Here is a 57,215-nt window from a genome sequence, read left to right as displayed (position 1 = left end):
GAGGGCTACCCGGAGTCGCCGCGCACCGGTCGCGTCATCGAGGGGGTCGAGGAGGCGGAGGCCGTCCCGGGCGTGAGCATCGCCCACGCGGCCACCGCCGAGTCGGAGGCCGGGCTGGTCGCCACCGGCGGGCGCGTGCTCAGCGTCGTGGCGACGGGGCCGTCGTTCGCGGAGGCGCGGTCGCGCGTCTACGAGGCCGTCGGGCGGTTGTCGCTCGACGGGTCGCAGCACCGCACCGACATCGCCGCGCAGGTGATCCGATGAGCGCCGGGACGCCCGCGGGCCACGCGGCGGACTGGGACCTGCCCGGCTGGGAGCACGCGTACTCGGGCAAGGTCCGCGAGCTGTTCAGCCCCGCCGTCGACGACACGGACGACCGCGCGCTCGAGGGCGAGCCGCACGTGCTGGTCGTCGCGACCGACCGCGTGAGCGCCTACGACTTCGCGCTCGAGCCGGGGATCCCCGGCAAGGGCGAGCTCCTCACCCGGCTCAGCCTCTGGTGGTTCGACCGGCTCGACGTGCCGAACCACCTCGTCGACGGCGACACCCTCGACCGCATCGGCATCCCCGCGCAGGTGCAGGGCCGCGCCATGCTCTGCCGCGTGCTCGAGATGCTGCCCATCGAGTGCGTCGTGCGCGGCTACCTCGCGGGATCCGGCTGGGAGGAGTACCGGCAGCACGGGACGGTGTGCGGCATCCCGCTGCCGGCCGGCCTCGCGCAGGGCGACCGCCTCCCCGAGCCGATCTACACGCCGGCCTGGAAGGCGCCGCAGGGCGAGCACGACGAGAACATCACCTTCGCGCGCACCGAGGAGCTCGTGGGGCACGAGGAGGCGGCGCGCCTCCGCGACCTGTCCCTCGACGTGTACCGCCGCGCGTCGGCCATCGCCGAGGAGCGCGGCGTGATCCTCGCGGACACCAAATTCGAGTTCGGCATCGACCCGCGCACGGGCATCACGACGCTGGCAGACGAGGTGCTCACGAGCGACTCGTCGAGGTACTGGGACGCCGAGGCGTACGCGACGGGCAACCGCACGGACAGCTTCGACAAGCAGATCGTGCGGGACTGGCTGGCGGCGAACTGGGATCGCACCGGGACCCCGCCCGTGCTGCCGCAGGAGATCGTGGAGCGGACGGCGGAGCGGTACCGGGAGCTCATCACGCGGCTCACCGGGCGCTAGGCAGGCGGGCGCTCGACGCCCGCCGCCCGGGCTAGAGGTGGTCGTAGCCGCGGACGACGCGGTCGATGGCGACCTCCGCCACCTCGCGGGCGTCCGCGTCGGGGAGCTCGTCGAGGGCGCCCTCGATGTCCTGGCCGCCCATGCGCAGGACGGCGAGGCGCTCGAACTCCTCGACCGCCTCGGGCGTGGGCTCCTCGGCGGGGCCCTCGGTCGCGGGCTCGTGGGCGTGCGGGTCGGCGTGCTGGTCCATGGTGGTCCCCTCTGTCGTGCGTGGGCGGAGCGGATCACGCCCCAGCCCTGACGTCAGGGTCCCACACCCGCGTGGCCGGGGGATCCGAGGCGGCCAGCCTGCCACATCCGCGCGGTGCCCCGCCGACCCCGACAGCCGGCCGCGGACGCTTGTAGGTTCGAAGGACGACCGGGCCCCGCCCGGACGACACCTCGACGATTTGGCGCCCCACCCCGTGACATCCGGTCCCCTGCCCGCATCCGCCCCCGACGCGCACGTGCCGCCGCGCGTCCGCCTCGCCTCCGGCGCGGTGCCGCCCGGCCAGGATCCCGACGGGACCGCCGTCGCCCTCGTGCGCCAGGCGCTCGCGGCCACGCCCCCGGGATCGGGGTGGACGACGGAGCGGGCGCTGGAGCTCGCCGTCGCGCTCGGGGAGAGCGGCGCCCGGCCGGGCGCGGGCGGGACGGCGGACCTCTGGGAGGCGCTCGCCACGCTCGCCGCGGCCGACCTGGGCATCGCCCGGACGGTCGAGCCGCACCTCGACGCGCTCGCGATCCTCGACCAGGAGCGCGACGCCGCGGGGGCCGGCTCCGACGGCGACGTCGCGCGGGCGGACGGCTCCTCGGAGCGCGCGGAGCCGAGGACCTGGGGCGTGTTCGCGGCCGAGGGCGGCGGGGATCCGCTGACGGCCGCGACGGACGCCGGCGGATCCGACGCCGTGCTGCTGTCCGGCACGAAGCCGTGGTGCTCGCTGGCCGGGTCGCTGACGCACGCGCTCATCACCGCCGCCGTCGACGACGGCTCGCGCGGACTGTTCGCGGTGGACCTCCGCCACCCCGGCGTCGAGGTCGTGCCCGGCGCCTGGGTCGCCCGCGGGCTCGTGGAGGTCCCGAGCGGGCCGCTGCGCCTGCGGGACGTGCCGGCCCGACGCGTGGGCGCGCCCGGCTGGTACCTCGCGCGGCCCGGGTTCCACTGGGGCGGGATCCAGGTCGCGGCCTGCTGGTACGGCGGCGCGGTCGGGCTGGCGCGCACGCTGCTCCGGGCGGCGTCCCGCGAGGGCGCCGACCGCCTCCTGCTCACGCACCTGGGCGCGGTCGACGCGGCGCTCGACGGGGCGCGCGCGTCCCTCGCCGAGGCGGCCCTGCTGGTCGACCGGGGGCGAGCCTCGGGCGAGGAGGGGCGGCTGCTCGCGAAGCGGGTGCGCGCCGTCGTCGCCCGGGCGGTGGACGACACGCTGACGCACGTCGCGCACGCGCTCGGGCCGGCCCCGCTCGCGCAGGACGCGGATCACGCGAAGCGCGTGGCCGACCTCGGACTGTACGTGCGGCAGCACCACGCCGAGCGCGACGACGCCTCGCTCGGCGGGGCGCTGGCGGAGGCGGCCACGCGTCGGGCGGCGGCCACGGCGCCGACCGCCGCGACGGCCGCTGCCGAAGCCGCGACCGAACCCGCCACGACCGCCGCGACGGGCGTCGCCTTCGACGCCCGCGAGCCCGGCACCGACGCGGACGCATGGGAGGCGGATCCGCGATGGGCCGCGCTCCCCGCGCCCGACCTCGCGGGGATGGCCGCGCTCCTCGTCGTCTCCGCGCACGCCGACGACGAGTCGATCGGCGCCGCGGGGCTCCTGGCCACGGCCGCGGACCGCGGCGTGCCGGTGACCCTCGTGATCGTGACGGACGGCGCCGCATCGCACCCCGGATCCCCGACGCGCACGCCGGACGAGCTCGTCGCCCTCCGCCGCGACGAGGCCCGCGCGGCCCTCGACGCGGTCGCCCCCGCTGCCCGGCTCGTGCTCCTCGGCCACCCCGACGGCGGGATCCGCGAGCGCCGCGACGCCGTGCGCGACGACCTCGCCGCGCTCGTCGCCGACGCCGCGCCGGGCACGTGGGTCGCCGCTCCCTGGCGCGGCGACGGGCACCGCGACCACCGGATCACGGGCGAGGTCGTCGCCGAGCTGGTGGGCGCGCTTCCGGCCGAGCGCGGGATCCGGCTCGTCGAGTACCCGGTCTGGATGTGGCACTGGGCGACGCCGGACGATGCGCGCGTGCCGTGGGCCGCGATGCGCGCCCTGCCGCTCGACGCGCGCGTGCGGGAGGCCAAGCGCGCCGCGATCCGGGCGCACGCCAGCCAGGTGGATCCGCTCTCCGACGCCCCCGAGGACGCTGCCGTGCTGCAGCCCGGCTTCCTCCGGCACGCCGAACGCGACCGGGAGGTGCTGATCGCGGGCGACGACGCCCCCGCGACGCCCACCGCCGCCGAGCGCTTCGACGCCGCGTACGCGCGGGCCGAGGATCCGTGGAGCGTCCAGACCCGGTGGTACGAGCGCCGCAAGCGCCTCGCCACCCTCGCGGCCCTGCCCGACGAGCGCTACGGCCGGGCGCTCGAGATCGGCTGCTCCATCGGCGTGACGACGGCGGGCCTCGCCGAGCGGGTCGACGGGATGCTGGCCGTGGACGTCGCGCCGACCGCGGTCGAGCGGGCCCGCGCGCGCCTCGCCGACGCTCCGCACGTGCGCCTCGAGGTGCGCGACGTGGGCGCCGACTGGCCGGCCGGCGCCTTCGACCTCGTGGTGATGAGCGAGGTCGGCTACTACCTCGACGAGGCCGCGTTCGACCGTGTGCTGGCCGCCCTGCCCGACGCCCTCGGCCCCACGGGGACGCTGGTCGCCTGCCACTGGCGGCACCCGGAGGGCGACTTCCAGCGCACGGGCGACGAGGTGCACGCGCGGCTCGCCGCCGTCCCCGGGCTGCACGTGCTGATGCGGCACGAGGAGGACGACTTCCTGCTCGAGGTGCTGTCGGCGGATCCGCGCTCGGTCGCGACCCGGACGGGTCTGCGGTGACGGGCGGGTCGGCCGCGGCGGTCGAGGGCGAGCCGGCACCGCGGATCCGCGCGGTCACGGTCGTCATCCCCGCGCGCGACGAGGAGGAGCTGGTCGGCCGCTGCCTCGCGTCCGTGGAGGCCGCCGCGACCCGGGCGCGCGCGGTCGGGGTGCGCGTGCGCGTGATCCTCGTGGCCGACGACTGCCGGGACCGCACCGCCGAGGTGGCGCGCGCCGCGGGCGTCGAGGTCATCGAGAGCGCGGCCGGGCGCGTGGGCGCCGCGCGCGCCCGGGGGGTCGACGCGGCCCGCGCCGGCTGGGACGGCGACGACGCCGAGCACTGGATCGCGTGCACCGACGCCGACTCCGCGGTGCCGCCCGCGTGGATCACGAGCCAGCTCGAGCTCGCGGACGCGGGGGCCGACGTGGTCGTCGGCACCGTCCGTCCGGAGTTCGACGCCCTGAGCCCCGCGCAGGTCGCGGCCTGGCGCGCGACCCGCGTGCCCGGCCACGCCAACGGGCACGTGCACGGCGCGAACCTGGGCGTGCGCGCCGACGCCTACGTCGCGGCCGGCGGCTTCCCGGCCTTCGCGGAGCACGAGGACGTCGACCTGGTGGGCAGGCTCCGGGCGCTCGACGCGCGGATCACGGCGTCGGCGGCCGGAGAGGTGCTCACGTCGAGCCGTCGCGAGGGGCGCACGCCCGGCGGGTACGCGGGGTACCTGCACGTGTCGCTGCTGGAGCGGGCGCGCGAACGGGAGCGTGCCGCGGGCTGCGACAGCCCCTGCGTCCCGGCGGGCTGACCCGGCGCTGCACCGCTCAGGTCGACGCGCCGCCGTCGCCCGCCATCCCGCGGGTGCCCGCCGCGGTCCCCTCCGCGACCGCCTGCACGACGGCGGCCGCCGTGCGGAGCTCCGCGGCGGTGAACCCGTCGAGCGCCCGGTCGACCTCGGCCTGCGCGCCCCGCAGCATGGTCGTCACGCGCGCGCGGGACGCGGCGGTCGCCCGCAGCGTGACCACCCGCCGGTCGGCGCTCTCCCGGCTCCGCTCGAGGTGGCCGCCGCCCTCGAGCCGGTTGATGAGCGCGGTCGTCGCCCCCGAGGTCAGGTGGAGCTTCTCCGACAGGCGGGCCGGGGACAGCGCGCGACCGGCGGTGTCCGCCCAGATCACCTCGGCGAGCGCCGTCGTGTCCGTCGTCGGCAGCCCGACCGCCGCGGCCAGCTGCCGCACCGACTCGTCGAACGCGGTCGTGTAGTCCCGGAGCCGCTCGAGCACGTCGGAGCGGTCCCCCGGGACCGCGATGGTGTGGGACATGTCGTGATCCTCCGAGTCGGCCGGAATGCTTCACCGTGAAGCATCTACGCCATAGAGTCTACTCGGGCCCGGGATCCCGGGCCCGCTCGATGACACGAGGAGATCACCGCATGTCCGACACCACCCATCACCGCCCGAGGGTCCTCGTGACGGGAGCCAGCATCGCCGGCCCGGCGCTCGCCTGGGGCCTGCACCGCGAGGGCTTCGACGTGACCCTGCTCGAGCGCTCGGCCGAGCAGCGCCAGGCCGGGCAGAACATCGACGTGCGGGGCCTCGGCCGCGACGTCCTCCGCCGCATGGGGATCGAGGACGCCGTCATGGCGAACCTCACCGGCGAGGACGGGACGCGCTTCGTGGACGAGGACGGCCGCGTCGTCGCGACCTTCCCGCGCGGCACCGGGACGGACGGGCCGACGGCGGAGGTGGAGATCCTGCGCGGCCGGTTCGCGGGGATCCTCGTCGACCTCGTGCGGGACGACGTCGAGCTCCGATACGGCGACTTCGTGACGGGCGTGCAGCAGGACGCGACGGGCGTCGACGTCGAGCTCGCGAGCGGATCCCACGAGCGCTACGACCTCCTGCTCGTCGCCGAGGGCCGCAGCTCCCGGACGCGTCGGCTGGCGTTCGCCGAGGAGACCACCCTCCGCGACCACGGCGTGAGCATCGCCTACGGGACGATCGACCGCATCGCGGGCGACACGGACTACTGGGACTTCCTCACGGGGCGCGGTGCGCGGAACGCCACCATCCGCCCCGACGACGAGGGCACGATCCGCGCGAGCCTGTCGTTCGAGTCGGAGCCGTCCGGCTTCGAGCAGCTGCCGTTCGACGCGCAGATGACGGTGCTCCGCGCGCGCTTCCGCGGCACGGGCTGGCAGGTCGAGCGGATCCTCGACGGCTTCCAGGCGCGCCCGGACGAGTTCTACACGCAGCGCATGGAGCAGGTGATCGTCTCGACGTGGTCGAAGGGGCGCATCGCGCTCCTCGGCGACGCGGCCTGGGGATCCGGCCCCACGGGCATGGGCACGACCCTCTCCCTCGTCGCCGCCCACGTGCTCGCGGGCGAGCTGGGACGCGCGCTCGCCGATCCCGCCGACACCTTCGCGGCCGCGTTCGCGCGCTACGAGGGACAGCTCCGCCGCTACGCGGACAGCGCCCAGGGGCTGCCGCCTGGCGGTGCGCGGCTCACGCACCCCTCCTCGGCGGTCGGGCAGAGGGTGCTGCGCGGCGCCATGCGGGTAGCCGCGTCCCGGCCCGTCCGCGGGGTGGCCGACCGGTTCCTCCTCACCAGCGCGCGGCACGTGCCGACGCTCGCCGCCTACCCGCGGCTGCGCGGCTGACGGGCGGGGCCGGGGGCCGCTCCCGGCCGGCGAGCGCCTACGCTCGCGGGATGGACGCGCCCGATCCCGCCGCGCCGGCCCTCAGCCGGCCCGTCACCCGGGCCGCCGGACGCTCGGCGAGCCCGAGCCGCTCCCGCGCACCGACCTGCTCGTGGTCGACCTGATCGGCCTCATCCACCCCGTCACCCGGCCCGCGCTCGACCTCGCGGTCTGGTGCGACGTCGACCTGCCGACGGCCTCGGTGCGCGGGCGGGCGCGGGACGCGCGCCTCGGTCGCGACCACGTCGCCCTGTGGCGCGAGGTCTGGATCCCGAACGAGCGCGACTTCGACGCCCGCTTCGCGCCCCGCGCATCCGCCGACGTGCGCGTCGCGCCCACCGGCTGAGCGCGGGTCCGCGCGTCCTCCTCGCGAGGAGGGACGAGGATCCCCCCCCTGGCCCCGGTCCCCGCGGTCCCGCAGCATGCACCGCGTAGGCTCGACGGCGATGGAGCGCGGCACCGAGGTGATGGGCACGCGCGGCGTGCGCGTCGCGCGGGGCGTCGTCACGTCCGGCGTCGCGATCCTGGTCGCCGCGGTCTCGCACATGGCCGGTGGCGGCGAGGCTCCCGGCCTCGTCGGCGTCGTCGTCGCCGCGGCCTTCGCCCTCCCGGTCAGCACGTTCCTCGCCGGACGCACCATCTCCGTCCTGCGGCTCGCGATCGCCGTCGCGTTCAGCCAGGGGGCGTTCCACCTCCTCTTCTCCGTCGGCGCCGCGACGACCGCGAGCACCCGGATGGTCGGCGGGCACCACGGCATGGGCGGCCACGTCCTCACGACGGTCGCGGGAGGCGGCACCGAGGCCGCCGCGATGGCCGGGATGCACCACGGCCCCGGCATGTGGGCGGCCCACGTCCTCGCCGCCGCCGTCACCTGCGTCGCCCTGCGCTTCGGCGAGCGCGCCTTCTGGGACCTCGTCGCGCTCGCGCGCACCGCCCTCGTCGTGGCGCTGCACGCGGTGGCGCTCCTCGCCTCCCCGTCCGTCGAGCTCCGCCACCGGGTGCCGGCGGCCTGGCACCCGGGCCTGCCGGACACGGGCGTCGCGCTGTCGTCGATGCCCCGCCGCGGGCCGCCCGCCGCCGCCTGATCCGAGCCCGTCCGGACGCGACCCCCTCGCGCCCGGCCCCCGCGCGTCCGCCCGAGGCGGCCGCGCGGCGTCCCGCGTCGCCCGACGCGCCTCCGCCGTGCCGCGATCACGCGACCGGCCCCGCCCGCGCACCACCGGCGCGCCTCACGGACGGATCCCCGTGCCCCCGAACACCTCCCTGCCCACCACCGCCGCCACGCCGCGGGCCCCCGCGCCCGACGACCTCGACGACATCGCGTTCGAGACGCGCACCGCCCAGCTGCGGCTGCCGCGCGTCTCGGGCCAGTCGGCGCTCCTCTGGCTGTGCCTGCCGCTCGCCGTCGGGGTGATGCTCCTCAGCGCCCTGTTCACGGGCGCCACGACGACGACCCTGCTGGTCGACCCCGGCGACGTCGTCCGGTACGGCCTGCCCATCGCGCGCGTGATCCACGACGCCGCCGCCGCCGTCACCATCGGCCTGCTCGTGGTCGCGGCCTTCGCCCTCCCCGGTCAGACGAAGCGGCCCGGCATGGCGAGCCTCGCGCAGTGGAAGGCCACGCGCTGGGCGTCGCGCGCCGCCGCCGTGTGGCTGGCCGCCGGCATCGCCGTGCTCGCGCTCTCGGGCGCGAACGTGATCGGCGTGCCCCTCACGTCGCCCACGTTCCGCGGCCAGTTCGCGTACTTCACGACCCGGTTGGAGCTCGGGCAGACGCTCGTCGCGTCGCTGGTGTGCATCGCCGTGGTGCTGGGCGTCACGATGTGGACCCAGCGCGTCACGGGGATCGGCATCGCCGCGGGAGCCGCCCTGCTGGCGCTCCTCCCGCTCTCGCTCTCCGGCCACGCGGCGGGCACCTACGAGCACGCGAACGCGGTGAACAGCCTCGGCATCCACCTCATCGGCGTCACCGTCTGGGCCGGCGGGCTCGTGGCGGTGATCCTCCTCCAGCGGCACGTGCGCACGGCGCTGCCCGCGGTCGTCCGCCGCTACTCGACGCTCGCCGGGTGGGCGTTCGTCGCCGTCGCGCTCTCCGGGATCATCAACGCGTCGCTCCGGCTGGGCGGGCCGCTCGACCTGGTGACCACCCCGTACGGCGTGCTGCTGCTCCTCAAGACGGCGCTGCTCGTGGGGCTCGGCCTCGCGGGCTGGGCCCACCGCCGCATCGTGATCCCGGGCCTCGTCCGCGACGCGACCCGCCGCACCGCGTTCCTCCGGCTCGCGGTGGGCGAGGTCGTGGCCATGTCCGTGGCGATGGGCGTGTCCGTCGCGCTCAGCCGGAGCGCGCCGCCGGTCCCGCAGACCTCCGTCGCCGACGTGGATCCGCGCGCCTCGCTCATCGGCTTCACGTTCCCCGACCCGGTGACGACCGGGCGGATGCTGACGTCGTTCCATCCCGACTACCTCTTCCTCGCCGGGGCCGTCGTGCTCGCGGGGCTCTACCTCGCGGCCGTGCACCGGCTGCGGGTCCGCGGCGACGCGTGGTCGCCCGCGCGCACGGTGCCGTGGCTCGCCGGCTGCGCCCTCCTCGTCTACGCGACCAGCGGCGGGCCCGGCGTCTACGGCGCCGTGCACTTCAGCACGCACATGATCCAGCACATGCTGCTGATGATGTACGTGCCGCCGCTGCTCGTGCTCGGCGCCCCCGTGCTGCTCCTGCTCCGCACCGTCCCCGCGCGGCGCGACGGCAGCCGCGGCGTCCGCGAGTGGGTGCTCGCCGCCACGCACTCCCGCTACGCGGCGCTCGTGACGCACCCGGTCGTCGCCGCCGTCGTCTTCGCCGGCAGCCTGGTCGCGTTCTACTGGACCGGCTGGTTCGAGTGGTCGCTGCAGACCCACCAGGGGCACCTGCTGATGTGCGTGCACTTCCTCATCAGCGGCTACCTGTTCTTCTTCGTGCTGATCGGGGTGGATCCCGGGCCGCGCCGCCCGCCGTACCCGATCCGGCTCATCATCCTGCTCGCGACGATGGCGTTCCACGCGTTCTTCGGGCTGTCGATCATGTCGGGGACGTCGATCCTCGCGATCGACTTCTGGCACCAGCTCGGCATCCAGACGGACGCGCAGCTGCTCGCCGACCAGGCCGCGGGCGGCGGGATCGCGTGGGGCGCGGGCGAGCTACCCGTCGTGCTCGTGGCGCTCATGGTGGTGCGGCAGTGGTCGACGTCCGACACGCGCGCCGCCCGGCGCTACGACCGCGCCGCCCTCCGCGACGACGACGCGGAGCTGCGCGCCTACAACGCGAACCTGCAGGCCATCCACCGGCACGATCGCGGCGCGGAGCCGACCGCATGACGCGCGCCCCGCGACCCGCGCCCTCCCCGGGCGACCCTCACCCGCACCGCACGACCCGTCACCGCACGACCCGACCCCGCACAACCCCACACCGCACACGAGAGAAGGACCGATGAGCAAGAAGACCGCAGCCGACCGCGACCGCACCCGGGAGATCCGCGAGAAGGCCAACGCGCAGAGGCGCATCGAGGAGGCGAAGCGGAAGCGCCGGCGCCTGCTGACCCAGCTGGGCGTCGCCGGGGTCGTCGTGATCCTCATCGCGGCGATCGCGGGCGGCGCGATCCTCCTCCGCGACCAGGCGAGCGCCGGAGCCCAGCCGCCCACGGCCGACGCGACCGTCGCCCTCGGCTCCGGCGACCAGGCGCAGGTGACGACGGGACCCGACAGCGTGCGCGTGGGCGCCGCAGCGGCCCCCGTCACGCTCGACGTCTACGAGGACTACTCGTGCCCCCACTGCCAGGAGTACGAGGCCGAGAACGGCCCGCTGCTCGACCGGCTCGCGGGCAGCGGGCAGGTGGCCGTGGTGTACCACCCCATCCAGATCGTGACGAACTACGGCCGGGTCGCCGGCAGCGCGGCCGCCTGCGTGCTCGCGCACGATCCGTCGGCCTGGCCCGGCGTGCACTCGGCGCTCTTCGCCAACCACTCCGCCGCGACCGACTCGTGGACGGGGAAGGACTTCTCCACGTGGCTCCAGGGGCGGGGCGTCACGGATCCGGATGCCCTCTCCTGCGCGCAGAAGGGCGCGTACGTGGACTGGATCACGGCCAACACCGACGCGGCGCAGCAGTCGGGCGTGACCGGCACGCCCACCCTCCGCATCGGCGGGGAGACGATCACGACGGTCGGCGGGCAGGACCTCGTCGACGCCGTGACGAAGGCGGGCGCGCAGCTGCCGAGCGGATTCACGGCGGGCTGAGCCGACGCGGGACCGCGGGCGGCGGTCAGTCCTCCGGGACGACCGCCGCCCGCGCCCGCGACGCGGTCCGCGCCGCCGCCCACCGCCGGTGCGCGAGGACGTGCAGGACCAGGGAGACCGCGGCGACGACCGCGAGCGCGGCCGCGAGGACCCACATCCCGGTGTCCCCGCCGATGGCCGCGACCACGCCGATCACCACGGCCAGCGCAGCCAGCCCGATCCCCACGGCGAGGAGCCCGTTCGTCGGGCCCTCTCCCCGTGTCGCGACGGGCCGCGCGGGCGCGCGCTCCCACGTCACGATGAAGAACGTCGCGATCGGGCCGAGGACGATCGAGGCGAGGAACCAGTTCCACCGGGATCGGCCCTTCTGCTCCGCGAGCCCCGCGTTCACGAGGGCGAGCGTCACCCACCCGGAGCTGCCGAGCCACGACCCGTCGAGCATTGTCTGATCCATGCCCCGACCGTAGGGCACGGCCGCCGTCGGACGACGGCCCGGGCTATTTCCCCACCTGCTCCACTACCCTCGATCCATGCACAGAACCGCGCGGGAGCCCGCTCCCGACAGCCACAGTCCCGGCGCCCGGACGACCCCGGGCACGCCCCGCACCCTCCGCGCCACCGCCCGCACCGGTGGGATGTCCGTCACCCGCCCGACCGGACCTCGCTCGTGAACGGCGACCTCCTCCTCAACATCGTCCTGGTCGTGGTGTTCGTCCTCGTCGGCGGCGTGTTCGCCGCCACCGAGATGGCGCTCGTCACCCTCCGCGAGGGCCAGCTCAACGCCCTCGCCGCCCGCGGACGCCGCGGCGAGAAGGTCGCCGCGCTCGCCCGGAACCCGAACACCTTCCTCGCCGCGGTGCAGATCGGCGTGACCGTCGCCGGCTTCGCGTCCGCCGCGTACGGCGCCTCGTCGATCGCGCCGTCCGTCGTGCCGCTGCTCGAGTCGTGGGGCCTCGAGGCCGGCCTCGCGTCCACGATCGCGACGCTCCTGCTCACGCTGATGATCGCCTACCTGTCGCTCGTGCTCGGCGAGCTCGCGCCCAAGCGCCTGGCGATCCAGCGCAACGCGGGCTTCGCGTACGGCGTCGCGCCCGTGCTCAACGGCTTCGCGAACCTCATGCGGCCGGTGATCTGGCTGCTCTCCGTCTCGACGGACGTGGTCGTGCGCCTCCTCGGCGGCGACCCGCACAAGACCGGCGAGGAGATGAGCGAGGAGGAGCTCCGCGACATCGTCTCCAGCCACGAGGGCCTCCCGGACGACGAGCGCCGGATCCTCGACGACGTGCTCTCCCTCCGCCACCGCCAGCTCAGCGAGGTGATGAAGCCGCGCCCCGAGATCGCCGCGCTCGACGGCACCGGCACGGTCCGCGAGGCGGGGATCGACGTGCAGGACCGGCCGTACTCGCGCTACCCGGTGGTCGACAAGACCATCGACGACGTCATCGGCTTCGTGCACGTGCGCGACCTCTACCAGGCGATCGCGGCGGATCCCGAGCGGCCCGTCTCCGAGATCCTCCGCCCGATCCCCTACCTCCCGGCCACCGCACGGGTGCTGCCGACGCTCACGATGATGCGCGCCGAGGGCCACCAGATCGCCGTGATCGTGGACGAGTACGGCGGCACCGACGGCATCGTCACGCTCGAGGACCTCGTGGAGGAGGTCGTGGGCGAGATCTTCGACGAGTACGACACCGACTCCGCGTCGCGAGATCTCGCGGAGGACGGCGGCACCATCGACGGGCGCCTGAACTTCCAGGACTTCGAGGAGGCGACGGGCGTGAAGCTGCCCGACTCCGCGTCAGACACGGTCGCGGGCTTCGTCATCGAGAACCTCGGTCGGCTCGCCCAGGTCGGCGACACGGTCGAGGTCGACGGCGTGACCCTGCAGGTGACGGCGCTCGACCGGCGGCGGATCTCCGAGATCCTCGTCGTCCCGCGCGAGGAGCCGGCGGCGGAGGACGCGGAGACCGCGACCGCCTAGCGGCCGGCGCCGCGACCCGTGGCCCGTGGCGCTCCCACGCGATCGTGTCGTGGCGCCGCGTCGCCGGCCGCGTGCAGGAGGTACGACGCACGGACCGCCAGCGCGTACCTGGTCTCCGCGTCGACGTGCCGCGGATCCCGGAGGGCCGACTCGATGTCGCCGACCGCGATGCCGGTCAGCTCCGCGATGCTCGTCGTCGGCACGCGCAGCGAGATCGTCAGCGTCTCGAGGATCGCCCGCAGCCGCTCGTCATCCCCGACAGGCATGCCCACCGAGAGGCGGGCGACGAGGTCGGACAGCCGCTCCGTCGCATCGGGCCCGAGGCCGGTCGGGTCGGGGGCGCGGCTCATCCCGCCGTCCCTCGGGTCCGTGACGAAGCGTCCGAGGGCCTCAGCCGGGATGCCCGTGATCGCCGTCAGCGCGTCGACGGAGACCGCGCCCTCCGCGAGGAGGCGCCGCAGCACGCCTCGGGGGTCGAACGGCTCGACGCTCATGCGGGGTCCCTCCTCGGGTGCGCGTACCAGGAGCATCGCACGACGAGCGGCGGCGGTCCGCGCGGGTCAGGGCAGCGGGATCACGCGGTCGGGCACGGTGCGGCCGCCGACCTCGGCCCGGCCGTCGGCGAGCAGCCGCGTGACCAGCCGGCTGCCGCGCCCCTGCGTGATGCGGAGGTCGCGGCCGAGGAGCGCCGTGAGCCGCAGGGCCGCGGATCCGGTCGCCTCGTCCTCGACGACGCCGAGCGCGGGCGCGAACATGCGGGCGCGCACCTCTCCCCGGGCCTCGTCCGTCCAGGCCCAGGCATAGAGGTGGTCGACCGCAGGGTCCACAGAGTCGGCGTCGAGGTCGCGGAGCGCGTCGGCCGTCGGGTGCTCCTGCCACGTGAACTCCGGGCCCCAGTCGGGATCGGCGGTCACGCGCACCTCGTCGCCGGTGCGGTCCACGCGCACGGCCCCTGCGGGCACCCGCAGGTGGTCGACGGAGGCGCCGCGCGACGCCAGCCACCACGCCGTGCCCACGGTCGGGTGCCCGGCGAAGCGCAGCTCGCGCGCGGGCGTGAGGATGCGGATCGACGCGCCACGCGGATCCGCGCCGGGCGCATCCACCGCGTCGACGAACACGGTCTCGCTGAAGCCGAGCGCCTGCGCGATCACCTGCTCCCGGCCGTCGGTGCGCGCGGAGGCGAGCACGATCCCGAGCTCGTTGCCGTGCCGCCCGTCGGCATCCGCGAACACCCGCACCACGTGCACCTCGTCGGGCCGCACGCCCTCCAGCGCGACGACCGGACGGCTCATCACAGCTTCGCGTAGCGCGCGCGGGCGCCGCAGTACAGGCCGTACGCGATGAGGCCGAGCCCCGTGATCGCGAGCACGGCGACGCCCGCGGGCAGCCCGGCGAGCGACTGGAGCGCGCCGTCGAGGCCCGTCGCGCGGCTCGGGTCGGCCGTGACCGCGCCGACGACGAACAGCACGCCGACCGCCACGAGCGCGACGCCCTTGGCGACGTACCCGGCGACGCCGAGCGCCGTGATCCCGCGCCCGAGCGATCCCGACGGCACGGCCAGGTCGTCGCGGAAGCGCTTCGTCGCGCCCTTGTACCCGAAGTAGACGCCGACCGCGACGACCGCGAGCCCGAGGACCACGAGCAGCGCGACGCCGCCGGGCGCCTCGAGCAGGCGCGCGCTGATCGACTGGGTCTGCTCGGAGGAGTCGCTGGATCCGCCGGTCGCGAATCGCAGGGCCGTGGCCGCGATCGCGAGGTAGGCGATGGCCTTGCCGAGCTCCTTCGCGCGCGCCGCCCAGGTGCGCTTCGCGTCGTCGCCGCGGGCGAGCACGGTCTCGACGAGCTGCCAGAGGCCCAGGCCGAGGAGTCCGACCACGACGACCCAGAGCAGCACGCGGCCTCCGGGCGATCCCGCGATGGAGCCGAGCGCGCCCGACTGGTCGGCCTCCCCGGCACCGCCGCCGGTCGCGAGGCGGAACGCGATCACGCCGATGAGGAGGTGCAGCAGGCCGTTGACCGCGTGCCCGAGGCGCGCGGCGACGGCGAAGCCGGGCGAGCGCCGGAGGCCCGCCGCGGCGCCGGTCGCGCTCACCGGGAGGACGCGGGAGCGGAGCGGCCCGTGAGCTTCGCGGTGAGGCCGCGGGCCACCTTCTTCACGGGTTCGAGGGGCGCGGGTGCCGGCGGCTCCGGCTCCTCCTCGTCGGGCTCCATGATGATCTTCCACGCGGTCCAGGCGACGGCCGTGAGCGGCACCGAGAGGATCGCGCCGATGATGCTGCCGAGGATCGTGCCGGCGGTCAGGGCCAGCAGCACGATGAGGCCGTGCAGCTTGAGCGCGTTGCCGAGCACGACCGGCTGCAGGAGGTTGCCCTCGAGCTGGTTCACGAGGATCACGATGGCGACGACCCAGATGGCGGTGCCGAGGTCGTTGGTCACGAGCGCGACGAGGGCCGCGAGGATGCCGGCGACCGTCGCGCCGACGATCGGCACGAACGCGCCGATGAAGACCACGAGCGAGAGCGGCAGCGCGAGCGGCACGCCGAGGATGAAGAGGCCGGCGCCGATGAACACGGTGTCGACGAGCGCGACGGTCGCCGTGCCGCGGATGTACCCGCCGAGCACCTTGGAGCCCTCGTGGCCGACGCGCACCGCGCGCTTCCGACCGCGACCGCGGAACGGGCGGATGAGGAAGGCCCAGATCTGCGGCCCGTCCTTGACGAAGAAGAAGAACACGACGAGCCCGAGCACGGCCCCCGTGACGACCTCGGCGGCGGCGGAGACCCCCGCGATGGCGCCGGATCCGAACTGGCTGCTGGTGAGGAAGTCCACGACCGACTGGCGGAGAGAGTCGATCTGGCCGGAGTCGATCGGCAACCCGCCCTCCTGGACGAACGTCTGCAGCTGGTCGACGCCCTTGCTGGTCGCCTTCACGAGCGTCGGCCACTGGCTCTGCACGCCGAAGACGACGGCCGTGATGGCGCCGCCGAAGAGCACGAGGCCCGTGAGGAGCGCGATGACCGCGGCGAGCGCGTCGGGCACGCCGCGGCGCTCCATCCAGAGCACCATCGGGCGCACGGCGCACGCGAGGATCAGCGCGATGATCACCGGGATCACGACGAGCTTGAGCGAGATGGCGGCGTACACGATCGCGATGGCGACCACGAGGACCGCCAGGATCTGCACGCAGCGGATGGAGAGGCGGCCGAGCTTGTCCTGCCAGACGGACTGCGGGGTGGTCATGCGCTCCACCCTACGGGCGGGCGGGCCGCGCGACCGGGCCGCCGTCCGGGCCCGGACACGCGTGTGACCGGCCGATACCCTCGACCCATGGGACCCCGCCTCTCCGTCGTCCGCGAGGGCGCGCTCGACGTCGCCGACCACGAGCGGATCGCGGCGCTCCTGGCCCGCGCCTTCCCCGACTTCGCCGCGGGCTACGGGGGCGCGCAGAGCTGGGCGGGCGCGCGGCCCGAGCTGCGGATCCTCGTGCACGACGGCGACGAGCTGGTGGCGCACGCGGGGATCCGACGCATGCACGTCGAGGTGGGCGATGGCGCGGGCGACCCGGCCGACGACCTGCTCCTGGGATCCACCGGCATGGTCGCCGTGCACCCGGAGCGGCAGAGGCAGGGCCTCGGCACGCTGCTGGCCGACGGGATCCGCGGCGCCCTCGCCCGCCTCGCCGTGCCGTTTGGCCTCCTCGAGACGGGCGAGTCGACGTCCGGCTACTACGGCAGGCACGGCTGGCTGCCGCTCGACGGCCGCACCGGCCACTACAGCGGCTTCACCCTCCTCGGCGCCGCCGGCGTCGTGCACCAGGACCACGGCTGGATGATCCTGCCGGTCACCGCGCCCGCCGACGCGTTCCCCGCGGGCGACCTGCACGTGAACGGGCAGCTGGTCTGAGCGCGATGGACGCCGTGATCCACCGCCTCCGCGCCGAGGACTGGCGCGAGTACCGCGCCCTCCGCCTCGAGATGCTCGAGGACACCCCGCTCGCCTACCTCGAGACCCTCGAGCACGCGCTCGGCCGGCCCGACTCCGACTGGCAGGCGCGGACGCGGCGCGCGAACCAGCCCGGGAGCACCGCGTACGTCGCCGTGGAGCGCGCGACCGGCCGCTGGCTCGGCGCCATGAACGCGTTCGTCGCCGCGGATCCCACGCGCGTGATGCTCGTGAGCGTCTACATCACGCCCGACGCCCGGGGTCGCGCGGCCGGGGTCGCCGACATGCTCCTCGACGCCGTCATCGCCTGGGCCCGCGACCGTCCGAACGCGCAGGCCCTCCGCCTCGAGGTGCACGAGGACAACCCGCGCGCCCGCGCCTACTACGAGCGCCGCGGCTTCGTCCTCACGGGCCGCAGCGTGCCGTACGCGCTCGACCGCACGCAGAGGGACCTGGAGATGGAGCTGCCGCTCGCCTGATCCTTAAACAGGTCGGAGCGCGTGAGATCACGCCTATATGGGACATGGCCACCCACATAGAAGCACGTGCATATGCGCCATCGGCAGCCAACGTTGGCAACCAAGCGGGTCGAGTGCGCCCGAGACGCCCCTATTTCGAGGGGTACCGCGATAAACTCCGCCGAGTTGCAGTAGCCACCGCGACCTTGCCATGTGAGGATCTGGACAGGGTGGCAACACGGCCGCCTCCAACGGCAGGAATCTCATGACCGTAGCGGAACCAGCGGATATTCAAGCGCTAACGATGTACTCAAACCAGGACATAGTTGAAGCGATCGAAAACAAGAGACAGTCCGCGAGGACCGGGCGCGAAAGCTGGGACAAATTACATGAAGTCGCATCCAACCTCGCGGGAGCACCAACCAGCTCATTGACATGGAATGCTGGACAGACCACCTGGCAGCTCGAAAAGGTTTCGATCATGGGCTTCCGAGGAGTTGTCAATGACACTCCGCTGGAGATCATTTTTGACCCAACTCCAGGAATTACCGTTTTGCACGGATTAAATGGAGCAGGCAAATCAAGCATCAGTGATGCCGTCGACATAGCCCTTAGCGGAAGAATAGCCCAAAACGCCAAGGGTAAAGCCGGAAGCGCACGACTCTGGGACCCTATACACCTCGCCAGAGGTGCATCTCGCGCTCAAGTTATACTCACACTCGTTGGCGACGATAAGCGATTGACGCTACAGGCAATACTCGACGCCGATGGAGCGGTCGAGTCGCATCAAGCGACGCTCCAGCAGTCAGGCGACGAAGCGACTATCGAGCTGGACGCCTCATGGAATGAAGCGCTAGTTAGCCATCAGCCGGTTTTTGCTTACGCCTCTCTGGAAAGACAAGTGCAATTAAGTAAGGACCTTGCCTCATACTTTGAGGGACTTCTCGCATTAGGCGGAAGTTTTAGCTCCCTGCAGACCGCAGTCTCTAGAGAAGGAGAGGCTTCCGCTGAGGCCCTAAGGCGCTGGCGCTCAGCCAAGGATGAGGCTATGCGTCGACTGGCGACCGTTGACCTAGAACGAAGTGGCTCCTCATCGGTACATCTTGAAATGGTCCCTGAGCCTACCGTGGACCAAAATAAAGAGGATTGGGTTGAGAACGCGCAACTTTCGGCTCAGGGGTCGATCTCAAGCTCTTTACCCACGGACACAAAGACGCGCCTTAGTTTTAGCGCAACGGAACTGCAAGGGGCAATCCGGGCGCTTGATGAATCATCGATGACGATGAATCACAAACTTTCTACAGCCCTCCAGCTGATGCAATCAGAAGCTCTCGCCCATCACGTTAGTACTTCTACTTGTCCCGTTTGCGCCTCGGAAGACGTAAATTGGATCGAGATCTTGAAGCAATCCGTCATTAGCAACACGCAAATTACCACACTCCGCCAGCAAGTGACACAAGCCCATGCAGCCTTCAAAGACGCAGTAGAGAGCCTCCTTGTTCCGGCAGTTGCCGCGTGCTCAAGCGGCGGCCCGTCCGATACTTCCGACGTGAGCAGTTCAACCGCCTCCCGCCTTATAGCCAATTTCCAAGAGGCGGCGCGCGAGACACTTCCAACTCAACATTCGGCACTTACTGCTTCGGCGGCGCTTGCACAATGGGTTCTGTCCGAAGAGGGTACGTCTCTTATCGAAGAGGCTCTTTCTCGAACCGATCAGACAAGACTCTGGAGAATCGCCAGATCTCATGCAGTACAAGAGTTCATTGCCGTCTGGTCGCTTGACGGCGATTCTGCGCGCGAAACCACGCTATGGACCAAAACCGCTCGTCGCGTGGAGGAGCTACGTAATGCGCTTCGCGAGCGTCGAAGTGACGTGCTGCAAGGCAAAGCGAGTCTGCAAATCAGCAAACTGCTAGCAGATGCGGATTTGAGGCTCAACCGCATCAACGCTCAATCGACGAAAGCCAACATGGAACTTGTTGATCGCAACGACAATGCAGTAGAGCTCGGCATGCTAAGCGCAGGACAACGCAACGCAGTACTATTGGCCCCCTTGTTAGCTTCGGTTGAGGCTGGCCCTTTCGGCTTTATCCTTCTAGACGATCCTGTTCATGCATTTGATGAACTCAGAATCGATCACCTCGCCGAACTTCTATCAGAGCTAGCCGAGACCCGTCGAGTCATAGTCCTCACGCACGATGATCGATTGAAAGAGCACCTGGTCGCACGGGCCAAAGACACCGACACGCGGCTCGTCGATCGCTCAAGCGCAAGCGGCAATGTCGAAGTGACCGATAGTAGCCAGTTTTGGGTTGATCTACTTACAGACGCGGGAACTATTCATGACCTCGCCGTAGCCGAAGCTGGATCAACACTAGACGTCAGCATGGCCGTCCGTCGGTTATGCAGGCTAGGCCTTGACAATGCGCTTCGCACATTCACACTCAGGAATGCTGCACTGAGCGGCCGGAATACGGCGCTGGACTTACAGGCCATAGACGCAGTTCGCACTACGGCGGAGCGCATGACTGTGGCTAGTAACTTCTGGCAGGACCCTGGAACCATAAACCCGGTTCTGGCAGCACTGCAGGAGTGCAGTCCTTATGCGGAACGATGGAATCAGGCCATTCATGGCAACGAGATCACAGACGCAGTCACTCGTGCTGAAATCAAAAAGGCACGCAAAGCTTGCTCAATATTAGCGAAAGCGTCATGAACAGCTTGCGAGACCGTACCGAATCGGCCAAGCGGCTGGCCATAGTCGAGCTGCGCCATCGCATTGAGCTTATAATGGTGACGGCTGTAAAAGATTCCTTTACCACCAAGGCGGTACTGGTGAAACAGGAAGTCATAAAACCGCGTCTGGCATTCGTCGGAGTCGCTTACGATGGACGCACATCGCTTGAAGATATCGTGAGGCTCATCCGCACCGCCCGGCACATATATACCCGCTCATCCGATGTGCTTCACGGGCGAACCAGTATGACGAACATTGCCGGCCCCCTGATCGACGAGTGGGCCCACACTGTGGATGAGCTCGAAAGCCTCGCCCTAAAAGCGGATGATGCGAGCCAGCCATGACCTAGCAGGCGTTGCTCAACGCTACACATTTACAAGGCCACGGTTAATGGAAGTATGCGGAGCCGTGAGCAGACAATCGACCCTGATGCGACTGCTAGGAAGGCAGCGTCCTTGCCATACACGCCCGCGACACATACCGTCGCGACGACGCCCGCCCCCTGCGTCAGGGGACGGGCGTCGTGTCATTCGATCAGCGGATCACCGCCGCGGCTCAGTGAGCGGCGACGCCGACCTCCTCGGCGTCGCGCGTCGGGCCGGGGGTGGCCTCGGCGACGGGCGCGTCACCGGCGAGCGGCGGCAGGCCCGCGGCGACGGCCGCACCGAGCCAGCCGTCCACGTTCGTCCAGTACTGGATGACGCGGGCGCGCAGCTCGGCCGTGGTGACCTTGCTCACGTGGCCGACGATGTTGCCGACGAGGCGCTCGCGCTGGGCGTCGTCCATCGACTCGTTGACGAGCATCCGGGCCTGGACGAAGTCGTCGTCCTCCGCGTGCAGCGTGGCGGCCGCGCGGACGAGCTCGCCGTCCTGCTCCCATCCGGCGCTCTCCGCGGCGCGAGCCGGGTCGGCGTGCGCGCCGCCGAGCGAGTTGGGCGCGTAGACGGGCGTGCCCGCCGACTCGAACGTGTAGCGACCCTGGCCGTCCTTCGAGTAGCTGTGCACGGGCGACTTGGGCACGTTGACCGGCAGCTGCGCGTAGTTGGTGCCCACGCGGTAGCGGTGCGCGTCGGCGTAGCTGAAGATGCGCGCGAGGAGCATCTTGTCGGGGCTGGTCTGGATCCCGGGCACGAAGTTCGAGGGCGCGAACGCGGCCTGCTCGATCTGCGCGAAGTAGTTCTCCGGGTTGCGGTTCAGGGTCATGGTGCCGACCTCGATGCGCGGGTAGTCCTTCTGCGACCAGACCTTCGTGAGGTCGAACGGGTTGAACCGGTACGACTTGGCGTCCTCGTAGGGCATGATCTGCACCTCGAGCTTCCACTCCGGGTAGTCGCCGCGGTCGATGGCCTCCGTGAGGTCGCGGATGTGGAAGTCGGCGTCCTCGCCCGCGATCTGGTCGGCCTGCTCCTGCTTGAGGATCTCGATGCCCTGCTGCGTCTTGAAGTGGTACTTCACCCAGAAGCGCTCGCCGGCCGCGTTGATCCACTGGTAGGTGTGCGAGCCGAAGCCGTCCATGTGGCGCCACGAGCTCGGCAGGCCGCGGTCGCCCATGAGCCAGGTGACCTGGTGGGCCGTCTCGGGCGAGAGCGTCCAGAAGTCCCACTGCATGTCGTGGTCGCGCAGGTGCGAGCCCGGCAGGCGCTTCTGCGAGCGGATGAAGTCGGGGAACTTGATCCCGTCGCGGATGAAGAAGACGGGCGTGTTGTTCCCGACGAGGTCGTAGTTGCCCTCGTCCGTGTAGAACTTCAGCGCGAAGCCGCGGGGGTCGCGCCACGTGTCGGGGCTGCCCTGCTCGCCGGCGACGGTGCTGAAGCGCGCGAGCATCTCGACCTCGGCGCCGGGCTGGAAGAGGGAGGCGCGCGTGTACGCGCTCACGTCGTTGGTGACGCGGAAGGTGCCGAACGCCCCGCCGCCCTTGGCGTGGACGACGCGCTCCGGGATGCGCTCGCGGTTGAACTGCGCGAGCTTCTCGACGAGGTAGTGGTCGTGCAGCGGGATGGCGCCGTCGGGGCCGACGGAGAGCGAGTGCTCGTCGCTGGCGACCGGGGCGCCGGAGTCGGTGGTCGTGAACTTCTGGTCGGTCATGGTGTTTCTCCTGTCAGCGGTGGAACGGGGAGGTGCTGGCTCGGGTCATCCGGCCGAGGGGCGGGCCGGTGGCGACCGCTAGGTCGCGACGGTGGCACCGGGATCCGCGGATGCGGTCCGGCAGGCGGGGCACAGGCCCCAGTACGTCACCTCGGCGCTCGCCACGAGGAACCCCGCCGAGTCGGACGGCGCGAGGCAGGGGGACTCCCCCACCGCGCAGTCCACGTCGACGATGGTCCTGCAACCTGTGCATACGAGGTGATGGTGATTGTCGCCCGTCCGGCGCTCGTAGCGCGCGGACGATCCCGCGGGCTCGATGCGCCGCACGAGCCCCGCGGCCGCGAGCGCGCCGAGCACGCCGTAGACCGCCTGGATGCTCGTGCCCGGCAGCTCGCCCTTGACCGCGCGGAGCACCTCGTCGGCGTCCGAGTGCGGCTGGGCGTCGATCGCCGTGAGGACGGCCACGCGCGGCCGGGTCACGCGGAGTCCCGCCTCGCGCAGCGCGACGCGCAGGGCGTCGGCGTCGAGGGGCGGCGCGTGGTGGTGCGCGTGAGCGGTGGGCATCGCCGCAGTCAAGCACACTTTCCTTGATCCATTCAAAACACCGCGTGAACGCGGCGCGTCGCGGCCGGGAGCGTGCCTAGGCTCGAGAGGCGGCCCATCCGGCCGCAGGAGAACGGAGCACCGCATGAAGCACATCCACACCGGCACGGGACTCGACGTCGGCCGCATCGGCCTCGGCTGCATGGGCATGAGCGCCTTCTACGACGGCGCCGGGCAGGACGAGGCGGAGTCGATCCGCACCCTCCACCGCGCGGTCGACCAGGGCGTCACGCTCTTCGACACGGCAGAGGCGTACGGGCCGTTCACCAACGAGCGCCTCGTCGGATCCGCGCTCAAGGACCGCCGCGACGACGTCGTCATCGCCACCAAGTTCGGACTCCTGAAGCACGCGCCCGGCAAGCACGCCGAGGACTACGAGCGCGGCATGGACAGCTCCCCCGCGGGCATCCGCATCGCCGTCGAGGCCTCGCTGCAGCGCCTCGGGACCGACCGCATCGACGTGCTCTACCAGCACCGCGTCGACCCGGCCGTGCCGATCGAGGAGACCGTCGGCGCGATGAAGGAGCTCGTCGAGGAGGGCAAGGTCCTGCACCTGGGGCTCTCCGAGGCCGGGCCCGACACCATCCGCCGCGCGCACGCCGTGCACCCCATCTCGGTGCTCCAGAGCGAGTACTCCATCTGGACGCGCGACCCCGAGGGCCCCGTGCTCGAGGTGCTCCGCGAGCTCGGCATCGGGCTCGTCGCGTACTCCCCGCTCGGCCGCGGCTTCCTCACCGGCGCGATCTCGAGCGTCGCCGACCTGTCCGAGGCCGACTACCGCTCCTCGTCGCCGCGCTTCGCGGATGAGGCCTTCGCGCAGAACATGCGCATCGTCGACGCCGTGAAGGACGTCGCCGGCGAGCTCGACGCGACGCCCGCGCAGGTGGCGCTCGCGTGGATCCTCGCGCAGGGCGACGACATCGCCGTGATCCCCGGCACCAAGCGCGTCAGCCGCCTCGACGAGAACGTGGCGGCCGACGCCGTGACGCTCTCCGCCGACCAGCTCGCGCGGATCTCGTCGCTACCGACCGCCGAGGGCGACCGATACGCGGACATGAGCGCCATCGACAGCTGAATACCTCCGTGCTGAGCGCTCGTCGACACCGAGCTGGGGGCGATCGGGAAGGCAGCGAGCGCGAACACTAACCACCCGAGCGGGATCTCGCAATGGCGCGGGAGCCCGTTTTGCGCGGCAGATGGCGGCCGTTACGTTGCTCCGCGTGACCAGCTCGTCGATCACCACACCACGTCCCACCGCCTCCTCCACGGCCCCCGAGCGCACCATCTCCGGGACGGCCGCCCCCCATCTCCTCCTGTCCGTGCTCGACGCCGTCGCCCGAGACAACGGGCTCATCCGACAGGTACCGGACGGGCCATCGGGCACCGACGGCCCCGACCTCCACGAGCGCGCGTGGCGCGACCCACGAGGCGCCGCCGTGCACGTCGCGGCCGTCTTCGGCCCGCCTGCCCCGCGGACCCTGCTGCCCGCGAACCCGGCCAGCCGCCCCTTCCACGCGACCGTGCGCGCGGACGACCCGGACATCGCGGACCTCCTGCACGACGCGCTCCGGACCCACGACCGCTGCCTCTCCGAGGAGGAGCAGACGGCCATCGCCGACGCCATGCCCATGCTGACGTGGGCCGTCCGCGCGCACGCCTTCCCCGCCGGCGGCTGGCGCGTGGTGTTCCGCGACCACCTCGTCGAGAACTCCCTCGGACTCGTCCGCGCGCTCCTCGCATCCGGGCTGCGGCCGGAGGACGCGATCGTGCTGGACAAGGGCGATCAGACGCTCAACCGCGTGCGCATCGCCGCGACCCTCCGTGCGCTCGGGGTCGACGTGCGGCGCCTCGACAACTCCGCGGTCGACGGCACCGCCCCGCAGGCCGAGGCCGCGCGGGCCGTCGAGTCGGCGCGCGCGGTCGACCGCTTCATCACCGACGCCCACGGATCGGGTCAGCGGGTCGTGATGATCGACGACGGCGGGCTGCTCGGGCTCACCGACCACCGCGGCGATCCCGTGTTGCGGGAGCGTCCGGACGCCGCCGTCGAGCTCACGGTCAGCGGCCTGAAGCGCCTGGCCCGCAGCCCGCTCGCCCGCGACCTCCCCGTCGCGAACATGGCCCGGTCCGAGGTCAAGCAGCGCATCGGCTACGACGAGATCGCGGACTCCTGCCTCCGCCGCCTCCGCGAGGCCCTCCGCGGCGAGAAGCTCATCGGCAAGCGCGTCGTCAGCGTGGGCTTCGGCACCCTCGGCGCGCGCATCGCGCGTGGCCTGCGCGCGATCGGCTGCCGCGTCGTGGTGGTGGACACCGACCACCTCCAGCTCATCGCGGCCGCCGAGGACGGCTTCGAGACCACGCCCTCGATCCACGAGGCGGTGGCCCTGCGTCCCACGCTCCTCGTCTCGAGCACCGGGGAGCCGATCGCGGACGCCGCCACGCTCGCGTCCCTGCCCTCCACCTCCTACGTCACCGCCTTCGCGACCGCCGACCTCTCCGCCCTCCGCGACCGGGAGGGCGACGGCGGCCCGATCGTCCTCGGGGACGGCCGGTCCTTCAACCTCCACCGGTTCGAGGGGATCCCGAACGGCGGCTACGACCTCTACCGGGCGGCGACCTTCATCGTGCTGGGACGGCTCGCCGAGCGCGTGGAGGGCGACGCCGCGGCGCGGGTCGAGCTGGCGGACGTGGACGCGTGGGTCCGCGAGTCCGGTCTGTTCGCCCGGTACTACGAGCACCACTTCCGCGAGGGCCGCACGTGCGCGTGACGGTCGTCGGCGGCGGCCGCATCGGCCGGCTGCGTGCCTCGCTCCTGGTGGGGATGGGGCACGAGGTCGAGCTCGTCGACCCGCAGCTGGATCCCCGCGCTGAGGCCCTCCCCGTGCACGCGGACGTGGCGAGCGCACCCGGCGGGCCGACGGTCTGGGTCGTCGCGACGCCCACGGCGACGCACCTGGGGATGCTCCGCGAGATCGTCGCCCGCGACCCGTCCGCGGCGGTGCTCGTGGAGAAGCCGGTGTGCTCCCCCGAGGACCTCCCCGCCCTCCGCGCCCTGCTGGCGGATCACCCGCGCCTCGTGCTGGAGGTGGCGTCGCAGTACCAGGACAGCATCGCGATCCGCGCGCTCGGGCACGAGGCCCGCATCCGTCCCTCCCACTCCCTCAGCGTCAGCTTCGTGAAGGACAGGAGGCCGGACGAGGCGCGCGGCCGCTTCACCGACCGCGTGGCCGGGGTCCTCGGCTACGAGTGGCCGCACATCTACGCGATCGCGCGGTCCCTCGGGGTGACCGGCGACGATCTGCGGGAGACGGCAGCCGCCCGCTCCGCGCTGGACCTGCGCGAGCTCGACGGGCACCTCGTCGAGGCCCGCTACGGCACCACCTGCGCGAGCGGACGTGCCGTCACTCTGCACAGCCGGATCGCCGGCGCATCGGCGCTCGTCGACGCGGACGGCTGGGGCGACGCCCGGTGCGACCCGGCGAACCACCGCGTGGTGCGGCTGGACGACGGACGTGAGCGGATCACGCTCTGGCTCTCCCCCTCGTACGCCTCCGCGACGACGTTCCCGCCCGGGCAGACGGCCCTGCTCGTGCACGAGGGACCCGCCGGCCACCGGGTGCGGTCCATCCAGGACGACCCGCTGCGGATCTCGATGCGCGACTCGCTCCTGCGGCTCGCCACCCGGCGTCCGCGCCGCATCGACATCGATCTCGACATGATCGAGCACACGGACCTCCTCCTCGAGCTCGGGTCGCCCGCGACCCCGGAGCTCAGCGGGTCGCATGCGCACGGCTGACATCGCGCTGCTCGGCTACGGCGCGATGGGACGCGCGTACCACCGTCTGATCCGGACCCACCCGGAGCTCATGCCGCTCGTGGGCCGGCTGCACGTGGGGACGCGCAGCGCGGCAGCGCCGTGGGCGCCGCTGGACGAGCGCGACGCGGCCGGATCCGTGGAGGACGCGCTGGCCGACGGCCCGCCCGCCGCGGTCATCATCGCGACCCCGGCCGACACCCACGAGGCGCTGGCGCACCGTGCGCTCGACGTCGGGGCGCACGTGCTCGTCGAGAAGCCGGCGGCCATGACCGCGCGCGGCGCCCGCGCGCTGAACCGGCACGCGGAGGAGGCAGGGCGGAGCATCCAGGTCGTCAGCCAGCTGCGCCGTGTCGAGGCGTGGGGCCGGGCGCGGGAGCGGATCCGCGCGGGCCGGCTGGGCCCGGTCCGCAGCGCGCTCGTGGACCTCCCGCTCTGGCGGTCGGACGCGTACTTCGCCGCATCACCCGCCCGGTCCGAGCACGAGCTCGGGAACCTCGCCTACCACGAGCTCGACCTCGCGGTCTGGTGCCTCGGGCCGGTCGCACGGATCACGGTCGCCCCGCCCCCCGCGGGCGGCCCCGGGTCCGGGCCCATCGCGCGGCTGGCCCCGTTCACCGCGGTCCTCGAGCACTCGTCCGGGTGCGTCACCACCCTCCGCTACACGACCCTCGCCTACCCGGGACGTGCGCCGCGGCTGTCGTTCGACGGCACCGCCGGGGCGCTCGTGCTCGAGTCCGGCGCCGTCGTCGTGGATCTCGCGCCGCCACCCGCCGACGTCCCCGACGCCGGCATCTACGCCCGCCAGACCACCGTGCCCGACGTGGCCGCGGACTGGCTCGCCCCGCACGTCGCGCAGCTGCGCGGCTTCCTCGCCGATCCGCCGCGGACGTCACCGCGCCGTCTCGACGAGGCCTCCATCGGCACCATCGACCTCATCCACCGCATGCACCAGCACCTGAACAGAGAGGAACCGGCATGACGCACGTCATGTTCACCATCGTCGAGGACGAGTTCTCCCGCGACTTCCTGCAGCACCCCCTGGATGCGCTGATCGCCGCGTCCGTGCTCGCGCGCGACGGGCACGACGTCGCCATCTGGGACCAGCGCGTCGCGGACGCCCCGCCGTCCGCTGCCGAGCCGGCCTACGTCGTGGTGGTGACCGCCATCGCCGATCGGGCCCAGTGCTACCCGCTCGACCTCGCGCCCGTCCGGAAGTCGGTGGAGGGCATCCGGGACCGATGGCCGACCGCGCGCGTCATCGCCGTGGGCCCCCACGGCACGCAGCTGCCGCAGCCCACGCTCGACGACCTCGGGGTCGACTACGTCGCCCGTGGCGAGGCCGACGCGGCGGCCGTCGGGGCGGTGGGGCTGCTCGAGGAGGGCGGCGCACCCCTGTCCCGCGTGCTCCCGTTCTCGGGCCGCTTCGCCCCGCTGGAGCCGGAGCGCCTGCCGGTCCCCGACTACGACCTGATCGACGCGAGCGCCTACACGGCGGAGACGTTCACCGACGGGTCCCTGCACCGCAGCACCTGCGGCATCGTCCTCGGCGTGCGCGGCTGCACCTACGGCTGCTCCTTCTGCCACCTGCCCTTCGGCACGAAGATGCGCGCCGAGCCGGTCGAGACGACGCTCGCGACCATCGAGCAGCAGATGTCCCGCGGGGTGTCGGACATCTTCTTCCTCGACTACGTCTTCGGGCTGCACCGGTCGTTCTACACGGACCTGTGCAGGGAGATGACCGGCCGCGGCGTGAGCTGGACCGGCCAGACCCGCACCGAGGTCGTGCTCCGCACCGACGTCACCGCCTGGGCGGAGGCGGGGTGCCGCGGGATGTGGCTGGGCGCCGAGTCGCCGGCGGTGAGCGAGACCGGGGTGGGCAAGCGGATCCCGGCCGAGAAGATCCAGCAGGCCATCGAGAAGCTGTCGCACGCGGGCATCACGCCCTTCGCGTTCGTGTTGCTGGGGCTGCCCGACGACCCCACCTGCCGGTCGGGGGAGATCGTCGACTGGGCCGCGACCATCCCCGGCTACTTCGGCCTGAACCAGCTGTTCCTGCGCCCCGGCACGCCGCTGTACGACGAGATCGCGGAGCGCTACTCGCCGGACGGCCCCCCTCGGGACTGGTACGGCGTCGACCGCATCACGCAGCGGTACCGCGAGGAGTACCCCGCCGACCTCGACGACCTCGAGCGCCGCCTCCAGGCGCTGCCGAACTACATCGGCAACGCGCTGTACTGATGCCCGGTCGCCTCGTCGTCACCGTGCCCCCCGCCTCCGCGCACTCCTACGACCACGTGGGGTACGCGGTCGACCTCGTGGTGGCGGGGGCGATCGCCTCCGCGCGCGACGGAGGCGGGTCGGGGGCACGCGGCGCTGCCGCCCTCGTCGCGACGCGGGACGAGCACAGCATCCCGGCCGTCGCGGCGGGACCGCCCCCCGGCTTGGCGCACCTGGCGGGCATCGCGCGCCGCATCGCGGGCCGGCCCGTCGTCGTCGCGGGGACGGACACGGCGCCGGTGCAGGACCTCGCCCGCGCCGCGTGGTCCGAGCTGGACGCCCGCGGGGCGCTCGAGAGCGGCACCTACGAGCGGATGCAGTGCTCCGGATGCCGCACGCTCGCCGACTCGGCGGGATCGGTGGCGAGCTGCCCGACCTGCGGCGGGACGGACCTCGTGCTCCGCGCGGAGCGCAACTGGTTCCTGCGGACCGGCCCGTTCTCGGAGGAGATCGCGGCCTGGCGCGACGGGGTGGCCCTGCGCGGACCCGCCGCGCCGCTCGCCCGGGCCGCGCCCGCCCCGCCCGCCCGGCTCAGCGTCTCGCGCGCCGCCGAGCGCACGGACGGGGTGGGCGTGCCCGTCCCGGGGGATGCCGAGCAGGTCGTCCACTCGGGGTTCGTGGCCGCGTGCAGCTACCTCCTCTCCCGACCGGAGGGCGACTGGGCCGCATCCGGCACGCGCGTCCAGGTGTGCGGGAAGGGGCTCGCGAACCTGCACCTGACCCTCGTCCCCCTGCTCTGCGCCGCGCTCGGGCTGCCGGGCGCCGACGTCCTCCACGTGCACCACCACGTGACGGTCGACGGGCGGTCGCCGCAGTCCGCCGCCGCGGACGGCGTCACCGCCTCCCGCCTCCTGGAGGAGCACGGGCCGGCGGCGCTCCGCTGGTGGATCCTCCGCCTCGGGCTGCCTCGGCGCGACGCGACGCTGCGCCTCCGCGACCTCGCCCTCCTCGCCGATCGGGAGCTGCCGCGCCTGCGGGCGGACGCGCTCCGCTCGCGCGGCCGGCTCGACGCGCTGGACGCCCTCGACCTCGGCGCCCTCACGCGCGCGCTCCTCGCGCGGCCTGCCGACGCGGGGGGCGAGGCGACGGTCCGGATGGATGCGGCGGATCCGCGGACCGGCCTGGCGGCCTTCGTCGACTGGGTCACCCGATGAGCGCGGACGTGAGGCGGCTGTCCCGCCGCCTCCTGGCCCTGCTCGTGCTGGTGCGCGCGGCCGGCTTCACCTCGATCGTGGCCGTGGTCTGGTTCCGCGGGCAGCACACGACGGGGGAGGTCGCGCTGATCCTCACGGCCTTCGGCGTCGGATCCGTGCTGCTCCCCGCGGCCGCGGGCCTCCTCGTCGGCGATCGCCCCCTCCGCCCCGTCCTCGGGGGCACGCTCGTGCTCAACGGGATCGCCCTGGTCCTCCTGCCGCTCACGGCGGGCGCGCCGCTCGTGCTGCCCTGCGCGGCCATGTTCGCGATCGGAGCCGCCTCGAGCCTCGCCCGCTCGCTCATCGGCACGCTCCTCACGGTCTCCGCCCCGGCGGACCGACAGGCCCGCACCCAGTCGGTCATCTCCTGGAGCGCGAACGTCGGCGGCGTCGTGGCGACCGGGATCGCGGGGATCGTCGCGGCGTCGGGCTCGGACCTCGGGCCGCTCTTCGCCGCGGAGGGCGCCGTGCTGCTGGTCGCCGCGTGCGTGATCCCCCGCTCGGAGGCGGTGGCGCGGACCAGGCCGCCCGTCCCGCTCGGCGCCCGCGGCACGGTCGCGCACCTGCGGTCCGCGCTCGTCGTCGCGACGGGGGCGACGGCCGTGATGCAGGGACTCGGCATGCAGTACGCCCTCACCACGGCGAACCCGGAGTCGTACGTCTACGCGGCGCTGACGAACGTGGTGCTCCTGCTCGCCGCCCAGCCGCTGGTGCTGCGCCTCGTGCGCGACGCGTCCGCGCCCGCCTACCTCGCGGCGGGCTTCGCGGGGGCGGCCGTCACCGCTGTCGCCGTCGCCGCGACCGACAGCTGGCTGGTCTTCGGCGTCGGCTGGACCCTGTGCGAGCTCCTCCTGACGGCGGGCATGGTCCCCGCCGTCCTCGCCCGCACCCCCGCGTCGCTGCACGTGGCCGCGCTCGGCGTCGTCGGGTCGTCCTGGGGCCTGACCGCCGCCCTCATGCCGCCCGTCATCGGGGCCGCCGTCGCCGTAGTGGGCGCGACGGGCGCCTGGGGGGTCTTCGTCGCCATCGCGGCGGTCGCGTCGCTGGCCTCCTGGCTCGCCCTGGGCGTCCGGCACGCGGGCCGCCCGGCGGCGAGCCGCGAGGAGCCGGCGGTCGACTGACCTGGATCAGCCCGCCTGCTCGAGCCCCCGCCGCCGGTTGGCGAGCACGGGCAGCGTGCCGCGCGCGGCCTCGACGACCGACGGGGCGACGTCCACGACGAGCAGCTCCTCCTCGCCGCCGAGGCGGTGCAGCACCTCGCCGAGCGGGGAGATCACGGCGCTGCGGCCGATGCCCGTGGGCGCGCCGCTCGCGGGGTCGTGGCCGCGGGATCCGGCCTCGAGCGTCGCGGGGTCGCCCTGGCCGACCGCGACGACGAAGGTCGTGGAGTCGAGCGCGCGGGCGCGGAGCAGGAGGTCCCACTGGTCGGCCTTCCCGGGGCCTGCGCCCCAGCTCGCGCACACGACGCTGACGGCCGCGCCGCGGTCGGCGCCCGCGAGGAACAGGGCGGGGAAGCGCACGTCGTAGCAGGTGGCGAGGGACGCGCGGGTGCCGCCGACCTCGATCACCGCGACCTCGTCGCCCGGGTCCACGGCGTCGGACTCGCGGAACCCGAACGCGTCGAACAGGTGGATCTTGTCGTACGAGCCGGCGCCCGCGGCCTCCGCGCCGGACGGCCGCGCGACCAGGAGCGTGTTCCGCACCCGGCCGCCGGCGCCGGGCGTGAACATGCCCGCGACGATCACGACGCCCAGCCGGTCGGCGACGGCCCGCACACCGGACGCCCACGGCCCGTCGAGCGGCTCCGCGATCTCCGGCAGCGGGTTCCCGAACGCGCGCTGCGCCGCCTCGGGGAACACCACGAGCTCGGCGCCCTGCCGCGCGGCGTCCTCCGCGAAGGCGGTGATCCGTGCCAGGTTGTCCGCGGGATCCGGGGAGCTGATGATCTGGGCTAGCGCGACTCGCATGGTCCTCCTCGTGATGTATACATAGCGTATGCGAGAACGGGCGGGCGATCCAGGGTCCTCGTCGAGCGCCCTCTCCGGCCGCGAGCGGGCCTACGAGTTCCTCCACGCGCACGTCCTCACCGACCCGGACCAGCAGGGCGCGTTCCTCAACGAGCAGGTGCTCGCGGAACGCATCGGCGTCTCCCGCACGCCCGTCCGCGAGGCGCTGCTGCTGCTCGCCGCCGACGGCCTGGTCGAGATGATCCCCAAGCGCGGCGCGCGCATCCCCGTCATCACGGGCCGCGAGATCGCCGAGCTGATGGAGCTGCGCGGCGTCCTCGAACGGCACGCCGCCACGAGCGCGGTGGAGCACGACCGCACGCCGCTCGACGCCATGCGCGAGGTTCTCGAGCAGCAGCGCGCCATGGTCGCGACGCCGCCGCGCGAGAGCGGCCGGGAGTTCATCGAGCACGACCGCCGCTTCCACCAGCTCCTCGTCGACGCCGCGGGCAGCGAGCTCATGAGCCGCACCTACGCGAAGCTCCGCGCCCGGCAGATCCTCGTCGGCGTCGAGGCGCTCTACCGCGCCACCGACCGGCAGGACCGGGTGTGCGAGGAGCACGCCGGCATCGTCGACGCGCTGGCCGCGGGCGACGCCGAGGCCGCGCGCGACGCGATCGACCGGCACCTCGCCGTCACGCTCGACGTGCTGCTGCGCGCCTGACGGGCTTCCTCGCGCATCACGGGCCGGCACCGCGCGCACGCGACGACGCCCGGATCCCGCTGCGGGGATCCGGGCGTCGGCCGATGCGGCTCGACCCTCAGGCGACCGGCGCCGCCACGCCCTCGGCGCCCGTGCGCACGTACTCCTCGTCCTCGGACACGTCCGAGTCGCGGCCCAGCGCGAGCCCCACGAGGGTGAGCACGACGGCGGCCGTGAGGTACAGCGCGATGCCGACCCAGCTGCCGGTCTCCTCGTAGATGATCGTGAACATCAGCGGCGCGATCGCCCCGCCGATCACGCCGGCGATCGTGTACGCGAGCGAGGCGCCCGTGTAGCGGAGCCGGGGTGAGAACTGCTCGATGATGTACGCCGCCTGCGGCCCGTACATGAAGGAGTGGAAGAACAGCCCGAGCACGATGCCGACACCCAGCACGAAGGTCGACGACCCGTCGGTGATCGCGAAGAAGACGTACGCCCAGACGGCCGCGCCCACCGCGGCCGCCGCGTACAGCGCCCGGCGGTTGATGCGGTCGCTCACGGCGCCCGCGAACGGGATCGTGAACAGCTGCACCGCGGATCCCACCAGCACCGCGACGAGCACCTGGCTGCGCTCGAAGCCGAGCGAGTTCACGCCGTAGGTGAGCGTGAAGACGGTGAAGAGCGCGTAGAGCACGTCCGGGCCGACGCGGCTGAGGATCGCGGCCACGAGCGGGCGGGCCTGCGTGCTGAAGACCTCCGACACGGGCGCGCTCGGCCGGTCGCCGCGCTCCTGCAGCGCCTTGAACACGGGGGTGTCCTCGAGCTTCAGGCGGATCCAGAGGCCGAACGCCACGAGCAGCGCGGAGAGCAGGAAGGCCACGCGCCAGCCCCAGTCGAGGAAGTCCTCCTCGGTGAGCAGCACGGTGAGCAGCGCGAGCGCGCCGTTGGCGAGCAGGTTGCCCGCGGGCGGGCCGACCTGCGCGGCCGACGACCAGAAGCCGCGCTTGCGTGGATCCCCGAACTCGCTCGAGAGCAGCACCGCCCCGCCCCACTCGCCGCCGACGCCCACGCCCTGCGCGAAGCGGAGGAGCACCAGGATGATCGGCGCCGCGAGCCCGATGGTCGCGTAGCCCGGCAGCACGCCGATGAGGAACGTCGCGATGCCGATGAGCAGCAGCGTGAGGACGAGGACGGGCTTCCGGCCGATCTTGTCGCCGAGCCGCCCGAAGACGAACCCGCCGACGGGGCGCGAGACGTAGCCGACCGCGTAGGTGGAGAACGCGAGGATCGTCGCCGTGTACGGGTCCGACGACGGGAAGAAGACGACGGGGAACACGACGGCGCTGGCGGCCGAGTACACGGCGAAGTCGTACCACTCGAGCGAGGTGCCGGTGAGGCTCGCGGTGAACGCCTTCACGAGCTCGCGGCGGGTGGGCTTCTCGGTCGCGGCGGGCGCCGCGGGCGCGCCGGATGCGGGCGCGGTCGTCGCCGGGGAGGCGGTGGGGTCGTCGGCCATGGGGCTCCTCGGGTGAGGGAGCCGGGCCACGGATCCGGCGATCGGATCCCGCCCGGCGTCCGGTCGGTGTCCTGTATACAGTAGGCATACCGGACCCCCGGCACCATGGCCGAGGCGTCCGGATCCGCATCTCTTCACACGCTCGAAACACCACAGGAGGACCGATGACCACCCTGCGCTTCCAGCTGCCCGACGGATCCACCCCGAGCGTCGATGTCGTGTCGCTCCTCAACGCCGGCTACGCGGGCCGCGACCAGGCCGAGGTGCAGGCGCACATCGACGAGCTGGCCGAGCTCGGCGTGCCCGGACCCGCGACCACGCCCGCGCTCTACCCCGTCGCGCCGTACCTCGCGTCGCAGGCCGACACGGTGCCCGCGCAGCACGGCCGCACCTCGGGCGAGGCCGAGTGGGCCCTCGTGATCACCGACGACGACGTGCTCCTCACCGTCGCGTGCGACCACACCGACCGCGCGCTCGAGGTGCACGGCGTCGCGTGGAGCAAGAACGCCGGTCCCGACGTGCTGGGACGCAGGGCCTGGCGCCTCGCCGACGTGCGCGACCGCCTCGACGCGATCCGCCTGCGCGGCTGGGTCGGCGAGGAGGGCGCCGAGCAGCTCATCCAGGACTCCACGCTCGCCGCGCTCCTCACCCCCGACCACTGGCTCGAGGTGCTCGCCAAGCGCGGCCTCCGCGTGCCCGGCACGGTGCTCATCTCGGGCACGGTCGCGATGGTCCCGGGCGTCGACCAGTTCGCGTCGCGCTGGCGCGTGCAGCTCGAGGATCCCGCCACGGGCGAGACCATCGACGCCGCCTACCGCGTGGAGCTGCTGCCCGAGGCCATCGGCTGATCCCGGCCCGTGCCCGCCCCGTCGGACCCGCCCGGCGGGGCACGGCCGTCCGGTACGCTGAGCGCATCCACCCGCCTCCAGGAATCCGGAGTCCCATCGTGCCCACGATCGTCGTCGAAGTGATGCCCAAGGCCGAGCTGCTCGACCCCCAGGGGAAGGCCGTGGCCGGCGCCCTGGCCCGCCTCGGCAAGGACCGCTTCACCGGCGTCCGCATCGGCAAGCGCTTCGAGCTCACCGTCGAGGGCGAGGTGGACGACGCGCTGCTCGCCGACGTCCAGACCCTCGCCGCCGACATGCTCTCCAACTCCGTCATCGAGGACGTCATCAGCGTCCACGTCGCCGGGCTCGACGGGTTCGGCATCAGCGCCGAGGCCGACATGGCCACCGGCAACGTCACCGACGACCACACCATCGCGGAGGGCGGCAGGGCCGACACCGACGTCGCCGCGCACCCGCTCCCCCACGGTTCCGCCGCGGCGGAGCAGCGCTGATGCGCGTCGGGGTCATCACCTTCCCGGGATCCCTCGACGACCGCGACGCGCAGCGCGCCGTCCGTCTCGCGGGCGCCACCCCGGTCGCGCTCTGGCACGGCGACCACGACCTCCAGGGCGTGGACGCGATCGTGCTGCCCGGCGGCTTCAGCTACGGCGACTACCTGCGCGCGGGCGCCATCGCGGCGTTCGCGCCGATCATGCGCGAGGTCGTGGACGCCGCCGGTCGCGGCGTGCCCGTGCTCGGCATCTGCAACGGCTTCCAGATGCTCACCGAGGCGCACCTGCTGCCCGGCGGGCTGATCCGCAACGAGGCCGGGAACTTCGTCTGCCGCGACCAGCGCCTCCGCGTCGAGGCCGCCGGCACCGCGTGGACGAACGCGTTCACCGAGGGCGAGGAGATCACCATCCCGCTCAAGAACGGCGAGGGCGGCTTCATCGCCGACGCCGACACGCTCGACCGCCTCGAGGGCGAGGGCCTGGTGGCCTTCCGCTACCTCGGCGGCAACCCGAACGGATCCCTGCGCGACATCGCCGGGATCACCAACGCCCGCGGCAACGTCGTCGGCCTCATGCCCCACCCCGAGCACGCCGTCGAGGAGGGCTTCGGACCGGACACCCCGGCCGCCATGCGCTCCGGTGTCGACGGCCTCCGTCTCTTCACGTCCGTCCTCGAAGGAGTCCTCGCGCAGTGAGCGTCCACGCCGATCCCGCATCCGTCCCCACCGACCCCGCGGGAGAGGGACGCAGCATCCGCCGCCACGTCGCCGACACCGTCGAGATGGCCGAGCGCACCCCGGAGAAGGAGCAGCCCTACGCGGCGCTCGGGCTCACGGAGGGCGAGTACCTGAAGATCCGCGAGATCCTCGGCCGCCGCCCCACCAGCGGCGAGCTCGCCATGTACTCGGTCATGTGGAGCGAGCACTGCTCCTACAAGTCCTCGAAGAAGTACCTCCGCCAGTTCGGCCAGAAGGTCTCCGAGTCCATGAAGAAGGACCTCATGGTCGGCATGGGCGAGAACGCCGGCGTCGTCGACGTGGGCGAGGGCTGGGCCGTCACCTTCAAGATCGAGAGCCACAACCACCCCTCCTACATCGAGCCGTTCCAGGGCGCGGCCACGGGCGTGGGCGGCATCGTCCGCGACATCATCTCGATGGGCGCGCGTCCCGTCGCCGTGATGGACGCGCTGCGCTTCGGCGACATCGACGACCCCGACACCGCGCGCGTCGTGCACGGCGTCGTCGCGGGCATCAGCTTCTACGGCAACTGCTTAGGGCTGCCGAACATCGGCGGCGAGACCTACTTCGACCGCGTGTACCAGGGCAACCCGCTCGTCAACGCGCTCGCCGTCGGCGTCCTCCGCCACGAGGACCTCCACCTCGCCAACGCGCGCGGCGTCGGCAACAAGGTCGTCCTGTTCGGCGCGCGCACGGGCGGCGACGGCATCGGCGGCGCCTCCATCCTCGCGAGCGACACGTTCGCCGACGGCGGCCCCACCAAGCGCCCCGCGGTGCAGGTCGGCGACCCGTTCGCCGAGAAGGTGCTCATCGAGTGCTGCCTCGAGCTCTTCGCCAAGGACCTCGTCGAGGGGATCCAGGACCTCGGCGCCGCGGGCATCTCCTGCGCCACGAGCGAGCTCGCCTCCAACGGCGACGGCGGCATGCACATCCGGCTCGAGGAGGTGCTGCTGCGCGACCCGTCGCTCACGGCCGAGGAGATCCTCATGTCGGAGAGCCAGGAGCGCATGATGGCGGTCGTGAAGCCGGAGAAGCTCGCGGGCTTCCTAGAGGTCGTCCGCAAGTGGGACGTCGAGACGAGCGTGCTCGGCGAGGTCACCGACACCGGCCGCCTCGTCATCGACCACCACGGCGAGCGCATCGTCGACGTCGAGCCGCGCACGGTCGCGGTCGACGGCCCCGTCTACGACCGTCCCGTCTCCTACCCCACGTGGATCGACGCCCTCCAGGCCGACTCCGCGTCGCGCCTCGCGCGCCCCACCGCGCCCGACGAGATCAAGGACCAGTTCCTGCAGCTCCTCGGCAGCCCGAACCTCGCCGACGCGTCGTGGATCACCGACCAGTACGACCGCTACGTGATGGGCAACACGGCCCTGTCGTTCCCCGACGATGCCGGCATGGTCCGCGTCGACGAGGAGAGCGGCCTCGGCTTCTCGGTCGCCACCGACGCGAACGGCCGCTTCTGCCAGCTCGACCCGTACGCGGGCGCGCAGCTCGCCCTCGCGGAGGCGTACCGCAACGTCGCCGCGTCCGGCGCCACGCCCGTCGCCGTCAGCGACTGCCTCAACTTCGGCAGCCCCGAGGACCCCGAGGTCATGTGGCAGTTCAGCCGCACGGTCGAGGGCCTGGCGGACGGCTGCCTCGAGCTCGAGATCCCCGTCACGGGCGGCAACGTCTCCCTCTACAACCAGACGGGCACGCAGGCGATCCACCCGACGCCCGTCGTGGGCGTGCTCGGCGTGATCGACGACGTCGCGCGCCGCATCCCGTCCGGCTGGCAGGACGAGGGCGACAACATCTACCTGCTCGGCGTCACGCGCGAGGAGCTCGACGGATCCGCCTGGGCCGGCACCGTGCACGACCACCTCGGCGGCGTCCCGCCCGTGGTCGACCTCGCCGCCGAGAAGGACCTCGCCTCGCTCATCGCGGCCGGCGCCACGCAGTCGCTCATCGCGAGCGCGCACGACCTCTCGGACGGCGGCCTCGGCCAGGCGCTCGCGGAGTCCGTCATGCGCTTCGGCGTCGGCGCCCGTGTCTGGCTCGACGGCATCGTCCAGCGCGACGGCGTCGACCAGGCGACCGCGCTGTTCTCCGAGTCCACCGGCCGCATGCTCGTCACGGTGCCCCGCGAGGACGACGTCAAGTTCCAGGGCCTCTGCGAGGGGCGCGGCTACCCGGTGCTCCGCATCGGCGTCACGGACGCGCAGGCGCCCGGCCTCGAGCTGCAGGGTCTCTTCACCCTGTCCGTGGACGAGCTGCGCGGGATCCACCGCGCCACGCTCCCCGCGCGCTTCGGCACGGCCGTGGAGGCGTGAGCATGTCCGATCCCGGATCGTCCCCCGTCTGGTCGCCGTCCCTCGCCGAGCTCACCGAGCGCGTGCCGCTGACCGCGGGCGCTGACATCCAGATGGGCCCCGTGCTCTACGACCACGCGGGCACCGAGCTCGAGGGGCTCCTCGCCCGCGACGCCGCGCAGAGCGGCCGCCGCCCCGCCGTGCTCGTGATCCACGACTGGTTCGGCGTGGGCGGGCACGTGGCGGCGCGCATCCAGATGCTCGCGCGCCTCGGCTACGTCGCGTTCGCCGCCGACGTCTACGGACGCGACGTACGGCCGGGCCCCGAGGAGGCCGGCCAGGTCGCCGGCTCCTTCTACGCGGACCTGCCGCTCATGCGCGCCCGCGTGCAGGCCGGCATCGACCGCCTCGCGGCCGAGCCCGACGTCGACCCGTCGCGCATCGCCGTCATGGGCTACTGCTTCGGCGGCAGCGCGTCGCTCGAGGTCGCCCGGGCCGGGGCCGACATCAAGGCGGCGATCTCGCTGCACGGCAGCCTCGTCGTGCACGAGCCCGCCGACGTCGCCGACGTGAAGGCCGCGATCCTCGTCCTCACGGGCGCGGACGACCCCATGGTCCCCGACGAGAAGGTGGCCGCGTTCCAGGCCGAGATGCGCACGCGTCCCGCGGTCGACTGGCAGGTCGTCACCTACAGCGGCGCCATGCACGCGTTCTCCGTGCCGGGCGTCGACTCCCCCGAGGGCGGCGCGCAGTACCAGGACCGCGCCGAGCGCCGCTCGTGGCGGGCGCTCACGGACTTCCTCGCCGAGCACCTGGGCTGACCCCCTCCGCGTCGATCCGCGCGCCGCCGGCATCCGCCGGCGGCGCGCGCGTCTGCCAGCGGGCCATGCGCCGGCTGGCGGATCCCTCCGGGCCGGGCCGACACGCCGCCCCCGGGTTGCCTTCCCCGCACCCCTCGCGTAGACCTGTCCGTGCAGTTCACGCATCCGCCACACGCCGTTGGTCCCCTCGGGGGTCACGTCGCGCAGGCTGATCATGCGAGACACGTGCGACCCGAGGAGATCTCCATGATGGCCAGCGGCGGATTCAGCCGACGCGACCTGTTCGACGGTGCCGGATCCTCCGATCCGGGCGTCGGACGGCCCACCCGAGGTTCCGGCACGGCGCTCCTCGAGCGCCCGCGCGCGGACGAGACGACCACCACGACCGACGGCCCGGACGGCACCGCGGAGGCCGACCCCCCTCCGTCTCGCCCGGCGGCAGCGACGCAGGTCGCTCCCGCCCCGCCCCAGCAGGCGACCATCGGCTCGGCCGAGGGCGACCTCGTGCACGTGATGACCTGCAACATCCGCCTGGCCCGCCCCTCCACCGAGCCCGGCGATCCCGACCACTGGGCCGACCGCGAGCCCGTGCTCACCCGCTTCCTCCAGCTCGAGCAGCCCACCGTGCTCGGCGTGCAGGAGGCCCTCTCGTCCCAGCTGCCCGCCATCGCCCGGGCGCTCCCCCACCACCGCATGCTCGGCTACGGCCGCGACGGCGGGTCCGGCGGCGAGTACAGCGCGATCTTCTACGACGAGCGCCGCCTCGACGTCGTGGCGTGGGACCAGTTCTGGCTGTCCGACCTGCCGGAGCTCATCGGATCCCGCTCCTGGGGCTGCAGCACGACGCGCATCGCCACGTGGGCGCGCTTCCGCGACCGCCGCAGCGGCGCCGAGTTCGTGCACCTCAACACGCACCTCGACCACGAGTCCGAGCTCGCGCGCGTGAAGAGCGCCGACCTCATCACCGAGCGGCTGCAGGAGGTCGCGTCCGGCGCGCCCGTCGTCGTCACGGGCGACTTCAACGCGCCGGCGGAGGAGTCGGCCGCGTACGACATCCTCACGCGCGACGCCGGGCTCGCCGACACCTGGACCACGGCCGCGCACCACGCGACCCCCGGCATCGGCACCTTCACCGCCTACGGCGACCCCGTGCCCGAGGGCCAGCGCATCGACTGGATCCTCGCGGGCCGCGGCGTCGAGGTGGTCGACTCGGCCATCAACCCGTACACGTTCGAGGGCCGCTCCCCCTCCGATCACGCCGCCGTGCAGGCGCTCGTGCGCCTCGCGCGCACCGCCTGACCGCGCCGCACCGACGCCCGACCGCACGCCGGTCGGGGTCCGATCGCGCCCGCCGCGGATCGGCGGTCCGCCACGCCGCCACCCGGGGCGATGGAAACCGCATGCCACAATGGTTTCCGAGCGGCCCCGTGATCGCAGCGGCTGACGGGGTCACCGGCTCGCCGCTGCCGCGGACCCCTCCACGATCGGATGAACACCTATGCCCGCACGTCGCATGGCCCGGGGCGCTCTCGGCGCCCTCGCCGCCGTCCTCCTGCTCGCCGGGTGCACGAGCGGGCCGCAGCCCGCCCCCACCGCCACCGACGGCGAGCCCGCCCCCGACGCGTCCGCCACGACGGCGCCCGAGGACATGACCCGCATCGTCGTCATGGGCGACTCGAACACGAACGGCTTCGTCGGCACGCTGCCCCAGGGCATCGACCAGGGCATGGCCTACGTCGACTACGTCGTCGGCGACCCGCTGACCTTCGCGGGCGGCTGGGGCACCGACGGCGCGACGAGCACCGTCATGGCGGCCAACACGCCCACCGTCGAGGACGTCGACGTGGCGCTCATCATGATCGGCACGAACAACCGCATCGCCGGCGTCCCGGACACCCAGCTCGACGCGGACATACTGCAGACGGTGGAGAAGCTCGCGCCGAAGGAGACCGTGATCCTCGGCATCCCGCCTCAGAACGCCTCGCCCGAGACGCCGCCCGAGGTCAACGCGCACCTCGAGCAGTTCGCCGACGCGCAGGGGTACCACTTCTTCAACCCGTGGAAGAACCTCACGAACAAGGACATGAAGTGGCGGACCGAGTTCTTCCGCGACGGGATCCACACCAACATGACGGGCTACAAGCTCATGGGCGCCGAGGTGCGCAAGTTCGTGCGCACCGAGGTCCTCGACGAGAGCGCCCAGAAGTAGGGGCATCCCCCCGCCCTCCCGCGCGCAGCCCGGCGGTTAGGGTCGAAGCGGTGCCTCGGGAGCGTCGCGCCCGCACCAGAGGAGAGCCCGCGTGACCAGCACCGTGACAGTGAAGAGCGAGACCGGTCGGAAGATCGAGTTCCTCGAGGCGGTCCGCGGCGTCGCGTCGTTCATCGTGGTGCTGCAGCACCTCTTCGCCGCGGAGTACCCGGCGTTCGAGGACTTCAGCCGGCAGTGGGTGGACGCGGGGCGCGTGGGCGTCGTCGCGTTCTTCCTCGTCAGCGGCTACGTCATCCCCCTCAGCCTGCAGCGCCAGGACACCCGCACCTTCCTGGTGCGTCGCCTCTACCGGCTCTTCCCGCTCTACTGGCTCGTGCTCGGCCTCATGATGCTGTGGATCGGGACCACGGGCGACGGCGAGCTCGGCGGCCCCCTCGTGATCATGGCGAACGTGCTCATGGTGCAGGGCGCCGTGGGCATCTTCACGATCGTGCCGACGGCATGGACCCTCGGCATCGAGCTGATCTTCTACGGCCAGTCCCTCGTCGCGAAGCTCATCGGCCGCCTCGACCGCAGCGTCGCCATGGGCTACGTCTGGCTCGCCGGCTTCGTCGCCGCGGCCATCGCCGGCCGGGTGCTCGAGCGCGAGCTGCCCTGGACCCTGCCCCTGCTGCTCTACACGGCGTCGCTCGGGCACGCGATCCACCTGCGCGACCGCGACGGATCCACCGCCTGGCGCGGCCTGCTCGTCGCCGGCGTCGTGGGGGTGCCGCTGTTCACGTACCTCAACGGCGGGCAGGACGCGGCGTGGCCGCCGTTCGACTACGCCGCGTCGTTCCTCCTGGGCCTCGGCCTCTTCTTCGCGTTCTACGTCACGCGGCAGGCGGCCCACTCGCGCGTGCTCATCTGGCTCGGCGCGATCTCGTACGCCGCGTACCTCCTGCACCCGCTCGCCTACCGGGTCATGCGCGCCGTCGACGTGCCCGAGGGGGTCGTGCGGGTCGTCGCGGCCATCGCGCTCACGCTCGTCGTCTCGTGGCTCGTGCACCGGTTCGTGGAGGTGCCGTTCATCGGCGTCGCCCGGCGCCTCACGAGCCGCACGTCCGCCGCGAAGGCGCCGCGGGGCTGATCCCGGCTCCGCCCCCGCGCGGACGGCGCGTCGAGGGGCCGAGCGGTCCGTCGACGCGCGGAGGCGCGACCGTGGCGCCTCGTCCATCCGACGGACGTCTGGCACCGACGCATCCGTCCCCATCGAGCCGGAGCGCGCCTGCCGACGGACGCCGCGCGCACGACGACGGGCGCCCCTCCCGTGTGGAGGAGCGCCCGTCGTGGCGTGCGGTGATGCGGCCGGATCAGCCGGCGGCCGGAGCCGGGGCCGCGCCGATGCCGAGCGGGGCGAGGATGTCCGCCATGATCGGCGCGAGGTCCTGCGACTGGCGGGCCGTGAGGTGCGACGTGTCGCCGCGGACGGGGATCCCGTTCACGAACGCCGGGCACGTGCCCTGGCTGCAGAACCAGCCCTGCGTGTTGATGAACTGGACGGGCGCACCGACCTCGGTCGCCGCGGCCTCCATGGTGCGGGCGTGGCTGATGAACGACGGCGACACCTGCGACTGGCAGTCGTTCGGCGAGCTCGTGGGCGTCTTGCACTCCACGAGGGCCGTGGCTGCCGGCGGGCGGGACAGGACGATCACGTTGGACGCCGCGGTCTTCAGCGCGTTCATCGTGGTGAGCGCGCCGGCCTGCCACTCGCGGTCGGCGGCGCCGCCCGTGGCCTTGCTCGACAGGTAGGAGTTGTCGACGGCCTCGCTCATCAGGATGAGCGCGGGCTTCGTCGCGTTCATCTCGTTGAGCGCCCAGGTGCGGAAGTCCGTGCACTCCGTGTACTCGGAGCCGTCGGTGTCCGTGCTTGTGACGGTCGATGCAGGGCAGCGCGCCATCGTGAGCACGCGCACCTTCCAGTCGTCGCCGAGGCTCGTGCGGAGCATGGGCGCGTAGCTGATCGCCAGCGAGTCGCCGAAGATGACCGCGGTCTTCTCCGGACCCGCGGCGGCGTTCCCGTACACGCAGTGCTCGGTGTTCTTGATCGCGTCCTTGTCCTTGGCCAGGTCGGCGCCGAGGCAGCCGTCCTTCGCCCACTCGGGCGCGATGACGTCGCGACCGAAGTCGCCGAACGACTCGACGGCGGGATCCAGGGCCGGCCAGGCGTCCGATGCGAGGGCGGCGGTGATCTGCTCGGTGCGGGTCGCGAGCGCGGTGCCGGTGGCCTCGATGGGCGCGGCGGTCCCGCCCGTGCTCGGCGTCCCGTTGCCGAGCTGACTCTCCCCCGCGGGCTCGTCGCGGACGACGGCCACGGCGACGACGCCCACCACGGCGACCGCGACGACGGAGAGCGCCGCGACGGTCATCTTCAGCTGCGCGCCGGAGGACCGGCGGCCGGCCTTCTTCGGGTCGAGCCAGCTGGAGCGGCGGATCGGGTCCTCGACGAGGTGGAACGAGGCGATGGCGAGCACGAGCGTCGCGCCGATCGCGGCGCCGTAGTACTCGGGGGTGCCGGTGCCGAGGAGCGACGCCAGCAGGATGATCGCCGGGAAGTGCCAGAGGTACAGCGAGAACGACAGCCGGCCGATGTAGGTGGTGACCGGGTTCGTGATGGGCACCATGGCCTTCGACACCCCGCCGATGCCCGAGGCGATGACGAGCGCGGTCGCGACGACCGGCAGCAGGCCGAAGGGCACCGGGAACGCGTCGTCGCCGGAGACGAGGAAGAAGGACGCGATGATGCCCGCGAGGCCGACGTAGCCGAGCACCGGGCGGATCGCCGCGGGCAGCGTGGCCAGCCGCGCAGCGAAGATCGCGAGTAGCGCGCCGATGCCGAGCTCCCACGCGCGGGAGAACGTGGAGAAGTACGCGACGGTCGGGCGGGCCGACGTCTCGTAGAAGCCCCACGCGAGCGACGCGACGATGAGGACGCCCACCGTGATGCCGATGGTCCGCGTGAAGAGGCGGGCGCGCTTGACGCGGTTCTTGGGGGTGCGGCGGCGCGCGAACGTGATCACCAGGAAGATCAGCACGGGCCAGACGAGGTAGAACTGCTCCTCGACCGAGAGCGACCAGTAGTGGCGGAACGGCGAGATGGGGCCGTCGGACGCGAAGTAGTCCGTGCCGGCGCTCGCGAAGTGCCAGTTGGAGACGAAGAGGGCCGACCAGACGGCGTCCCACAGGCTGGCCTGCGCGCGCACGACGTTGAAGACGAGGAACGAGGCGGCCGTGCTGACGACGAGCACGAGCAGCGCGGCCGGCATGATGCGGCGGACCCGGCGCTTGTAGAAGTCGAGGAACGAGATCGTCTTGCTGCGCTCGTACTCCTTGAGCAGCAGGCCCGTGATGAGGAAGCCGCTGATGACGAAGAAGACGTCGACGCCCACGAAGCCGCCGGACGGCCAGTCGAAGAGGTGGTCGACGATGACGGCGACGACCGCGAGCGCGCGGAGGCCCTCGACGTCCGGGCGGAAGCCCCGGTTCACCGTCGGCGAATCCCCCTCAGGTGGTGGGTTCTTGTCGTCCGGCGCGGAGCGGAGCTCCGACGGGTCCGGGAGCGCGGGCGTACCCCGGCGAAATGTCTGCGAGCTCATGGCCCAGGTCCCTACTCACTCGTGTACCGCCGTGCAGCACTGCTGTCTGAGCGACCCTAACAGGGCGTCAGAGGGCCTACCATGCCCCGGACGGGGGCGTTCCGGGCTGCTAGCACCACTCGTGAGCTGTGTGATGATAGACAGCCGAGGCTGTGGATATCCCACGTATGCGGACACTCCGCGCCTGTGTGCTTTTGGGGAAGGGTTCTAAGTTATGGCGCTCCGTGACTTCATTCGGATGCTGCGTAGGGGCGCGGTGCTCATCATCTTGACGCTCCTGGTCGGGGTGGGCGCCGCGGCGGCCTTCTCCCTCCTCCAGACGCCCGAGTACGAGGCGTCCACCAAGATGTACGTCGCGCAGAGCAGCTCCTCCAACGTGCAGGACCTGCAGCAGGGCAACAACTTCATCACGCAGGCGGTGAAGAGCTACGCGGACGTCGTCACGACCCGTGCCGTGCTCCAGCCCGTCATCGACCAGTACGGGCTCGACGTCACGTCGCGCGAGCTGGCCGAGTCGGTCCGCGCCTCCGCGCCGCTCGACACCACGATCATCGACATCACGGTCAAGGACCAGTCCCGCCAGGACGCCGCGACGCTCGCGGACGCCATCGGCGAGAGCCTCAAGACGGTCGTCGGCACGCTCGTCCCCGAGACCATCGAGGGCACGCCGCAGGTGCAGATCACGCAGCTCGAGCAGGCGGAGATCCCCGAGTCGCCGTCGTCGCCGAACCTGCCCGTCAACATCATCGTGGGCGCGCTCATCGGCCTCCTCATCGGCGTGGGCGTCAGCCTCCTCCGCGAGACGCTCGACAACCGCATCCGCGGGGAGCGCGACGTCGAGCTGGTCACGACCAAGCCGATCCTCGGCGGCATCGCGTACGACCCGAAGGCGACCGAGCGTCCCCTCATCGTGCAGGACGACCCGCGGAGCCCCCGCGCCGAGTCCTTCCGCAGCCTCCGCACGAACCTCCAGTTCCTGGAGTTCGGCGGCCGGTCGCGCAGCTTCGTCATCACCTCGTCCATCCAGGGCGAGGGCAAGTCGACCACCAGCTCGAACCTCGCGCTGGCGCTGGCCGACTCGGGCATCAAGGTCGTCCTCATCGACGCCGACCTCCGCCGCCCGCGCCTCGCGTCCTACATGGGCCTCGAGGGCGCCGTGGGCCTCACCGACATCCTCATCGGCCGCGCCGAGATCGAGGACGTCATCCAGCCCTGGGGCTCGGGCATGCTCTCGATCCTCCCCGCCGGCCAGATCCCGCCGAACCCCTCCGAGCTCCTCGGCTCGCAGGGCATGGCCCGCCTGCTGCAGGACCTCGAGGCGCGCTACGACGTGGTGCTCATCGACGCCCCGCCGCTGCTGCCCGTCACCGACGCGGCGATCCTGTCCAAGAACGCCGGCGGCGCCATCGTCGTCGTCGCGGCGGGCCGCACGCACCGCACGCAGCTGAAGAGCGCCATCGCCAACCTCACCAACGTGGGCGCGGACGTGCTCGGCCTCGTGATCACCATGCTCCCCACCAAGGGCCCGGACGCGTACGGCTACGGCCACTACGGATACGGGTACGGCTACACGGAGGACGAGGACGGCCAGAAGACCAAGGCGCCCATCGAGAAGATCAAGGCGTAGCTCCCCTCCATGTCGGAACTCCCCCCCACGAGCCGCAGGGCCGCACGCGCGGCCCTCGGCGACGCATCCTCCGAGGGCGTCGACGACGGCTCGTTCCGCGTCCTGTTCGTCTGCTCGGGCAACATCTGCCGCTCGGCCCTGGCCGAGCAGGTCCTCCGGGCCCGGGTGCGGGCCATCTTCGGCGGCCACGCCGCGGAGGCCGACTCGGTCGTGCGCTTCTCCAGCGCCGGCACGATCGCGGCCGAGGGACAGCGCATGCCGGAGCAGGCGGCCGAGCTGTCCGTCCGCTACGGCGGGGACCCGAGCGATCACCAGGCGCGCTTCCTGACGCCCGGCATCATCCAGGGTGTCGACCTGGTGCTCACCATGGCGCGCGAGCACCGCAGCGCCGTCGTGCGCGCGGTGCCCCGCGCCAACCGCTTCACGTTCACGATCCGCGAGTTCGCGGCGCTGTTCGAGCACCTCGTCGAGGTGACCGGGGACGAGAAGCACATCGCGTGCGACGGCGACGTGCCGGAGCAGCTGCGCGCGCTGATCCCGCTCATCGCGGCCCAGCGCGGCGTCACGCTGCCGCCCGCGCAGGAGGACGACTACGACGTGGTCGACCCGTACCGCCGGTCGCAGGCCACCTACGACGCCTCCGGCGAGCAGGCCGGGGGCGCCATCGAGTCGATCCTCGAGTCGGTGCGGGCCGTGACCCGCACTGATGCACCACGACTCCGAGGCTGACCCGACCAGCCCACCACCGCCCACGCGAGCGCACGCCGCTCCATCAGACATCACCGGCTCCCGATCGGAGCCGCCTGCCCCGGGGGACCAGTGGACACGCAACAGACACGACGCACGGACGAGGCCCAGGAGGGCTCGCGCTGGCGGGTCGTCTACGCCCGGCGCCTGGCGCTGAGCGACGCGATCGTCATCATCCTCACGACCTTCGGCGTGCAGTTCCTGTGGTTCGGCACGACGGCCGGCACGGTCGACCTCGGCGGCAACGCGCAGGGCGTGGCCGTGACGTACACGATGGTCTCGATCGTGCTGATCCTCGCCTGGCTGTTCGTGCTCACGGTCTACAGCACGCGCGACTACCGCATCGTCGGCACCGGCACGCAGGAGTACAAGCAGGTCGCGGACGCGACGCTGCGGCTCTTCGGGATCATCGCCATCGTCGCGTTCCTCGTGAAGATCGACCTGGCGCGCGGCTACATCGTCACCGGCCTGCCGCTCGGCCTCGTCCTCCTGCTGCTCTCGCGCACGCTCTGGCGCGTGTGGCTGTCGGCCCAGCGCCGCCGCGGCGAGTTCTCCTCGCTGATCCTCCTGGTCGGGTCCCTCGAGAGCACGACCCACACCGCCACGACCCTCGCCCGCGCCCCCAAGGCCGGCTACCGCGTGGTGGGCGCGTGCCTCACGGGCGACGCCCGGCCCTCCCGCCTCCCCGGGCTCGACGTGCCCGTGGTCGGGAACGCCGACGACGCGCTCGCGCAGCTGGACCGCCTGGGCGCCGACACCCTGGTGCTCACCTCGAGCGACGAGCTGCCGCCCGAGCGGATCCGCGAGCTGAGCTGGTCGCTCGAGCCCGGCCGCCACCACCTCGTCATGGCGCCCGGCCTCACCGACATCGGCGGCCCGCGCATCCACACGCGCCCGGTCGCCGGCCTCCCGCTCATCCACGTGGAGACGCCGCGCTTCGAGGGCCGGAAGCTGCTCTCCAAGCGCCTGTTCGACATCGTCGTGTCCGGCATCACGCTCATCGTGCTGAGCCCCGTCTTCCTCCTCCTCGCGATCCTCATCAAGGCCACGAGCAAGGGCGACGTCTTCTACAAGCAGGAGCGCATCGGCCTGAACGGCGAGCCGTTCCACATGCTCAAGTTCCGCTCCATGCGCATGAACGCCGACGCCGAGCTGTTCGCGCTGCTGGAGCAGCAGGGCACGGCCGACACCCCGCTGTTCAAGGTGACGGACGACCCGCGCATCACGAAGGTCGGCGGCGTCCTCCGCCGCTACTCGCTCGACGAGCTGCCGCAGTTCCTCAACGTGCTCCTCGGATCCATGAGCCTCATCGGCCCGCGCCCGCAGCGCGAGGGCGAGGTCGCGCTCTACGACAGCGCCGCGCGCCGCCGCCTGCTCATCAAGCCCGGCATGTCGGGCCTCTGGCAGGTCTCCGGCCGGTCGTCGCTCTCGTGGGAGGACGCCATCCGGCTCGACCTCTACTACGTCGAGAACTGGTCGCTCACGGGCGACATCATCATCCTGGCGCGCACGTTCAAGGCCGTCTTCGGCGCGGACGGGGCCGTCTGATGGGCGGGCTGCTGGTCCAGGAGTGGATCGAGAGGTCGGGCGGATCCGAGAAGGTGTTCGACGCGTTCGCGCACGCCTTCCCCGACGCCGACCTCTTCACGCTCTGGAACGACGACCCGGGCCGCTTCGGCGACCGCCCGGTGCGCGAGAGCTGGATCGCCCGCACGCCGCTGCGGAAGCGCAAGCCGCTGGCCCTGCCGTTCATGCCGCTCACCTGGAGCTCGCTCGACCTCGACGCGTACGAGTGGACCCTCTCGAGCTCGCACCTGTTCGCGCACCACCTCGGCCACGGGGACCGCGCGACCCGGCAGCACGTCTACGTGCACAGCCCCGCGCGCTACCTCTGGACCCCCGACCTCGACCAGCGCGGCGCCAACCCGCTCGTGAAGGCCGCCGCTCCCCCGCTCCGCGCGCTCGACCGACGCCGCGCCCAGGCGTCGCACGCCGACTTCGCCGCGAACAGCGCGTTCGTGCAGGCGCGCATCCGCACGGCGTGGGACGTCGACTCCCGCGTGATCCACCCGCCCGTCGACGCCACCGCGATCCGCGCCACCGCGTCGTGGGAGGGCGAGCTCACCGGACCGGACGCCGCGGTCGCCGCGTCGCTGCCGGAGTCGTTCCTCCTGGGTGCCAGCCGCTTCGTGCCGTACAAGCGGCTCGACCTCGTGATCCGCGCGGGCGAGGCAGCCGGCGTGCCGGTCGTGCTCGCCGGATCCGGTCCGCTCGCCGAGGAGCTGCGGGCGCAGGCCGATGCCGCGCGCGTGCCCGTCACGATCGTCCCGCGGCCCTCGGACGCCCTGCTCTACACGCTCTACCAGCGCGCGCTCGCCTACGTGTTCCCCGCGGTCGAGGACTTCGGGATCATGCCCGTCGAGGCGATGGCCGCCGGCGCCCGCGTGCTCGTCACCGACGTGGGCGGCGCGACGGAGAGCGTCGTCGACGGCGTCACGGGCGTGCACGTGCACGACTGGGAGGGCACCGCCGACCTCGCCGACGCCGTCGCGCGCGCCGCGGCCCTGGATCCGGCCGCGAGCGTCCGCCGCTCCGCTGACTTCGACGCGGCCGCCTTCGAGCGCCGCATCGCCTCCTGGGTCCGGCATGACGGCGCCCGCCTCGACGGGGCGGTCGCGTGATGCGCCGGCTCGTCGTCAACGAGGCCTACGCGGGGCAGCGGGTGACCGGACAGCAGCGGTACGCGACGGAGATCGCCCGCGCGCTCGAGGGCAAGCAGGGCGTCACGCGCGCCACTCCGTCCGGCGGCATCGCGTCGTCCGGCGCGCGCAGCTGGCTCTGGGTGCAGACGACCCTGCCGTGGATCACGCGCCAGGACGTGCTGCTGTCGCTCACGAGCCGCGCGCCGCTCGTGCACCGCCGGCACATCGTGGTCGTGCACGACCTCTTCGTGCTCACGAACCCCGAGTGGTACAGCCGCGAGTACGTCGTGACCCACGTGCCGCTGCTCCGCGCGAACCTGCGCGACGCGCGCGTGATCGTCACCGTGAGCGAGCCCGTCGCCGAGCAGGTGCGCGAACTCGGGCTGTCCAGCGCGCCCGTCGTGGTCGCGCCCAACGCGCCGAGCCCCGTCTTCGGCGAGCCGCGCGGCGCCGAGGAGCGCGCCCGCGTGCTCGAGCGGTTCGGCGTGACCGACGGCGGGTACCTGCTCGCGGTCGGCAGCATGGATCCGCGCAAGAACCTCAAGCGCCTCACCGAGGCGTACCTCGAGCTGCCCGCGGAGACCCGCGCTGCAGCTCCCCTCGTGCTCGTGGGCGCGAAGAGCGCCGTGTTCGGCGACGTCGACATGGCCGAGTCGGACGACATCAAGCTGGCCGGCTACGTGACCGACGACGAGCTCGCCGTGCTGTACGCGGCGTCGCGGGGCGTGGTCTTCCCGAGCCTCGCGGAGGGCTTCGGCCTGCCGCTCGTCGAGGCGATGGTCGCGGGCGCGCGCCTCGCCGTCTCCGACATCGACGTCTTCCACTGGATCTGCGGGGACGACGCCACGTACTTCTCGCCCGCCGACACCTCCGCCATCACCCAGGCGCTCGCCCGGCTCGCGGCGGCCGACCCGCTCGAGGAGGAGGAGGCCGCCCGGATCCGACGCGCCGTCACCTGCCGCTTCGACTGGCGCACCTCCGCCCAGACCGTCCACGACGCCTACCAGAGCATCGGGACGCGATGACCGGGCGGATCGGGCTGCTGCTCCCCACGGGGGCCGCAGGGCTCACGCGCGTGCTCCAGCTGGTGCTGCTCGTGGTCCTCACGCGCCTGTCCGAGGGGTCGGCCCAGAGCGCGCTCGTGACCGGGTTCGCGCTGCTCAGCTCCTTCGCGATCATCACCGACTCGGGGGCCGCGAACTTCCTGCTCTCGCTGCCGCGCACGCGCCTCACCCGGAGCGTGCACGCGCGGGCGGTCGGCTTCCACGCCGGCCTCGGCTCGGTCGGCGCCGTCGTCGCGGTGCTCATCACCGTCGCGGCCGCCTCCTCGATCCCGGGCGAGGCCGTGCTGCTGCTCGTCGCGCTCGGCGTCAGCCAGGTGCTCGACTCCCTCACCCGCACGATCCGCGCGCCCCTGCTCGTGGGCCGCCGCGACGCCTCCTACGCCTTCCCCGACCTGGCGCTCGTGGTGCTGAAGGCCGTGCCGCTCGTCATCGCGTCCCTCGTGCCGGAGCTGCTCGTGCTGCTCGCGTTCCCGCTCGTGTCGCTCGTCGTCACCGCGGGGACGTGGATCGCCGTCCGCCGCGGCCTGCCGACGACGGGCGACGAGCCGGTGCGCGTCTTCCCGCAGATCCTCGAGTTCGGCCTCTCCGGATCCCTCAGCGCGCTCTACTCGCAGGCGCCGCTCGTGCTCGGCACGGCGATCCTCGGGGCCGACGCCGTCGTGCCGCTCGCGCTCGCCTACCGCATCGTGCAGCCGCTCGAGGTCCTCCCGGCCACGCTCTCGCAGCAGCTCATCCCGCGGATCCGCGCCGCCGCCCGCCCCGCGCGCGCGTACTGGTGGCGGTTCGCGCTCGGCGGCCTCGTGCTGGCCGGGATCCTCGCGCTCCTCCGCGGCCCCGTCGAGCAGCTCCTCGGCGGCGACGCGTTCGACCAGACGATCTTCCTGGTGATCCTCCTCTCGGTCGCCCCGAAGTTCGGCAACTACGCGCTCATGGCGTACGCGATGGGCTCCGGCCTCGTGCGCGTGCGACTCACCGCGACCATCGTCACGGGCGTCGTCGCCGTGGCCCTCACGCTCGTCGCCGCGCTCACGGCCGGACCCGCGCTGCTCGCCGGCGTCACGCTCGCCGCCGAGCTCGTCCTGAGCGCCGCCATCGCCGCGCTCCTCATCCGCCACCGCTCCGTCAGGAAGGAGGACGCATGAGGACCCTCATCGTCTCCGCCGACCGCACCCTCGCGTCCGGCCACCCGCAGAACCTCGGGGACGCCTTCCTCACCGACGCGCTGTCCGAGCGCCTCCGCCGGGCCGGCCACGAGACCGTGATCGCCGACTTCGGGCAGGCCGCGCGCGTCGACTCCACCGAGGAGCGCGCCCGCGTCGGCGGCGTGCGCGGACTGGCCGACCTCGTGCGCCAGGTCGACGCGGTCGTCGTCGGCGGCGGCACGCTCCTCGCCGACGACCAGCCTGCCCGCCCCTTCGCGGGCCTCCCGCGGCTCATGGCCGTCACCGGGCTCATCGCGCGCACCAGCCGCACGCCGCTCGTCGTGTTCGGCGTGGGCGCGGATCCCGTCACCCGCCGCCGCGCGCGCCTCGCCCTCCGCGCGGGCCTCGACGGCGCCCGCATCTGGACCCGCGACCCCGACTCCGCCGGCCGCGCCGCCGGGTACTCGAAGCTCCCGGTCGAGGTCGCCGCCGACGTCAGCCTCTTCGCCGCCCCCGAGCTCGCGGAGATGGCCGCCCCCGCCGACGGGCGTCGCGGAGCCGTCGTCGCGCTGAACGCCACGCACTCCCCCGAGGTCACCCTCGCGCACGTGCAGGCCCTCGAGGAGCGCTTCGGCGAGGTCGTCTTCGTGTCGATGGACCAGGGCGACGACTCCGACGCCGGCGCGCTGCAACCCGAGGTGCGCGCCCGGCTCACGACCGAGCCCGGCGACCACGGCTGGGGCCGCGCGGCCGCGATCATGGCCGACCGCGAGGTCGTCATCGCCTCTCGCATGCACGCCATGTACCTCGGTACGATGCTGACGACGCCCGTGGTCGCCGTCGGCGGCGCCACCAAGGTCGGGGCGTTCACGACCGAGTTCGGCACGCGCACGGAGCCCGCATTCGACCGGGCGGTTCGCACCGCCATCGGAGGGTCGGCGGACGCCGGCGCCTCATCCACCACCGCGGCGGCGCTCGTCGCCGCCACCGCCCGCCTGGACGCGGCTTTCGAGGAGATGACTTCATGGGTCCGACGTACCGCCTAGCGACCCCGGCGGTCTTCGCGGCCGCCGTGGTCCTCACCGTCCTCGCCGCGCTCGGCGGCGTGGCCCTGCTCGGCAACGAGCTCTCCTACCCGTTCATGATCGCGGTGCTCGCGATCCTGCTCGTCGGCGTGCTCGTGAAGGAGACGGTCTCCAACGGGGACCCGATCACCCCGGGCGGCATCGTCGCCTTCACGGGCCTGCTGCTGTTCGTGCTGCGCCCGCTCACGGTCGCCAACAGCATGGAGACGAGCCCCGGCGCCATCGCCGACACCCGCTTCTTCTCCCCCACGCTGCAGCTCGCCGCGAGCTCGGCCCTCATCGAGGCGCTGATCTTCTTCTCGGCGTTCTTCGTCATCTACTACTACTCGGTGGCCCGGGAGGCCCGGCGCATCGCCCGCGGCGGCGAGGACGCCACGGCCCTGGAGGAGAACGCCCTCGCGGGCGGCCCCGCCTTCGTCGACCCCGACACGCAGGTCCGCTGGCAGCGCGTGTTCAACACGTCGGTGTCGCAGGCGCTCGTGGTCATCTCCTCCGTCGTGGCGCTCGGCCTCCTCGTGTACCTGGTCTTCTCCTCCGGCGGCATCCAGGCGTACACGACGGGCCTCGCCAACCGGAGCGACTTCCTCTCCGGCAAGTCGTTCATCGGCCTCTCCTACATCCCCGTGCAGATCGCGATCGTCTACAACGTGCTCGCGCGCCGCCAGAAGGGCCTCGAGGGCTGGAACTGGGTGAACCTGGTCGCCGTCCTCGTGCTCGTGGTCTGCGCCGGGTCCGCGGGCGGCCGCGGCCCGCTCATCATCGGCGTGTTCCTGCCGTTCCTGATCCTCAAGCAGATCGGCCCGAAGCCGTTCCGCTTCCGCACCATCGCCCTCATCGGCGGCGTCACGGCCGTGGTCGCGATGGTCTACTCGATCGTCATCCGCGAGTCCACCTTCGACAACGGCCGCTCGCTCGACCGCCTCACGCAGGACCCGATCGGCGTGCTCCTCGACCGCCTCACCAGCGGCATCGAGACCCGCCCGTTCGACGTGCTCATCCGCCTCAACGAGGTCGCGTCGCTGCCCGACTTCGTCTACCAGTGGGGGGCGACCTACGCGGCCGTCCCCGCCTGGTTCGTCCCCCGCGGGCTCTGGGAGGACAAGCCGTTCGGCGGCGGCAACACGTGGTTCACGTCCACCTACGTGCCGCGGTTCTACGGCGTCAACCGCGTCGAGACGAGCCTCTCGGCGATCGGCGAGGCGTTCTCGAACTTCGGCATCCCGGGCGTCGTCGCCGTCGGCGCGCTCCTCGGGCTCGTGGCCGGCCTCTTCATCCGCGCCCGCATGCGCCGCCGCGGTCTGCTCGGCGCCGCCATCGCGGTCGTCGTCACGCCGTACCTCTTCTCCCTCATCCGCGGCGACGCGTACCAGGGCATGTCGACGAGCATCGCGTCGCTCGTGATCCTCCTGCTGTTCTTCTGGATCTCCTCCACCCGCAAGCAGGTCACCGGCCCGGTCAGCGCGCCCGTGCCCCTGCCCGACGAGACCGCGCCCGCGGCCGTCCGCGAGCAGGCGCTCATCGGCGCAGGTGCCGCGGGGCTCGGCGCCGTCGGCGGATCCGCGTCCGCCGACGACCGCCCCGCCATCGGCAACGGCCGCGCCTTCCCGGCCGGCCGCCCGGCCGTGACAGGGACGACCGACCGGTGAGCGGCATCGACGACATCCTGCCCCCGGCCGACGACGAGGACGGCTCCGACGGCTCCACCGGCCGCCGCAGCCGCCGCGCCGACCGCGACGCCGCCCGCACCCGACGCCCCATCTGGAAGCGCAAGCGCCTCTGGATCCCCGTCGGCGTCGTCGGCGTCGCGGTGATCGGCACCGCGGTCTCCGCCGCGCTGATCCTCCCCCGCGTCGACACCGTCCAGAGCGAGCTGCGCGAGGCGCTCCCGCTGTCCGACCAGGTGCAGACGGCGCTCCTCGCGGGCGACATCGACACCGCGAAGTCCGGCGCCGCCGAGCTCCGCGACCACACCGCGACGGCCGCGGAGGCCGCCGACGACGGCGTGCTCGGCGCCTACGAGTGGATCCCGTTCGTCGGCCCGAACATCCACGCCGCCCGCGTGCTGGCCGCCACGAGCGACCGGCTCGCGACCGACGTCGTCACGCCCGCCACCGAGGTCTCGCTCTCCGCGTTCACGCCCGTGCTCGGCCGCATCGACCTCGACGGGATCCGCTCGCTCGGCCAGACCGTCGACACCGCGTCCGACGGCCTCGCCGGCGCCCGCGCCCAGCTCGACACCATCGACCGCGACAGCCTCTGGGCGCAGGTCGCGGACGACGTCGACCTCATGGACGACACGCTCACGAGCACCGAGGCGACGGCCGGCACCTTCCGCGAGGTCACGGGGATCCTGCCCGACCTGCTCGGGGCCGACGGCGCCCGCAACTACCTGCTGATGTTCCAGAACAACGCGGAGGTGCGCTCCACCGGCGGCAACCCGGCCGCGCTCGTGCTGCTGACGGTCGAGGACGGCAGCGTGCGGATCGCGAAGCAGGCGTCGAGCAACGACTTCCCGCGGAACGTGCGCCAGGGCGACATCCCGGACGAGACCGTGCGCCTCATCGAGCCGCGCTCGGACCGGTTCGAGCAGAACATCACGATGTTCCCCGACTTCCCCACCTCCGGCGCGCTCGCCAAGTCGTACTGGGAGGCCAACATCGGCGACCGGGTCGACGGCGTGCTGTCGTTCGACCCCATCGCGCTCAGCTACCTGCTGGAGGCGACCGGGCCGATCACGCTCGCCACGGGCGACGAGCTGAACGCGGAGAACGCGGTGCCCACGCTCCTCGGCGCGGTCTACAGCCAGTACCCCGACTACCTCGCGCAGGACCGCTACTTCGCGAGCGCGGCCAGCACGATCTTCGCGAAGCTCGTCACCGACACCCCGCCCGTCGTCCCGCTGGTCACCGCGATCGACCGGGCCATCGACGAGCGCCGCCTCCTGCTGTGGAGCACGGTGCCGGAGGAGCAGACGCTCATCGAGGGCGGGCCGCTGAGCGGCGCGCTGCCGGACGACAACACCGAGCAGACCGCGATCGGCCTGTACTTCAACGACATCGGCTCCGGATCCAAGATGAGCTACTACCTGCGCTCAGGATCCCGCGTCCAGGCGGAGACCTGCGGCGACACCACCACGTACACGGTGTCCGTCGACATGACGAGCATCGCCCCGGCGGACGCCGCGACGAGCCTGCCGCGGTACGTCACCGGCCTCGACGGCAAGGCCAAGGGCCGCCAGTTCGACGACCTCCTCGTCTACGGCCCCGTCGGGTCGACGGTCACGGGCTGGAAGACGGAGGCCGACCTCACCACCGAGGAGGCGCGCGGCACCGACATGGGGCGCGGCATGATCCGC

Annotated in this window: 50 protein-coding genes and 1 pseudogene (2 of these 51 cut by a window edge); 39 read left to right on the top strand and 12 right to left on the bottom strand. The window is 72.8% G+C overall.

The window, feature by feature from the left end:
* Nucleotides 1-264, top strand: the final stretch of a protein-coding gene (gene purD, locus ITJ40_RS03595; protein WP_194665775.1) for a phosphoribosylamine--glycine ligase. 987 nt of this gene lie to the left of the window's left edge; the window shows 264 of its 1,251 coding nt (coding positions 988-1,251); its start codon lies beyond the left edge, outside the window; it ends in the stop codon at nt 262-264.
* Nucleotides 261-1,181: a phosphoribosylaminoimidazolesuccinocarboxamide synthase gene (locus ITJ40_RS03590; protein WP_194665774.1), complete on the top strand. Its 921-nt coding sequence runs from the start codon at nt 261-263 to the stop codon at nt 1,179-1,181. The genes purD and ITJ40_RS03590 overlap by 4 nt, the downstream gene beginning before the upstream one ends.
* A 31-nt stretch (nt 1,182-1,212) precedes the next feature.
* Here ITJ40_RS03590 and ITJ40_RS03585 read toward each other — a convergent pair whose 3' ends face one another.
* Entirely contained in the window at nt 1,213-1,431 is a 219-nt protein-coding gene (locus ITJ40_RS03585) for a hypothetical protein (RefSeq protein WP_194665773.1), read from the bottom strand.
* Between the two features lie 214 nt (nt 1,432-1,645).
* Between ITJ40_RS03585 and ITJ40_RS03580 the strand changes: the two genes are divergently transcribed.
* Nucleotides 1,646-4,255 carry a PIG-L family deacetylase gene (locus ITJ40_RS03580; RefSeq protein WP_194665772.1) on the top strand — a complete coding sequence of 870 codons (2,610 nt, stop codon included), beginning with the start codon at nt 1,646-1,648 and terminating at the stop codon, nt 4,253-4,255.
* The gene (locus ITJ40_RS03575) at nt 4,252-5,037 is read left to right on the top strand and encodes a glycosyltransferase (RefSeq protein ID WP_194665771.1); all 786 of its coding nucleotides are present in this window, start codon (nt 4,252-4,254) and stop codon (nt 5,035-5,037) included. Before ITJ40_RS03580 ends, ITJ40_RS03575 begins: the two co-directional genes overlap by 4 nt.
* Before the next feature lie 16 nt (nt 5,038-5,053).
* Here ITJ40_RS03575 and ITJ40_RS03570 read toward each other — a convergent pair whose 3' ends face one another.
* Nucleotides 5,054-5,548, bottom strand: coding sequence for a MarR family winged helix-turn-helix transcriptional regulator (locus ITJ40_RS03570; protein ID WP_194665770.1), 495 nt, complete (start codon nt 5,546-5,548; stop codon nt 5,054-5,056).
* 110 nt (nt 5,549-5,658) lie between these two features.
* Between ITJ40_RS03570 and ITJ40_RS03565 the strand changes: the two genes are divergently transcribed.
* From ITJ40_RS03565 to ITJ40_RS03545, 5 genes are all read left to right on the top strand, one after another.
* On the top strand, nt 5,659-6,888 hold the full coding sequence (locus tag ITJ40_RS03565) for an FAD-dependent monooxygenase (RefSeq protein ID WP_194665769.1): 1,230 nt from the start codon (nt 5,659-5,661) through the stop codon (nt 6,886-6,888).
* Nucleotides 6,889-7,039: 151 nt separating this feature from the next.
* The gene (locus tag ITJ40_RS03560) at nt 7,040-7,273 is read left to right on the top strand and encodes a hypothetical protein (RefSeq protein WP_194665768.1); all 234 of its coding nucleotides are present in this window, start codon (nt 7,040-7,042) and stop codon (nt 7,271-7,273) included.
* Nucleotides 7,274-7,373: 100 nt separating this feature from the next.
* The gene (locus tag ITJ40_RS03555; RefSeq protein WP_194665767.1) at nt 7,374-8,012 is read left to right on the top strand and encodes a hypothetical protein; all 639 of its coding nucleotides are present in this window, start codon (nt 7,374-7,376) and stop codon (nt 8,010-8,012) included.
* A 160-nt stretch (nt 8,013-8,172) separates the two neighbouring features.
* Nucleotides 8,173-10,281, top strand: coding sequence for a cytochrome c oxidase assembly protein (locus ITJ40_RS03550; protein WP_370531988.1), 2,109 nt, complete (start codon nt 8,173-8,175; stop codon nt 10,279-10,281).
* A 112-nt stretch (nt 10,282-10,393) separates the two neighbouring features.
* Nucleotides 10,394-11,200 (top strand): thioredoxin domain-containing protein, encoded by an 807-nt coding sequence (locus tag ITJ40_RS03545; protein ID WP_194665766.1) that lies wholly within the window; start codon nt 10,394-10,396, stop codon nt 11,198-11,200.
* Between the two features lie 25 nt (nt 11,201-11,225).
* Here ITJ40_RS03545 and ITJ40_RS03540 read toward each other — a convergent pair whose 3' ends face one another.
* Nucleotides 11,226-11,654: a hypothetical protein gene (locus tag ITJ40_RS03540; RefSeq protein WP_228511776.1), complete on the bottom strand. Its 429-nt coding sequence runs from the start codon at nt 11,652-11,654 to the stop codon at nt 11,226-11,228.
* A gap of 213 nt (nt 11,655-11,867) precedes the next feature.
* Here ITJ40_RS03540 and ITJ40_RS03535 point away from each other — a divergent pair, with 213 nt between their 5' ends.
* Nucleotides 11,868-13,181, top strand: coding sequence for a hemolysin family protein (locus ITJ40_RS03535; protein ID WP_194665765.1), 1,314 nt, complete (start codon nt 11,868-11,870; stop codon nt 13,179-13,181).
* Here ITJ40_RS03535 and ITJ40_RS03530 read toward each other — a convergent pair.
* From ITJ40_RS03530 to ITJ40_RS03515, 4 genes are all read right to left on the bottom strand, one after another.
* Nucleotides 13,178-13,675 carry an HTH domain-containing protein gene (locus tag ITJ40_RS03530; RefSeq protein WP_194665764.1) on the bottom strand — a complete coding sequence of 166 codons (498 nt, stop codon included), beginning with the start codon at nt 13,673-13,675 and terminating at the stop codon, nt 13,178-13,180. The two genes, ITJ40_RS03535 and ITJ40_RS03530, sit on opposite strands and share 4 nt — an antisense overlap.
* A gap of 66 nt (nt 13,676-13,741) precedes the next feature.
* Nucleotides 13,742-14,473, bottom strand: a complete 732-nt coding sequence (locus tag ITJ40_RS03525) for a PhzF family phenazine biosynthesis protein (protein ID WP_194665763.1) — start codon at nt 14,471-14,473, stop codon at nt 13,742-13,744.
* Nucleotides 14,473-15,273, bottom strand: a complete 801-nt coding sequence (locus ITJ40_RS03520; protein WP_194665762.1) for a DUF1206 domain-containing protein — start codon at nt 15,271-15,273, stop codon at nt 14,473-14,475. The genes ITJ40_RS03525 and ITJ40_RS03520 overlap by 1 nt, the downstream gene beginning before the upstream one ends.
* Nucleotides 15,270-16,421 (bottom strand): AI-2E family transporter, encoded by a 1,152-nt coding sequence (locus tag ITJ40_RS03515; RefSeq protein ID WP_194665761.1) that lies wholly within the window; start codon nt 16,419-16,421, stop codon nt 15,270-15,272. Before ITJ40_RS03515 ends, ITJ40_RS03520 begins: the two co-directional genes overlap by 4 nt.
* Before the next feature lie 87 nt (nt 16,422-16,508).
* Between ITJ40_RS03515 and ITJ40_RS03510 the strand changes: the two genes are divergently transcribed.
* The 4 genes from ITJ40_RS03510 (at nt 16,509) to ITJ40_RS03495 (ending at nt 20,662) form a co-directional block, all read left to right on the top strand.
* Nucleotides 16,509-17,084, top strand: a complete 576-nt coding sequence (locus ITJ40_RS03510) for a GNAT family N-acetyltransferase (RefSeq protein ID WP_228511774.1) — start codon at nt 16,509-16,511, stop codon at nt 17,082-17,084.
* Nucleotides 17,085-17,089: 5 nt separating this feature from the next.
* Complete coding sequence (locus ITJ40_RS03505; protein ID WP_228511772.1) at nt 17,090-17,602, top strand: N-acetyltransferase; 513 nt, start codon at nt 17,090-17,092, stop codon at nt 17,600-17,602.
* 244 nt (nt 17,603-17,846) lie between these two features.
* A complete protein-coding gene (locus tag ITJ40_RS03500) occupies nt 17,847-20,297 on the top strand; it encodes an AAA family ATPase (protein ID WP_194665759.1) in 2,451 nt (816 codons plus the stop codon).
* The gene (locus ITJ40_RS03495; RefSeq protein WP_194665758.1) at nt 20,294-20,662 is read left to right on the top strand and encodes a hypothetical protein; all 369 of its coding nucleotides are present in this window, start codon (nt 20,294-20,296) and stop codon (nt 20,660-20,662) included. Before ITJ40_RS03500 ends, ITJ40_RS03495 begins: the two co-directional genes overlap by 4 nt.
* A gap of 211 nt (nt 20,663-20,873) precedes the next feature.
* Here ITJ40_RS03495 and ITJ40_RS03490 read toward each other — a convergent pair whose 3' ends face one another.
* Nucleotides 20,874-22,403: a catalase gene (locus ITJ40_RS03490; RefSeq protein WP_194665757.1), complete on the bottom strand. Its 1,530-nt coding sequence runs from the start codon at nt 22,401-22,403 to the stop codon at nt 20,874-20,876.
* A 78-nt stretch (nt 22,404-22,481) separates the two neighbouring features.
* The gene (locus tag ITJ40_RS03485; RefSeq protein WP_228511770.1) at nt 22,482-22,967 is read right to left on the bottom strand and encodes a Fur family transcriptional regulator; all 486 of its coding nucleotides are present in this window, start codon (nt 22,965-22,967) and stop codon (nt 22,482-22,484) included.
* Between the two features lie 124 nt (nt 22,968-23,091).
* Between ITJ40_RS03485 and ITJ40_RS03480 the strand changes: the two genes are divergently transcribed.
* The 7 genes from ITJ40_RS03480 (at nt 23,092) to ITJ40_RS03450 (ending at nt 31,414) form a co-directional block, all read left to right on the top strand.
* A complete protein-coding gene (locus ITJ40_RS03480; protein WP_194665756.1) occupies nt 23,092-24,081 on the top strand; it encodes an aldo/keto reductase in 990 nt (329 codons plus the stop codon).
* A 145-nt stretch (nt 24,082-24,226) separates the two neighbouring features.
* Nucleotides 24,227-25,774 (top strand): hypothetical protein, encoded by a 1,548-nt coding sequence (locus ITJ40_RS17390; protein ID WP_194665755.1) that lies wholly within the window; start codon nt 24,227-24,229, stop codon nt 25,772-25,774.
* Complete coding sequence (locus ITJ40_RS03470; RefSeq protein WP_370531987.1) at nt 25,765-26,802, top strand: Gfo/Idh/MocA family oxidoreductase; 1,038 nt, start codon at nt 25,765-25,767, stop codon at nt 26,800-26,802. Before ITJ40_RS17390 ends, ITJ40_RS03470 begins: the two co-directional genes overlap by 10 nt.
* Nucleotides 26,789-27,802: a Gfo/Idh/MocA family protein gene (locus ITJ40_RS03465; protein WP_194665754.1), complete on the top strand. Its 1,014-nt coding sequence runs from the start codon at nt 26,789-26,791 to the stop codon at nt 27,800-27,802. Before ITJ40_RS03470 ends, ITJ40_RS03465 begins: the two co-directional genes overlap by 14 nt.
* The gene (locus ITJ40_RS03460) at nt 27,799-29,061 is read left to right on the top strand and encodes a radical SAM protein (RefSeq protein WP_194665753.1); all 1,263 of its coding nucleotides are present in this window, start codon (nt 27,799-27,801) and stop codon (nt 29,059-29,061) included. The genes ITJ40_RS03465 and ITJ40_RS03460 overlap by 4 nt, the downstream gene beginning before the upstream one ends.
* Nucleotides 29,061-30,254, top strand: coding sequence for a class I tRNA ligase family protein (locus ITJ40_RS03455; protein ID WP_194665752.1), 1,194 nt, complete (start codon nt 29,061-29,063; stop codon nt 30,252-30,254). Before ITJ40_RS03460 ends, ITJ40_RS03455 begins: the two co-directional genes overlap by 1 nt.
* A gap of 8 nt (nt 30,255-30,262) precedes the next feature.
* Entirely contained in the window at nt 30,263-31,414 is a 1,152-nt protein-coding gene (locus ITJ40_RS03450; RefSeq protein ID WP_370531986.1) for an MFS transporter, read from the top strand.
* Nucleotides 31,415-31,420: 6 nt separating this feature from the next.
* Here ITJ40_RS03450 and ITJ40_RS03445 read toward each other — a convergent pair whose 3' ends face one another.
* Complete coding sequence (locus ITJ40_RS03445) at nt 31,421-32,260, bottom strand: carbon-nitrogen hydrolase family protein (protein ID WP_194665750.1); 840 nt, start codon at nt 32,258-32,260, stop codon at nt 31,421-31,423.
* 28 nt (nt 32,261-32,288) lie between these two features.
* Between ITJ40_RS03445 and ITJ40_RS03440 the strand changes: the two genes are divergently transcribed.
* Complete coding sequence (locus tag ITJ40_RS03440) at nt 32,289-32,963, top strand: GntR family transcriptional regulator (RefSeq protein ID WP_194665749.1); 675 nt, start codon at nt 32,289-32,291, stop codon at nt 32,961-32,963.
* A gap of 97 nt (nt 32,964-33,060) precedes the next feature.
* On the opposite strand, the gene ITJ40_RS03435 is transcribed toward ITJ40_RS03440, so the two are convergent.
* Nucleotides 33,061-34,458, bottom strand: a complete 1,398-nt coding sequence (locus tag ITJ40_RS03435; RefSeq protein ID WP_194665748.1) for an MFS transporter — start codon at nt 34,456-34,458, stop codon at nt 33,061-33,063.
* Between the two features lie 164 nt (nt 34,459-34,622).
* On the opposite strand from ITJ40_RS03435, the gene ITJ40_RS03430 reads away from it, so the two are divergent.
* From ITJ40_RS03430 to ITJ40_RS03395, 8 genes and pseudogenes are all read left to right on the top strand, one after another.
* Entirely contained in the window at nt 34,623-35,306 is a 684-nt protein-coding gene (locus tag ITJ40_RS03430) for a DUF2848 domain-containing protein (RefSeq protein ID WP_194665747.1), read from the top strand.
* A 98-nt stretch (nt 35,307-35,404) separates the two neighbouring features.
* A pseudogene (gene purS / locus ITJ40_RS17210) lies at nt 35,405-35,644 on the top strand (phosphoribosylformylglycinamidine synthase subunit PurS); the annotation flags it as partial.
* 152 nt (nt 35,645-35,796) lie between these two features.
* Nucleotides 35,797-36,492: a phosphoribosylformylglycinamidine synthase subunit PurQ gene (purQ, locus tag ITJ40_RS03420; protein WP_194665745.1), complete on the top strand. Its 696-nt coding sequence runs from the start codon at nt 35,797-35,799 to the stop codon at nt 36,490-36,492.
* Nucleotides 36,489-38,849 (top strand): phosphoribosylformylglycinamidine synthase subunit PurL, encoded by a 2,361-nt coding sequence (purL, locus tag ITJ40_RS03415; protein ID WP_194665744.1) that lies wholly within the window; start codon nt 36,489-36,491, stop codon nt 38,847-38,849. Before purQ ends, purL begins: the two co-directional genes overlap by 4 nt.
* A gap of 2 nt (nt 38,850-38,851) precedes the next feature.
* Nucleotides 38,852-39,649 (top strand): dienelactone hydrolase family protein, encoded by a 798-nt coding sequence (locus ITJ40_RS03410; RefSeq protein ID WP_194665743.1) that lies wholly within the window; start codon nt 38,852-38,854, stop codon nt 39,647-39,649.
* A 246-nt stretch (nt 39,650-39,895) separates the two neighbouring features.
* Nucleotides 39,896-40,948: an endonuclease/exonuclease/phosphatase family protein gene (locus ITJ40_RS03405; RefSeq protein WP_194665742.1), complete on the top strand. Its 1,053-nt coding sequence runs from the start codon at nt 39,896-39,898 to the stop codon at nt 40,946-40,948.
* Nucleotides 40,949-41,147: 199 nt separating this feature from the next.
* Complete coding sequence (locus ITJ40_RS03400) at nt 41,148-41,858, top strand: GDSL-type esterase/lipase family protein (protein ID WP_194665741.1); 711 nt, start codon at nt 41,148-41,150, stop codon at nt 41,856-41,858.
* A gap of 91 nt (nt 41,859-41,949) precedes the next feature.
* Nucleotides 41,950-42,987 carry an acyltransferase gene (locus ITJ40_RS03395; protein ID WP_194665740.1) on the top strand — a complete coding sequence of 346 codons (1,038 nt, stop codon included), beginning with the start codon at nt 41,950-41,952 and terminating at the stop codon, nt 42,985-42,987.
* Between the two features lie 223 nt (nt 42,988-43,210).
* Here the strand turns inward: ITJ40_RS03395 and ITJ40_RS03390 are convergent, their stop codons facing one another.
* Nucleotides 43,211-45,385 (bottom strand): acyltransferase family protein, encoded by a 2,175-nt coding sequence (locus tag ITJ40_RS03390; RefSeq protein ID WP_370531985.1) that lies wholly within the window; start codon nt 45,383-45,385, stop codon nt 43,211-43,213.
* Between the two features lie 322 nt (nt 45,386-45,707).
* Between ITJ40_RS03390 and ITJ40_RS03385 the strand changes: the two genes are divergently transcribed.
* From ITJ40_RS03385 to ITJ40_RS03345, 9 genes are all read left to right on the top strand, one after another.
* On the top strand, nt 45,708-47,120 hold the full coding sequence (locus tag ITJ40_RS03385; RefSeq protein ID WP_194665738.1) for a polysaccharide biosynthesis tyrosine autokinase: 1,413 nt from the start codon (nt 45,708-45,710) through the stop codon (nt 47,118-47,120).
* Nucleotides 47,121-47,129: 9 nt separating this feature from the next.
* Nucleotides 47,130-47,849 (top strand): low molecular weight phosphatase family protein, encoded by a 720-nt coding sequence (locus ITJ40_RS03380; RefSeq protein WP_194665737.1) that lies wholly within the window; start codon nt 47,130-47,132, stop codon nt 47,847-47,849.
* A gap of 90 nt (nt 47,850-47,939) precedes the next feature.
* Entirely contained in the window at nt 47,940-49,415 is a 1,476-nt protein-coding gene (locus tag ITJ40_RS03375) for a sugar transferase (protein WP_194665736.1), read from the top strand.
* Complete coding sequence (locus ITJ40_RS03370) at nt 49,415-50,548, top strand: glycosyltransferase (RefSeq protein ID WP_194665735.1); 1,134 nt, start codon at nt 49,415-49,417, stop codon at nt 50,546-50,548. The genes ITJ40_RS03375 and ITJ40_RS03370 overlap by 1 nt, the downstream gene beginning before the upstream one ends.
* Nucleotides 50,548-51,594, top strand: coding sequence for a glycosyltransferase family 1 protein (locus ITJ40_RS03365; RefSeq protein WP_228512056.1), 1,047 nt, complete (start codon nt 50,548-50,550; stop codon nt 51,592-51,594). Before ITJ40_RS03370 ends, ITJ40_RS03365 begins: the two co-directional genes overlap by 1 nt.
* Nucleotides 51,591-52,775 carry a polysaccharide transporter gene (locus ITJ40_RS03360; protein WP_194665733.1) on the top strand — a complete coding sequence of 395 codons (1,185 nt, stop codon included), beginning with the start codon at nt 51,591-51,593 and terminating at the stop codon, nt 52,773-52,775. Before ITJ40_RS03365 ends, ITJ40_RS03360 begins: the two co-directional genes overlap by 4 nt.
* Nucleotides 52,772-53,821: a polysaccharide pyruvyl transferase family protein gene (locus ITJ40_RS03355; RefSeq protein WP_194665732.1), complete on the top strand. Its 1,050-nt coding sequence runs from the start codon at nt 52,772-52,774 to the stop codon at nt 53,819-53,821. Before ITJ40_RS03360 ends, ITJ40_RS03355 begins: the two co-directional genes overlap by 4 nt.
* Nucleotides 53,800-55,506 carry an O-antigen polymerase gene (locus tag ITJ40_RS03350; RefSeq protein WP_194665731.1) on the top strand — a complete coding sequence of 569 codons (1,707 nt, stop codon included), beginning with the start codon at nt 53,800-53,802 and terminating at the stop codon, nt 55,504-55,506. The genes ITJ40_RS03355 and ITJ40_RS03350 overlap by 22 nt, the downstream gene beginning before the upstream one ends.
* Nucleotides 55,503-57,215 carry the 5' portion of a DUF4012 domain-containing protein gene (locus tag ITJ40_RS03345; RefSeq protein WP_194665730.1) on the top strand. 159 nt of this gene lie beyond the right edge of the window, so 1,713 of the gene's 1,872 nt are visible here — the first part of the coding sequence; its start codon is at nt 55,503-55,505; its stop codon lies beyond the right edge, outside the window. The genes ITJ40_RS03350 and ITJ40_RS03345 overlap by 4 nt, the downstream gene beginning before the upstream one ends.

Origin of the sequence: Clavibacter sp. VKM Ac-2872, from assembly GCF_015351105.1 — a bacterium.
Classification (GTDB): Bacteria; Actinomycetota; Actinomycetes; order Actinomycetales; family Microbacteriaceae; genus Clavibacter.
The sequence above is the reverse complement of the archived record's forward strand: the minus strand, read 5'-3'. Positions and strand labels throughout refer to the sequence as shown.

Bases quoted from the DNA above. Each gene is read 5' to 3' on its own strand.
- ITJ40_RS03350 (WP_194665731.1), top strand. From the start codon at position 53,800: ATGGGTCCGACGTACCGCCTAGCGACCCCGGCGGTCTTCGCGGCCGCC.
- ITJ40_RS03370 (WP_194665735.1), top strand. From the start codon at position 49,415: ATGGGCGGGCTGCTGGTCCAGGAGTGGATCGAGAGGTCGGGCGGATCC.
- ITJ40_RS03435 (WP_194665748.1), bottom strand. From the start codon at position 34,458: ATGGCCGACGACCCCACCGCCTCCCCGGCGACGACCGCGCCCGCATCC.
- ITJ40_RS03455 (WP_194665752.1), top strand. From the start codon at position 29,061: ATGCCCGGTCGCCTCGTCGTCACCGTGCCCCCCGCCTCCGCGCACTCC.
- ITJ40_RS03480 (WP_194665756.1), top strand. From the start codon at position 23,092: ATGAAGCACATCCACACCGGCACGGGACTCGACGTCGGCCGCATCGGC.
- ITJ40_RS03530 (WP_194665764.1), bottom strand. From the start codon at position 13,675: ATGAGCGTCGAGCCGTTCGACCCCCGAGGCGTGCTGCGGCGCCTCCTC.
- ITJ40_RS03590 (WP_194665774.1), top strand. From the start codon at position 261: ATGAGCGCCGGGACGCCCGCGGGCCACGCGGCGGACTGGGACCTGCCC.
- ITJ40_RS03500 (WP_194665759.1), top strand. From the start codon at position 17,847: ATGACCGTAGCGGAACCAGCGGATATTCAAGCGCTAACGATGTACTCA.
- ITJ40_RS03460 (WP_194665753.1), top strand. From the start codon at position 27,799: ATGACGCACGTCATGTTCACCATCGTCGAGGACGAGTTCTCCCGCGAC.
- ITJ40_RS03555 (WP_194665767.1), top strand. From the start codon at position 7,374: ATGGAGCGCGGCACCGAGGTGATGGGCACGCGCGGCGTGCGCGTCGCG.
- ITJ40_RS03510 (WP_228511774.1), top strand. From the start codon at position 16,509: ATGGGACCCCGCCTCTCCGTCGTCCGCGAGGGCGCGCTCGACGTCGCC.
- ITJ40_RS03490 (WP_194665757.1), bottom strand. From the start codon at position 22,403: ATGACCGACCAGAAGTTCACGACCACCGACTCCGGCGCCCCGGTCGCC.
- ITJ40_RS03565 (WP_194665769.1), top strand. From the start codon at position 5,659: ATGTCCGACACCACCCATCACCGCCCGAGGGTCCTCGTGACGGGAGCC.
- purQ (WP_194665745.1), top strand. From the start codon at position 35,797: ATGCGCGTCGGGGTCATCACCTTCCCGGGATCCCTCGACGACCGCGAC.
- ITJ40_RS03360 (WP_194665733.1), top strand. From the start codon at position 51,591: ATGACCGGGCGGATCGGGCTGCTGCTCCCCACGGGGGCCGCAGGGCTC.
- ITJ40_RS03355 (WP_194665732.1), top strand. From the start codon at position 52,772: ATGAGGACCCTCATCGTCTCCGCCGACCGCACCCTCGCGTCCGGCCAC.
- ITJ40_RS03445 (WP_194665750.1), bottom strand. From the start codon at position 32,260: ATGCGAGTCGCGCTAGCCCAGATCATCAGCTCCCCGGATCCCGCGGAC.
- ITJ40_RS03410 (WP_194665743.1), top strand. From the start codon at position 38,852: ATGTCCGATCCCGGATCGTCCCCCGTCTGGTCGCCGTCCCTCGCCGAG.
- ITJ40_RS03525 (WP_194665763.1), bottom strand. From the start codon at position 14,473: ATGAGCCGTCCGGTCGTCGCGCTGGAGGGCGTGCGGCCCGACGAGGTG.
- ITJ40_RS03515 (WP_194665761.1), bottom strand. From the start codon at position 16,421: ATGACCACCCCGCAGTCCGTCTGGCAGGACAAGCTCGGCCGCCTCTCC.
- ITJ40_RS03430 (WP_194665747.1), top strand. From the start codon at position 34,623: ATGACCACCCTGCGCTTCCAGCTGCCCGACGGATCCACCCCGAGCGTC.
- ITJ40_RS03385 (WP_194665738.1), top strand. From the start codon at position 45,708: ATGGCGCTCCGTGACTTCATTCGGATGCTGCGTAGGGGCGCGGTGCTC.
- ITJ40_RS03465 (WP_194665754.1), top strand. From the start codon at position 26,789: ATGCGCACGGCTGACATCGCGCTGCTCGGCTACGGCGCGATGGGACGC.
- ITJ40_RS03380 (WP_194665737.1), top strand. From the start codon at position 47,130: ATGTCGGAACTCCCCCCCACGAGCCGCAGGGCCGCACGCGCGGCCCTC.
- ITJ40_RS03585 (WP_194665773.1), bottom strand. From the start codon at position 1,431: ATGGACCAGCACGCCGACCCGCACGCCCACGAGCCCGCGACCGAGGGC.
- ITJ40_RS03540 (WP_228511776.1), bottom strand. From the start codon at position 11,654: ATGGATCAGACAATGCTCGACGGGTCGTGGCTCGGCAGCTCCGGGTGG.
- ITJ40_RS03495 (WP_194665758.1), top strand. From the start codon at position 20,294: ATGAACAGCTTGCGAGACCGTACCGAATCGGCCAAGCGGCTGGCCATA.
- ITJ40_RS03485 (WP_228511770.1), bottom strand. From the start codon at position 22,967: ATGCCCACCGCTCACGCGCACCACCACGCGCCGCCCCTCGACGCCGAC.
- ITJ40_RS03545 (WP_194665766.1), top strand. From the start codon at position 10,394: ATGAGCAAGAAGACCGCAGCCGACCGCGACCGCACCCGGGAGATCCGC.
- ITJ40_RS03440 (WP_194665749.1), top strand. From the start codon at position 32,289: ATGCGAGAACGGGCGGGCGATCCAGGGTCCTCGTCGAGCGCCCTCTCC.
- ITJ40_RS03570 (WP_194665770.1), bottom strand. From the start codon at position 5,548: ATGTCCCACACCATCGCGGTCCCGGGGGACCGCTCCGACGTGCTCGAG.
- ITJ40_RS03505 (WP_228511772.1), top strand. From the start codon at position 17,090: ATGGACGCCGTGATCCACCGCCTCCGCGCCGAGGACTGGCGCGAGTAC.
- ITJ40_RS03405 (WP_194665742.1), top strand. From the start codon at position 39,896: ATGATGGCCAGCGGCGGATTCAGCCGACGCGACCTGTTCGACGGTGCC.
- ITJ40_RS03400 (WP_194665741.1), top strand. From the start codon at position 41,148: ATGCCCGCACGTCGCATGGCCCGGGGCGCTCTCGGCGCCCTCGCCGCC.
- ITJ40_RS03365 (WP_228512056.1), top strand. From the start codon at position 50,548: ATGCGCCGGCTCGTCGTCAACGAGGCCTACGCGGGGCAGCGGGTGACC.